This is a genomic window from Micromonospora sp. NPDC049679 (assembly GCF_040659735.1).
GTDB lineage: Bacteria > Actinomycetota > Actinomycetes > Mycobacteriales > Micromonosporaceae > Micromonospora_I.
Map to the genome: position 1 here is coordinate 57672 of NZ_JBFANZ010000021.1, position 49536 is coordinate 107207.

The 49536-nt window shown below is 72.8% G+C and carries 48 protein-coding genes and 2 pseudogenes (1 of these 50 cut by a window edge); 25 read left to right on the top strand and 25 right to left on the bottom strand.

The features are described from left to right. The 3 genes from AB0J06_RS15875 to AB0J06_RS15885 all read left to right on the top strand — a co-directional run. Positions 1–401 carry the end of a LuxR C-terminal-related transcriptional regulator gene (locus tag AB0J06_RS15875; RefSeq protein WP_357428974.1) on the top strand. Its footprint begins 2350 nt before the window's first position, so the window shows 401 of its 2751 coding nt (coding positions 2351–2751); its start codon lies beyond the left edge, outside the window; the stop codon is at positions 399–401. A 105-nt stretch (positions 402–506) separates the two neighbouring features. Next, a complete protein-coding gene (locus AB0J06_RS15880; protein ID WP_357428976.1) occupies positions 507–1190 on the top strand; it encodes a BON domain-containing protein in 684 nt (227 codons plus the stop codon). A gap of 94 nt (positions 1191–1284) precedes the next feature. Further along, the gene (locus AB0J06_RS15885; RefSeq protein WP_357428978.1) at positions 1285–2373 is read left to right on the top strand and encodes a mechanosensitive ion channel family protein; all 1089 of its coding nucleotides are present in this window, start codon (positions 1285–1287) and stop codon (positions 2371–2373) included. 6 nt (positions 2374–2379) lie between these two features. Here the strand turns inward: AB0J06_RS15885 and AB0J06_RS15890 are convergent, their stop codons facing one another. Genes AB0J06_RS15890 through AB0J06_RS15900 form a run of 3 tightly spaced genes read right to left on the bottom strand, consistent with a single transcriptional unit; the run spans position 2380 to position 3798 of the window. Continuing rightward, on the bottom strand, positions 2380–2871 hold the full coding sequence (locus AB0J06_RS15890) for a Clp protease N-terminal domain-containing protein (RefSeq protein WP_357428980.1): 492 nt from the start codon (positions 2869–2871) through the stop codon (positions 2380–2382). 60 nt (positions 2872–2931) lie between these two features. Beyond that, on the bottom strand, positions 2932–3465 hold the full coding sequence (gene grpE, locus AB0J06_RS15895; RefSeq protein WP_357428982.1) for a nucleotide exchange factor GrpE: 534 nt from the start codon (positions 3463–3465) through the stop codon (positions 2932–2934). A gap of 9 nt (positions 3466–3474) precedes the next feature. Further along, positions 3475–3798 carry a hypothetical protein gene (locus tag AB0J06_RS15900; RefSeq protein ID WP_357428984.1) on the bottom strand — a complete coding sequence of 108 codons (324 nt, stop codon included), beginning with the start codon at positions 3796–3798 and terminating at the stop codon, positions 3475–3477. Between the two features lie 368 nt (positions 3799–4166). Between AB0J06_RS15900 and AB0J06_RS15905 the strand changes: the two genes are divergently transcribed. Next, positions 4167–6872 carry a LuxR C-terminal-related transcriptional regulator gene (locus AB0J06_RS15905; protein ID WP_357428986.1) on the top strand — a complete coding sequence of 902 codons (2706 nt, stop codon included), beginning with the start codon at positions 4167–4169 and terminating at the stop codon, positions 6870–6872. 22 nt (positions 6873–6894) lie between these two features. Here the strand turns inward: AB0J06_RS15905 and AB0J06_RS15910 are convergent, their stop codons facing one another. Then, positions 6895–7728, bottom strand: coding sequence for an aldo/keto reductase (locus AB0J06_RS15910; protein WP_357428988.1), 834 nt, complete (start codon positions 7726–7728; stop codon positions 6895–6897). A 110-nt stretch (positions 7729–7838) separates the two neighbouring features. Between AB0J06_RS15910 and AB0J06_RS15915 the strand changes: the two genes are divergently transcribed. Beyond that, complete coding sequence (locus AB0J06_RS15915; RefSeq protein WP_357428990.1) at positions 7839–8030, top strand: DUF2795 domain-containing protein; 192 nt, start codon at positions 7839–7841, stop codon at positions 8028–8030. Positions 8031–8062: 32 nt separating this feature from the next. Here the strand turns inward: AB0J06_RS15915 and AB0J06_RS15920 are convergent, their stop codons facing one another. Genes AB0J06_RS15920 through AB0J06_RS15930 form a run of 3 tightly spaced genes read right to left on the bottom strand, consistent with a single transcriptional unit; the run spans position 8063 to position 10857 of the window. Beyond that, a complete protein-coding gene (locus AB0J06_RS15920; protein WP_357428992.1) occupies positions 8063–9046 on the bottom strand; it encodes a DUF2267 domain-containing protein in 984 nt (327 codons plus the stop codon). A 57-nt stretch (positions 9047–9103) separates the two neighbouring features. Next, positions 9104–9922 carry a 5'/3'-nucleotidase SurE gene (locus AB0J06_RS15925; protein WP_357428994.1) on the bottom strand — a complete coding sequence of 273 codons (819 nt, stop codon included), beginning with the start codon at positions 9920–9922 and terminating at the stop codon, positions 9104–9106. Then, positions 9919–10857 (bottom strand): PfkB family carbohydrate kinase, encoded by a 939-nt coding sequence (locus AB0J06_RS15930; protein WP_357428996.1) that lies wholly within the window; start codon positions 10855–10857, stop codon positions 9919–9921. Before AB0J06_RS15930 ends, AB0J06_RS15925 begins: the two co-directional genes overlap by 4 nt. 206 nt (positions 10858–11063) lie before the next feature. Here AB0J06_RS15930 and AB0J06_RS15935 point away from each other — a divergent pair, with 206 nt between their 5' ends. After that, complete coding sequence (locus AB0J06_RS15935; RefSeq protein ID WP_357428998.1) at positions 11064–12113, top strand: zinc-dependent alcohol dehydrogenase family protein; 1050 nt, start codon at positions 11064–11066, stop codon at positions 12111–12113. Between the two features lie 27 nt (positions 12114–12140). Here AB0J06_RS15935 and AB0J06_RS15940 read toward each other — a convergent pair whose 3' ends face one another. After that, complete coding sequence (locus tag AB0J06_RS15940) at positions 12141–12530, bottom strand: DUF2267 domain-containing protein (RefSeq protein WP_357429000.1); 390 nt, start codon at positions 12528–12530, stop codon at positions 12141–12143. Positions 12531–12688: 158 nt separating this feature from the next. Between AB0J06_RS15940 and AB0J06_RS15945 the strand changes: the two genes are divergently transcribed. Continuing rightward, positions 12689–13405, top strand: coding sequence for a BON domain-containing protein (locus AB0J06_RS15945; RefSeq protein WP_357429082.1), 717 nt, complete (start codon positions 12689–12691; stop codon positions 13403–13405). Positions 13406–13470: 65 nt separating this feature from the next. Here the strand turns inward: AB0J06_RS15945 and AB0J06_RS15950 are convergent, their stop codons facing one another. Then, on the bottom strand, positions 13471–14532 hold the full coding sequence (locus tag AB0J06_RS15950; protein WP_357429002.1) for a hypothetical protein: 1062 nt from the start codon (positions 14530–14532) through the stop codon (positions 13471–13473). Beyond that, positions 14516–15094 carry a sigma-70 family RNA polymerase sigma factor gene (locus tag AB0J06_RS15955; RefSeq protein ID WP_357429004.1) on the bottom strand — a complete coding sequence of 193 codons (579 nt, stop codon included), beginning with the start codon at positions 15092–15094 and terminating at the stop codon, positions 14516–14518. The genes AB0J06_RS15950 and AB0J06_RS15955 overlap by 17 nt, the downstream gene beginning before the upstream one ends. A 307-nt stretch (positions 15095–15401) precedes the next feature. On the opposite strand from AB0J06_RS15955, the gene AB0J06_RS15960 reads away from it, so the two are divergent. From AB0J06_RS15960 to AB0J06_RS15980, 5 genes are all read left to right on the top strand, one after another. After that, positions 15402–15950 carry a hypothetical protein gene (locus tag AB0J06_RS15960; RefSeq protein WP_357429006.1) on the top strand — a complete coding sequence of 183 codons (549 nt, stop codon included), beginning with the start codon at positions 15402–15404 and terminating at the stop codon, positions 15948–15950. Positions 15951–16157: 207 nt separating this feature from the next. Then, positions 16158–16925, top strand: a complete 768-nt coding sequence (locus AB0J06_RS15965; RefSeq protein WP_357429008.1) for an ABC transporter ATP-binding protein — start codon at positions 16158–16160, stop codon at positions 16923–16925. Position 16926: 1 nt separating this feature from the next. Continuing rightward, positions 16927–19455, top strand: coding sequence for an FtsX-like permease family protein (locus AB0J06_RS15970; RefSeq protein WP_357429010.1), 2529 nt, complete (start codon positions 16927–16929; stop codon positions 19453–19455). Positions 19456–20032: 577 nt separating this feature from the next. Beyond that, positions 20033–20392 (top strand): zinc ribbon domain-containing protein, encoded by a 360-nt coding sequence (locus AB0J06_RS15975; RefSeq protein WP_357429012.1) that lies wholly within the window; start codon positions 20033–20035, stop codon positions 20390–20392. A 65-nt stretch (positions 20393–20457) separates the two neighbouring features. Further along, entirely contained in the window at positions 20458–21228 is a 771-nt protein-coding gene (locus tag AB0J06_RS15980) for a PrsW family glutamic-type intramembrane protease (RefSeq protein ID WP_357429014.1), read from the top strand. Positions 21229–21246: 18 nt separating this feature from the next. On the opposite strand, the gene AB0J06_RS15985 is transcribed toward AB0J06_RS15980, so the two are convergent. The 3 genes from AB0J06_RS15985 to AB0J06_RS15995 form a co-directional block, all read right to left on the bottom strand. Then, positions 21247–22182, bottom strand: a complete 936-nt coding sequence (locus tag AB0J06_RS15985) for a hypothetical protein (RefSeq protein WP_357429016.1) — start codon at positions 22180–22182, stop codon at positions 21247–21249. A gap of 44 nt (positions 22183–22226) precedes the next feature. Continuing rightward, a complete protein-coding gene (locus tag AB0J06_RS15990; protein WP_357429018.1) occupies positions 22227–22754 on the bottom strand; it encodes an SIS domain-containing protein in 528 nt (175 codons plus the stop codon). A gap of 175 nt (positions 22755–22929) precedes the next feature. Further along, positions 22930–23544 (bottom strand): SIS domain-containing protein, encoded by a 615-nt coding sequence (locus AB0J06_RS15995; RefSeq protein WP_357429020.1) that lies wholly within the window; start codon positions 23542–23544, stop codon positions 22930–22932. A gap of 258 nt (positions 23545–23802) precedes the next feature. On the opposite strand from AB0J06_RS15995, the gene AB0J06_RS16000 reads away from it, so the two are divergent. The 4 genes from AB0J06_RS16000 (at position 23803) to AB0J06_RS16015 (ending at position 32226) form a co-directional block, all read left to right on the top strand. After that, positions 23803–24945, top strand: a complete 1143-nt coding sequence (locus AB0J06_RS16000; RefSeq protein WP_357429022.1) for a pyridoxal phosphate-dependent aminotransferase — start codon at positions 23803–23805, stop codon at positions 24943–24945. A gap of 287 nt (positions 24946–25232) precedes the next feature. Next, positions 25233–29606, top strand: coding sequence for an HAD-IC family P-type ATPase (locus AB0J06_RS16005; protein ID WP_357429024.1), 4374 nt, complete (start codon positions 25233–25235; stop codon positions 29604–29606). A gap of 58 nt (positions 29607–29664) precedes the next feature. Beyond that, positions 29665–30315 carry a DUF1345 domain-containing protein gene (locus AB0J06_RS16010; RefSeq protein ID WP_357429026.1) on the top strand — a complete coding sequence of 217 codons (651 nt, stop codon included), beginning with the start codon at positions 29665–29667 and terminating at the stop codon, positions 30313–30315. Between the two features lie 72 nt (positions 30316–30387). Further along, positions 30388–32226, top strand: coding sequence for a glycoside hydrolase family 15 protein (locus AB0J06_RS16015; RefSeq protein ID WP_357429028.1), 1839 nt, complete (start codon positions 30388–30390; stop codon positions 32224–32226). Positions 32227–32251: 25 nt separating this feature from the next. Here AB0J06_RS16015 and AB0J06_RS16020 read toward each other — a convergent pair whose 3' ends face one another. Continuing rightward, entirely contained in the window at positions 32252–32449 is a 198-nt protein-coding gene (locus AB0J06_RS16020) for a hypothetical protein (protein ID WP_357429030.1), read from the bottom strand. Between the two features lie 226 nt (positions 32450–32675). On the opposite strand from AB0J06_RS16020, the gene AB0J06_RS16025 reads away from it, so the two are divergent. The 3 genes from AB0J06_RS16025 to AB0J06_RS16035 all read left to right on the top strand — a co-directional run bounded on the left by AB0J06_RS16025 (position 32676) and on the right by AB0J06_RS16035 (position 35347). Further along, positions 32676–33407 carry a histidine phosphatase family protein gene (locus AB0J06_RS16025; protein WP_357429032.1) on the top strand — a complete coding sequence of 244 codons (732 nt, stop codon included), beginning with the start codon at positions 32676–32678 and terminating at the stop codon, positions 33405–33407. Beyond that, positions 33391–34260 (top strand): NAD(P)H-hydrate dehydratase, encoded by an 870-nt coding sequence (locus tag AB0J06_RS16030; RefSeq protein WP_357429034.1) that lies wholly within the window; start codon positions 33391–33393, stop codon positions 34258–34260. Before AB0J06_RS16025 ends, AB0J06_RS16030 begins: the two co-directional genes overlap by 17 nt. 580 nt (positions 34261–34840) lie before the next feature. Beyond that, positions 34841–35347, top strand: a complete 507-nt coding sequence (locus AB0J06_RS16035; protein ID WP_357429036.1) for a DUF1990 domain-containing protein — start codon at positions 34841–34843, stop codon at positions 35345–35347. Between the two features lie 51 nt (positions 35348–35398). Here AB0J06_RS16035 and AB0J06_RS16040 read toward each other — a convergent pair whose 3' ends face one another. Next, positions 35399–35854, bottom strand: coding sequence for an ABC transporter permease (locus AB0J06_RS16040; RefSeq protein ID WP_357429038.1), 456 nt, complete (start codon positions 35852–35854; stop codon positions 35399–35401). On the opposite strand from AB0J06_RS16040, the gene AB0J06_RS16045 reads away from it, so the two are divergent. After that, positions 35853–36140, top strand: a complete 288-nt coding sequence (locus AB0J06_RS16045) for a hypothetical protein (RefSeq protein WP_357429040.1) — start codon at positions 35853–35855, stop codon at positions 36138–36140. The two genes, AB0J06_RS16040 and AB0J06_RS16045, sit on opposite strands and share 2 nt — an antisense overlap. A 91-nt stretch (positions 36141–36231) precedes the next feature. Here the strand turns inward: AB0J06_RS16045 and AB0J06_RS16050 are convergent. From AB0J06_RS16050 to rpsD, 5 genes and pseudogenes are all read right to left on the bottom strand, one after another. Further along, a pseudogene (locus AB0J06_RS16050) lies at positions 36232–36667 on the bottom strand (response regulator transcription factor); the annotation flags it as partial. Then, positions 36657–36722: pseudogene (locus AB0J06_RS16055) on the bottom strand (hypothetical protein); the annotation flags it as partial. The pseudogenes AB0J06_RS16055 and AB0J06_RS16050, both read right to left, overlap by 11 nt. Positions 36723–36973: 251 nt before the next feature. Then, the gene (locus AB0J06_RS16060; RefSeq protein ID WP_357429042.1) at positions 36974–37300 is read right to left on the bottom strand and encodes a hypothetical protein; all 327 of its coding nucleotides are present in this window, start codon (positions 37298–37300) and stop codon (positions 36974–36976) included. Between the two features lie 95 nt (positions 37301–37395). Next, positions 37396–37737 carry an Lsr2 family protein gene (locus AB0J06_RS16065; protein ID WP_357429044.1) on the bottom strand — a complete coding sequence of 114 codons (342 nt, stop codon included), beginning with the start codon at positions 37735–37737 and terminating at the stop codon, positions 37396–37398. 501 nt (positions 37738–38238) lie between these two features. Beyond that, the gene (rpsD, locus tag AB0J06_RS16070; RefSeq protein WP_357429046.1) at positions 38239–38844 is read right to left on the bottom strand and encodes a 30S ribosomal protein S4; all 606 of its coding nucleotides are present in this window, start codon (positions 38842–38844) and stop codon (positions 38239–38241) included. Between the two features lie 119 nt (positions 38845–38963). Here rpsD and AB0J06_RS16075 point away from each other — a divergent pair, with 119 nt between their 5' ends. Then, positions 38964–39920 (top strand): PfkB family carbohydrate kinase, encoded by a 957-nt coding sequence (locus AB0J06_RS16075; protein WP_357429048.1) that lies wholly within the window; start codon positions 38964–38966, stop codon positions 39918–39920. A 15-nt stretch (positions 39921–39935) separates the two neighbouring features. Here AB0J06_RS16075 and AB0J06_RS16080 read toward each other — a convergent pair whose 3' ends face one another. Continuing rightward, positions 39936–41369 carry an EAL domain-containing protein gene (locus AB0J06_RS16080; protein WP_357429050.1) on the bottom strand — a complete coding sequence of 478 codons (1434 nt, stop codon included), beginning with the start codon at positions 41367–41369 and terminating at the stop codon, positions 39936–39938. Positions 41370–41545: 176 nt separating this feature from the next. Continuing rightward, positions 41546–41827, bottom strand: a complete 282-nt coding sequence (locus AB0J06_RS16085; protein WP_357429052.1) for an EAL domain-containing protein — start codon at positions 41825–41827, stop codon at positions 41546–41548. 194 nt (positions 41828–42021) lie between these two features. Between AB0J06_RS16085 and AB0J06_RS16090 the strand changes: the two genes are divergently transcribed. The 3 genes from AB0J06_RS16090 (at position 42022) to AB0J06_RS16100 (ending at position 44737) form a co-directional block, all read left to right on the top strand. Beyond that, the gene (locus AB0J06_RS16090) at positions 42022–42900 is read left to right on the top strand and encodes an NAD(P)-dependent oxidoreductase (RefSeq protein WP_357429054.1); all 879 of its coding nucleotides are present in this window, start codon (positions 42022–42024) and stop codon (positions 42898–42900) included. 227 nt (positions 42901–43127) lie between these two features. Beyond that, positions 43128–43925: a peroxide stress protein YaaA gene (gene yaaA, locus AB0J06_RS16095; protein ID WP_357429056.1), complete on the top strand. Its 798-nt coding sequence runs from the start codon at positions 43128–43130 to the stop codon at positions 43923–43925. Positions 43926–44056: 131 nt separating this feature from the next. After that, on the top strand, positions 44057–44737 hold the full coding sequence (locus AB0J06_RS16100; RefSeq protein ID WP_357429058.1) for an FKBP-type peptidyl-prolyl cis-trans isomerase: 681 nt from the start codon (positions 44057–44059) through the stop codon (positions 44735–44737). A 60-nt stretch (positions 44738–44797) separates the two neighbouring features. On the opposite strand, the gene AB0J06_RS16105 is transcribed toward AB0J06_RS16100, so the two are convergent. Further along, positions 44798–46897 carry an EAL domain-containing protein gene (locus AB0J06_RS16105; protein ID WP_357429060.1) on the bottom strand — a complete coding sequence of 700 codons (2100 nt, stop codon included), beginning with the start codon at positions 46895–46897 and terminating at the stop codon, positions 44798–44800. A 14-nt stretch (positions 46898–46911) separates the two neighbouring features. Then, entirely contained in the window at positions 46912–47718 is an 807-nt protein-coding gene (locus AB0J06_RS16110; protein ID WP_357429062.1) for an SAM-dependent methyltransferase, read from the bottom strand. Between the two features lie 155 nt (positions 47719–47873). On the opposite strand from AB0J06_RS16110, the gene AB0J06_RS16115 reads away from it, so the two are divergent. After that, a complete protein-coding gene (locus AB0J06_RS16115; RefSeq protein WP_357429064.1) occupies positions 47874–48524 on the top strand; it encodes a hypothetical protein in 651 nt (216 codons plus the stop codon). A gap of 14 nt (positions 48525–48538) precedes the next feature. Here the strand turns inward: AB0J06_RS16115 and AB0J06_RS16120 are convergent, their stop codons facing one another. Further along, entirely contained in the window at positions 48539–49378 is an 840-nt protein-coding gene (locus AB0J06_RS16120) for a helix-turn-helix transcriptional regulator (RefSeq protein WP_357429084.1), read from the bottom strand. Between the last annotated feature and the right edge of the window lie 158 nt (positions 49379–49536).

The following is a 49536-nucleotide window of genomic DNA, read 5'->3' on the forward strand; positions in this document are numbered from 1 at the left end:
ACGGGCGCCGCGCGCACGACATCCTGGAACGCGTGCTGGAACTGGCCGTCCCGGACGGGCACCGCCGGATCTTCACCCGCGGTGGCGGGGCGCTGCGGAGCCTGCTCGCCGAGCATCTCGACTGCGGCACCGCGCACCGGTCGACCGTCAACGACCTCGTCGAGGCGACCAGCCCACCACCGGACGACGGCCGACGCGCCGCCCCCGCCGAGCCCCTCACCGACCGGGAGCTGACCATCCTGCGCTACCTGCAGAGCACGCTCTCCAACGGCGAGATCGCCGCCGAACTGTTCCTCTCGGTCAACACCGTGAAGACACACGTGCGCAACATCTACCAGAAGCTCGGCGCGCCCCGTCGCCGCGAGGCGGTGCGGCGGGCGCGTGAGCTGCGGCTGCTGTAGAAGGCGAAATCACCTCAACCAGGTGATGAGCCCTCACCCCGACCCGGCCGACGCTCGGAACAGCCGGGAAAACCGGCCCGATCGGCACCCAGGAGGCAATCACCGATGACCACGGCAACGATGACGCGCACCGACGAGGAGATCCAGCGCGACGTCCTCGAAGAACTCAAGTGGGATGCCCGCGTGCAGCCCAACGAGATCGGCGTCGCCGTCCGGGATGGCGTCGTGGCGCTGATGGGGTGGGTGGACAACTACGGCAAGAAGTGGGCGGCGGAGCGCACCGCGCACCGCGTACGGGGCGTCACCGCGGTCGCGAACGACGTCGACGTACGGCTGCCGAGCGCCGCCGAACGCACCGACACCGACATCGCCGGCGCCGCCACGCGGGCTCTGGAATGGGACGCGTTCGTCCCGATCGAGCGCCTCGACGTGACCGTGGCCCGCGGGTGGCTCACCCTCAAGGGCGAGGTCGAGTGGGAGTTTCAACGCCGCGCCGCCGAGCGGTCCGTACGCCGGCTCTCGGGCGTACGCGGCGTGACGAACCTGATCGCGGTGAAGCCGCGGATCAACCCGTCGCCGGAGGAGTTGCGGGGGCGCCTGGAGAACGCGCTGATCCGCAGCGCCGAGACCGACTCGCGACGGATCACCATCGACACCGACGGCGGCACGGTGATCCTCAAGGGAACCGTACGGTCCTGGGTCGAACGGGAAGAGGCGGAGCGGATCTCGTGGTCCGCGCCGGGAGTCACCGCGGTGAAGAACCAGATCACGGTGAATCCCGGCGCCTGAACCGGCACACCCGGCCGGCACCCGCTCCCCACCGCGGCGCGCTCCCCGGTGACGAGCGACAGCTGACGGACGCCGCCTGTGGAGGTGACCCGGCATGTGGGCTGCCCAGTTCCCGCGGCTCGTGTTCATCGTGTTGGCCGCGGTCGGGACGGCCCTGCTCGTCACCCGGCTCACCGGAATGGTCGTGCGGCGGGCGGCGCGGGGGCGGTACGCGCCGTTCCTGAACACGCTGCACAAGGAGTGTCACCGGCCGTTCCGGGCGGTGCTGCTGGTCACGGCCCTCATCGTCGGCCTACCCTTCACCGGGCTGTCCGGCCCCACCCGGCGCCCGGTAGCGCACGTTCTGCTGCTCATGTTGATCTACGCGTCGGCGTGGTTGGCGGTGCGGGTGCTCTTCGTCTTCGAGGAGACCGCCTTCCGCCGGCTGCCGGTCGACATGGTCGACAACCGGCGGCGCCGGCGTGCCCGTACCCAGATCGGTCTGCTGCGGCGGCTCACCGCGGTGATCATCACGATCGTCGCGCTGGCCGCCACCATGATGACCTTCTCCCAGCTGCGTGCGCTGGGCGCGTCGCTGCTCGCCTCCGCCGGGGTCGCCGGCCTCGTCGCCGGACTGGCCGCGCAGTCCCTGCTCGCACACGTTTTCGCCGGCCTGCAGCTGGCGTTCAGCGAGCAGCTGCGACTCGACGACGTCGTCGTGGTCGAGCAGGAGTGGGGCCGCATCGAGGAGATGCGCCTGACGTACGTCGTGGTGCGCGTCTGGGACGAGCGGCGTCTGGTTCTCCCGACCACCTACTTCACCACCACCCCGTTCCAGAACTGGACCCGCAACGAGGCCCAGGTGCTCGGCGCGGTCACCCTGCACGTCGACTTCAGCGCGGACATGGCGATCCTGCGCGCCGAGGCCAAGCGTGCGGTCGAGGAGTCCGCGCTGTGGGACCGCCGGGAATGGGTGATGCAGGTGGTGGACATGACCTCGTGCACGATGTGCGTGCGGGTACTGGCCTCCGCCCCCGACGGCCCCAGCTCCTGGGACCTGCGCTGCGAGATCCGGGAGCGCCTGATCCATTTTCTGCACACCCAGCACCCGCAGTGGCTTCCCCACGCCCGCGGCGAACTCACCGCGATGACGATGATGGGTGGCGCGCTCGCGGACGCCGACGGCGACGAGAGCCCCAACTGACGACGGTCACCAACCGTCCGTGGTCGCCGACCGCTCCACCGCCGAGGGGGCGGGGCGGCGTTCCCGTGCCAGCGTCGCCCGGCACACGTCGCGGGTGATGCCATGCTCCCGCAGGCGCAGCCCGCCCGGCGTCGCCGGCCCCTCCTGGGCCAGCGCGGCGAGCAGGTGATCCTCGCCGACGCACTCGTCACCGAGCTCGTCGGCTTCCCGCGTCGCCGCCTCCAGCAGCCGGCGCAACCGCCGCGTGAGGAGCAGAGCATCCGGGTCGAAATCCGCCGCGGAGACGCGCGGCCGCAGCGAGAGTTCCTCCTCGATCTGCACCCGCAGCGGGGCCGGGTCGACGCCGAGCTCGGCGACGAGCCGGGAGACGCGACTGTCCACCGGTTCGAGCAGGGCCAGCAGCAGATGTTCGCCGTCGACCTCGGTGTTGCCGATCCGCGCCGCGCCGTGGCGGGCCGCCTGCAGCGCGTCCCGCGCCTGTCGCGTCATCCGGTCCATCGCGCTCCCACCCTTCCGCCCACCACACTCCCGTCTACCACAGTGGACATTTCTGCCGGCTCATCCCGGATCACCCGCCACCACCACCGCCGCGGGGCGGAGCTGCCATTCGCCGTCGCCGTAACCCGGACGCACGACCTGCAGCACGGTCCCCGGCGGGGCGTCGGTGTCCGTTCCGGGCAGGACCACCACGGCCTCGTGCACGGCGGGCTGGAACGGCACGCCGGTCTCGTCATGACGCGGGTAGCCCAGCTCCGCCAGCAGGACGACGGCCCGGTCGCGCACCGCCCGTACCTCATCGGCCAGCGCGTCCGCGTCGCCGCGGGGGCGCTCCAGGGCGTGCTCGACGCCGTCGAGCACCGGCAGCAACGCCGCCGCCACCCGGGCCCGCTCGGCGATCCGCTCCCTGACGAGCTGCCGGTCGTACCGCTCACGCATCGACTCCAGGTCGGCCACCGCGCGCAGCAGGCGCTGCTCCACCTCCGCGACGCCACCGTCGGGCGCCATCGCACCCGTCGTCGTCGGCGCTCCGGCGTCCGCCTGCACCGGGTCCACGCGCGGCCCGGTTCCCGCCTCCGGTTGCCGTTCCGTCATGGCGCAACCTCAGCTCGGTCGGAAGTCCGCGTCGACGACGTCGTCCGCCGGTTCGTCGACCGGTTGCGGGCGCCCGGACCCGGCCGACACCCCGCCGCCGGGTTCCCCGGCCGGCGTCTCCCGGGCGAGCAGCGTGCGTCCGAGTTGCTGCAGCTCCGCGGTGAGGGTGCCGATCCGATCCTGCGGCGCTTCCTCTTTCGCGGCCTGCCGGGCGTCCTCCACGAGCATCTCGGCCCGGGCGCGCTCATGCGCCGGCGCCGCCTCGCCGAGCTCGCCCAGACGGCGCTCGACCTGCGAGGCCAACGACTCCAGTTCGGTGCGGCCGTCATCCATGTCGCCCATCCTTCGGTCCTCGGCACGGCGCCGTCCGGCGTCGGCGCCACACCGCTTCGGCACGGCTGCGCCGGGCCGCCGCACCGCCACCGCGAGCGCCATCGCCAGGAGGTGTTGGCCCCATCCTCGGCCGGCGTGGGGTGAGGCGGGCTCACCCGGAACGGGTGACCCGCGACGACCAGCAGCAAGTCGTACGAGCCGCCGGCGGTCGCAGGTGCTGGGTGATAACTTCAGTCGCGTTGCCAGCCGCACCGCTCGACAGGGCACTCGGTGACTGGGATGCCCGCAGCACCGTTCTCCGCGGTGCGCACGGCGTCACACGAATGCCACGGTCGTCGGAATTGTTCGTCTCCGCGGGGGTGGGACGAATGCGCGAGGACGTGACAGGGGTCGGACCGGATCCACGCGAACGGCCCCGGGATGACCGGGTCGGCGTGGGCGTCGCGGGCCCGGCGAACTCGGCCCAACTGGTTGTCCCGCGCCTCCCCGATCGTCTCGTCGAGCGGCCGCGGCTGGGCAGGCTCGTCGACGTCCGGACCGGCCCCCCGGTGACGCTGCTCGCCGCGCCCGCGGGCTGGGGCAAGACCACGCTGCTCGCCGTCGCGGCGCGGCAGGCCGCCGAGAACGCTCCCGTCGGCTGGGTCTCCCTTCGACCCGGCGACGACGACCGCTTCTGGAGCCACCTGCACACCGTCCTGCCGACCTCGGGCGGCCACCGCGCGCCGCCCCCCGGACGGGCGCCGCAGCGCGACCATCTCGCGCGCCTGGCCGCCGCGCTGGCCGGGCGGCCCGCACCGACCGTGCTGGTCCTCGACGACCTTCACCACATCCGCGACGCCGGCGTCCTGCACGGGCTGGTGTTCCTGCTGCGGCACACCGCCGGCCGCCTGCGGCTCCTGCTCTCGACGCGGAGCACGCCCGAGCTTCCCCTGCACCGGTGGCGGGTCACCGGCGAGCTGACCGAGCTGGGACCGGCGGAGCTCGCCTTCACCCCGGCGGAGACGGCGCAGCTGGTCGCCGCGCACGGTCTGGCGGCGCCCCGCGACGACCTCGACCGTCTCCAGCACCGCAGCGAGGGTTGGCCGGCGGCCGTGCGGCTGGCGGTGCTGGCGCTGCGCGACGGCACGGGCCCCAGCGTCACCACCGGCATCGACCAGCGCCTCGCCGACTACCTCCTCGACGAGTTCCGCGCGCAGACCCCGGCCGGGCTCCGTGACGTGCTGCTGCGCGCCTCGCTCCTGGACCGGATCAGTGCCGGCCCGCTGCAGGCACTGACCGGCCGGACCGACGGCGACCGCCTGCTTCGGAAACTGGCGCGCGCCGGCGGATGCCTCAGCCCCGCCACCGGCCGCCCCGCCACGTACCGCTTCCACCCCCTGTTGCCCGAGGTGCTCCGGGCCGAGCTGGGCCGGCGCGCGCCGGAGGAGATCCCGCGGCTGCACCGCCGGGTCGCGCACTGGTACGCCGCGCAGGGCCAGCCCGTCCCGGCCCTGCGCCATGCGCTGGCCGCCGGCGATCGGGACCACGCGACCGCACTGCTCCTGCGACACTGGCCGGCGTTCGCGCTCGGGGGTGGACTGGCGCGACCGACGCCCGCGCCGCCACCGGCTCCGCCGCCCGGGACACTGCCCGACGACCCGGAGCTGGCCCTCGCGTACGCGGCCGACCGGCACGCCCGGCTCGACCCGGATTCCGCCGAGGGCTACCTGCGGATCGCCGAACGGCACGCGCGGCTGCTTACCGGCGCGCACCGGACCCGTCTGACCGTCATGGCCACCGCGTTCCGCCTCGCCGGTGCACACCGCCGCGGCGACACCGCCCGGATACGCGCACTCGCCACCCGGCTGATCGCGCTGACCGGGCGGGAGGATCTCGGAGCCGACGAGCTACCGTCGGCCGACACCGCCCGGGCGATCGCGCTCACCGCGTCGGGCGACGTGCGGCTCGCCGGCGGGGAGTTCCCGGCCGCGGAGATCGGTCTGCTGGCCGGGTTCGCGGCGGCCGAGCGGGGTGGACTGCCGTTGTGGCGACGGGCGTGCCTGGGCCGTCTCGCCTTCCTCCGGGCGGTCCGGGGCGAGTTGAGCGGCGCGGAGCGCGCGGCGCGGGGGGCCATCGGGGGCGGCCCGGATGGCGACCGGCCCCTGCCGTGCGCCGCCTACGCCCACCTCGCGCTCTGCCTCGTAGCCCTGGAACGCGACCGCCTCGACGACGCCGAGGCGCAGCTGAGCCTCGCGGCCGGCGGCCCCGACGCCGGAGCCGGCCCGACGCTGCCCGCGTGGGCCGCCGCGGTCCGGGCGCTGCTACTGCAGGCACGGGGGGATCAGGTCGGCGCCCTCGAGGCGATCCGCGCGGGACGTCGGGAGCGCGGGGACTGGCGTCCGCCACGCTATCTGGCGCAATGGTGCGCGGCGGTGGAGGCGGAGCTGCTCATCGCCTGCGGCGAGACCGGGGAAGCGCAGCGGATCCTCGCGCCACTGGTCGCCGGCGACGCCACCCCACCCGCCCTGCTGGCGGTGCCGCTCGCCCGGAGTTACCTGCACGACGGTGATCCCCATGCCGCCATCCGCCTCCTGCCGGCGTGGGCGGAGGACGCGCGCCTGCCGCTGCCGCTCCGGTTGGCGGCCGGGCTGCTGGAGTCAGTGGCCGCGCATCACATGGACGACCAGCGGCGGGTCCACGCGGCGCTGGGCCGGCTGCGCGACCTGGCCGAGCCGGAGGGTTTCCGGAGTGTCTTCACCCGCGCCGCCCCGCAGGCGCGGGAGCCGCTGGCCGCCCGGCTCGATGCCCTGGGCGGGTACGCACGCGTGGACGCCGCCGCCAGTGGCGGCACGACAGGCCCGGTCGCCTCTCCGGGCGCCGACGGCCCCGGTGCGGTGCCCGGCGAGCCGCTGACCGACCGTGAGCTGACCGTACTGCGCTACCTGCAGAGCATCCTGTCCAATGTGGAGATCGCGGCCGAGCTGCGGCTCTCGGTCAACACCATCAAGACGCACGTGCGCAGCATCTACCGCAAGCTCGACACCAGCCGGCGACGGGAGGCGGTGCGGCGGGCCCGGGAGCTGCGGCTGATCTGAACGCGGGCGCCACCGCGCCGGGTCACAGCATCTCCAGCGGTTGCGGTCCGCGCGGCGGCGGGAAGTTCGCGTCGAGTTCGGCGAGATCCTCCTCGGTCAGCCGTACGTCGAGCGCCGCGACGTTCTGCCGGACGTGCTCGGGCCGTCCCGCCCGGGGGATCGCACAGACTCCGTCCGACCGCAGCACCCAGGCGAGCGCGATCTGGGCCGGTGTGGCGTCGTGCCGGTTCGCCACCTCGGTCACGCCCTCATGGCCGAGGAGCCGCCCCTGCTCGATCGGCGAGTACGCCATCACCAGCACGTTGTGCTCGCGGCACCAGGGCAGCAGATCGTACTCGGGCCCCCGACGGGTGAGGTTGTAGAGCACCTGGTCCGTGGCGACCTCACTGCCGCCCGGCGCGGCCACCAGTTCCGCCATGTCCGAGCGGTCGAAATTGCTGACGCCCCAGTACCGGATCTCCCCCGCCTCGACGAGTTGCTCGAACGCCTCCACCGTCTCGGCGACTGGCGTCCGGCTGCGCCAGTGCAGCAGATAGAGGTCGATCCGATCGGTGTTGAGCCGGCGCAGGCTCCGCCGGCATGCGTCGACCGTCCCCGCGCGGCTCGCGTTGGACGGCAGCACCTTGTCGACGATGAAGAGCCCGTCGCGTCGCCCCGCGACCGCCTCGCCGATGAGTTCCTCGGCGCCGCCGTCCGCGTACATCTCGGCGGTGTCGATCAGGGTCATCCCCAGGTCGATGCCGCAGCGCAGCGCAGCTATCTCCTCGGAACGGCGGGCCGGGTCCTGCGCCCAGCCCCACGTTCCCTGCCCGAGCGCGGGGACGGCTTCACCGCCGGGCAATGTGAGCGTCCGCACTGGCGACCTCCCGACAACCTCAGTTGATCCGGGGCGTGGCTACCCGCCGCCGCGGCGGTCAAACGGGTCGCCGACGTGTGCGCGGCACGGGAACGGGTATCCGCGGCCGCATGACGGTGAACCCGGTTCAGCTGCAGAAGTTCCTGGGCGGTCTGGACTATCCGGTGGGCAAGGAGGACCTGCTCCGGCGGGCGCAGGAACGGGGTGCCGACACGGCGGTGCTGGAGACGCTCAGGTCGCTCCCCGCCGACCGGTTCAATTCCCCGAACGATGTCAGCGAGGCGGTCGGAAAGTTGCGGTGACGCGCGCCGCCGGCCGGCGCGCGGGCACGGCGTTACGACGCCATCCCCGCGCCGGCCTCGTCGATCGCCGCGTCGACGCGGCGCGCCAGATCGACATCGAGGGCCGTGACAGCCCCCGCCGCCCCGCCGGTCCGCACGACCAGGCGTGCGGTGTCCGGGCTCAGTCGGCCGATGTGCGGCGCGCGCCCCACCTCGCCGCGGAGCGCCGTCAGCCGGCGCAGCACCCGCTCGAGGTTCGCGCTGGGCAGCGTGATCTCCCGGGCCAACCCGTGCTCGGTCAGTGTCCAGTACGGCAACCGGGCGAGCGCGTCACCGAGCTCCCCGCGAGTGAGCGGCGCGGTGTGCCCGTCCGTCCCGACGAGCCCGCCGCCGGCGTCCGGCGGCGCGGTCAGTTCGTCGACGCCGTCCGGCAGGTGCAGTCCCTCGATCACCGTCGGGTCCTGCTCCATCAGGACGCTGAGCACCGCCTGGGAGTTGTACCGCGCCTGCTCCGGCGGGCGGTGCGCGATGCGCCCGACCTCGCCGAGGAACGCGGCCAGGTCCCGGGGACGATCGGTGGCGGCGATGCCGTGGTCGTTCTGCAACTCCCGTGGCACCCCGTCGAGAAACCGTTCGCGTTCCATCTCGTCCAGCGCGCGCGCGAGCGCCATCACGGTGGCCTCCGCGGCCCGCCGCGCCTGGTTGAAGTCCAGCCCGGTACGCCGTCCGACCTCCGTCACCAGGTCGCGGTAGCGCACTACCGGCCAGGCCGTCGGCTGCGCGCCGGGGCTGTCGGGCTCCGGCAGCGGCCACGGACGTTCGGGTTCCTGGCGGACCGGGGGCCGGGCGGTGCCGGGAACGGGTTTCCGTGCACCCGCCGCCGGTGGCCCATCGCGACGCGACCGCGTCAGGTATTCGTGCTGCTTCGACGCGCCCAACGTCACGCCGGCCTCGCTCGGGCTCAGCCCCGCCTCGCGGGAGTCGCGGGCCAGCGCCCGGCGACCTTGGTTCGTGCCTTCCTTATGCTTTCCGCTCATACTCAGGGCTTTCCCGCCGTCGCCCCGGCTAACCCTGACGACCCGCCGCACAACCGGTCAGAGCTGCAGCGACACGTGCTCGGCCTCGACCACGGACCGCAGCGGCGTCACCGACGCGTAGCCGTCGGCCAGGAACGCCAGATCGGTGCCGGGGTCGAGGCGCGCGCCGTTCTCCTCGATGGAGGTGCGCAGATACCCCTCCCCCATTTCGGCGATGGACATCTCCACCTGGCCGAAGGACGCCAGCGCCGCGCGACGCAGCCCCTGCACCTTCTCCGGCGGCAGGTCTGGCACGTTGAGGTTGAGCACGGTGCGTTCGGGAGCGGCGGTCAACGCCGGCAGCAGTTGACGGGCCAGCCCGGCGGCGGTCGCCCAGTGCCGTACGTCGTCGTCGGTGCTGTCCAGCGCGGCGATCGCGGCCACCGCCCCGCCGAGGTTCGCCGCGGCCGGCGAGATCACGTCGAGCGAGACCGCCATCGCGCGGTAGCCGCGGCCCGCGGCGGTCAGGGCGGCGCCGACCGTGCCCGAGTGCACCACGGCATGACCGGCGTTGGCGCCGCGGTTGATGCCGGAGAGCACCAGCTCCGGCGCGGGACCGAACGCGCCGAGGCTGGCCAGGACCACGATGTAGCCGGGCGACGCCGCCACCCCGTAGGCCGGGACGTCGGGGAGACCGCGCAGCTGTTGTCGTTCGACGATCACCCTGCCCTCTTCGGTGACCGCGGTCATCGCCGCGCTCATCCCGCTCGCCTCGCTGGCCGGCGCGGCGACGACCACGTCCAGCCCGTGCTCGACGGCGGCCTGCGCCAGCCACCGCACCCCGGGCGCGGCGATCCCGTCGTCGTTCGTGACCAACACGCGTGAAGATCTGCTCATGCGCTCTTTGTTGCCGACCCCAGCGGGTTCAACCTCACCCGTTTGATGAGTTCGCGGATCGCCTGCGCCCGCCCCGTGCCGAGGCCGTGCCGCGTGACGTTGAGGGCGCCGGCCGCCGCGCCGGTGCAGATCGCCTCGTGCAGGTCGCCGCCGCGGGCGAGCACGGCCGAGACGCCGGCCGTCATCGAATCGCCCGCGCCACGCGGGTCGGCCGCCTGGAGCCGCGGCATCCGCACCTCGAAGACCTCACCATCGAGCAGGGCGAGCGCCGGGTCCCCGGCACGACTGATCATGACGGTCTCGCCGCCCTCGTCGTGCAGCCGGTGCAACGCCCCGACCAGCTCGTCGATGCTGTCGTCCGACGCACGCCCGTCCCGGATCAGCTCCTCGTGGCTCACCTTCAGGAAGCAGACGCCACCCGCGAGCACGGCGGCGAGATGGTCGCCGGAGAGGTCGGCGACGACGCGGTTGCCGTTGCTGGTGAGGTCGGTGGCGAGGCGGCGGTAGACCTCGGGAGGCACGACGGAGGGGTGCGGCGGGCCGCTCAGGATGCTGACCGAGGCCCGGAAGCCCTCGGCCAGCGCCAGGCCGTAGAGCTCGTCGAGCTCGTGCCGGCTCAGCTGCGCGCCGGGCACGTCGGCGATCTCCTGCCGTTTGCCGTCCCGGCGGTCGTGGATGTACCAGCCACTGCTCGCCTGGCGGCCGACCAGCCGCAGCTGCATCCCCTCGGCGGCGATCAGCTGTTCGAGCACGGTGCCCGTCTCGCCGCCGAGCGCGGCGCAGATCGTGGCCGGCACGCCGAGACAGGTGATCATCCGGGCCTGCCAGATGCCCTGGCCACCGGGGTGCAGGTGAATGTCGGGGGTGTCGTCCTGCTGTTCGATGGTGAGCGTGAGCTGCGGGACGGGGGCGAAAACCATGACGTGTTCGCTCATTCGTCACATCGTTGCAGGTTGACTCACCGGGTGAGGAGTTCTTCGGGTGATGACCGCCGATATTTGACATGAACAATCGGCTACCCACCGCCGGCGACCCGCCCGTCCACCGCGCGAGGGTCGGTCACCCGCCCCAGGTCGATGAAGGCCACGGGTCCGGCGGGGCGCCTGCTCCGGCCCGTCCACCGCATGTGAGGATGCGGCGCATGCGTGCCGTGATCTTCGACGAGTTCGGTGCCCGCCCCCAGCTCCGCGAGGTCCCGGACCCGGTACCGCCCGCCGGGGGCGCGGTCATCCGCGTCGAGGCGACCGGGCTGTGCCGCAGCGACTGGCACGGCTGGCAGGGACACGACCCCGACATCCGCCCACCCCACGTCCCCGGCCACGAGTTCGCCGGCGTCGTCACGGCGGTCGGCGCGGGCGTACGCGGATGGCGTGCCGGTGACCGGGTCACCGCGCCCTTCGTCTGCGCGTGCGGGCAGTGCCCGGCCTGCCTCGTCGGCGACCAGCAGGTCTGCGAGCGGCAGACCCAGCCAGGTTTCACCCACTGGGGCTCGTTCGCCGAGTACGTGGCGGTGCGCAACGCCGACGTCAACCTGGTCCGCCTCCCCGACGAGCTGGACCACCCGGCCGCGGCGGCGCTGGGTTGCCGCTTCGCCACCGCGTTCCGGGCCGTCGTCGCGCAGGGCCGGGTCGCCGCCGGCGAATGGGTGGCGGTGCACGGCTGCGGTGGCGTGGGGCTCTCCGCCGTGATGATCGCGGCAGCGTCCGGCGCGCAGGTGGTAGCCGTCGACATCGCCCCCGGCGCGCTCGAGCTGGCCCGGCGTTGCGGGGCCACGGTCTGCGTGGACGGCCGGACCCTCAGCGCCCCCGGCGCGGTGGCCGCAGCCGTACGGGAGGCGACCGGCGGGGGCGCGCACCTGTCGCTCGACGCGTTGGGCAGTCACGCCACCTGCACCGCCTCCATTGAGAGCCTGCGGCGGCGCGGACGGCACGTGCAGGTGGGACTCCTCCCCGCCGCCCAGGGCCGCCCGACCCTGCCGATGGAGCTGGTGATCGCGTACGAGCTGGAGCTGCGCGGCAGTCACGGCATGCCCGCGCACGCCTATCCGGAGCTGCTCCGGCTGGTCACCGCTGGCGTGCTGCGCCCCGCCGAGCTGGTCACCCGCACCATCGACCTCGCCGAGGTGCCCGACGCGTTGACCGCGATGGATCGGCCCGCTCCGGGCGGAATGTGCCTCATCCGCCCCCGCTGAGCGGGCGCACGGGCGACGCGGCGGCCGTCAGCCGCTGAGCACGGGGCGGCCGAAGAGCGCGGCGTACCCGGACGGCAGCTGGGTGAGCACGTCGTTGAGTTCGCCGCCGGTGACCGCCTCCGCGACGGTGGAGAGCACGGCGCTGGCGTCCCACTCGGCGGTCTTCCGGGTCGCGCCGGTCCGCTCCGCCACCACGGCGAGGAACTCCTGGATGCTCAACGGATCCGCGGGACCGGCCTGATCGACCAGGATCACGGCCGCCTGCACCGGTAGTTGGGACGCGAGATCCTCGGCCTCGCCGGGGTCGAGTCGCCGGCCGAGCACCGCCAGGACGGTCTGGGCGATCCGTTCGGCCTCCTGCCGGTCCCGGTACTCGCCCCGGTCGCGCACCTCCGCCAGAAACTGGTCGTACCTCATCGCGTACCTCCATCCACCGGGTCGGGCCCGCGGTGCGCGGGCCGCCGCCTCGTGCAAGCCGATCAGGGACCGGGTACCCGCGGAAACGGGAGGAATGCGTGGCCGGGCCGCGGCGGCGGCACACGTTTCCCCCGCCGCGCAGCGGGTACGGCAGGCCGGTGCACTCCACGGAGACCCCCTCCCCGGCGCGACAGCGGCGCTACGACACCTGGCTCGCCGCGGCCGCGGCCGATCTGCTCGCGCACGACGGGCGGCTGCGGGGCCTCGCGGTGCAGGTCCGCTTCGACGGGGGTGTGGCGCACCTGACCGGCGACGTCGACGACGGCGACGAGCTACGGCGCGTACGGGAGGCGATCGGGCGACTCGCCGGGGTGCACGCGGTGTGGGACCGGGTCCGGGTCGACGGCCGAGCGCCGGTGATCATTGATATCGGCTGCGGGGACACGCTCCAGTATCCGGGCAACATCGGTTTCGATCAGCGGGCCGGGGCGTCGGTCGCCGCGGTCGCCGATCTGGCCGACGGGCTGCCCGTCGCGGACGGCGCGGTCGATCAGATCTTCGCCGTGCACGTGCTGGAACACCTGACCGACTATCTGCGGATCGTCGACGAGTGCCACCGGGCGCTGCGCCCGGCGGGTGTGCTGCACGTGCTGTCGCCGTGGTGGCGGCACGTCAACGCGGTGGCCGATCCGACGCATGTCCGTTTCTTCGACGTACAGACGGTGAAGGGCATCTGCGCGCGGCCGGCGGCGGCGCGGCGGTGGCATCCCCAACATGCCTCGTGCGACGGGGCGACCGTCTTCGCGGATCTCGTCGCGCTCGGGCCGAGCGATCCGGGGTCGGACGCCGAGCATCTGGCCCGGTTCTTCGATTGACCGCCCTGCCCGCCGGGGAGCCGGGGTGGCCCCGCGGGATCACGGGGCCGCCGCGCTGAGATGGATCACCGGGTCGCCCCGCCAAGATGGTCGGTGCGGCCGTGGGCCAGGTACAGGACGTACGACATCACCACCGGTTCGCGCACCGGGCTCAGCCGTGCGGCCAGTCGGGTGAGGCGTTCATAGCTGAGCAGCGCACCCGTGTCGGGGTCGAAGACGGCCAGATCCGTGGTGGCGCCGGCGTCGCTCTCGATGCTCACCGCGATGCCGGGTCGGCCGGCTCGGTCCGTCACGGCGCCCCGGTAGAGCAGGCCGTCGGTGTCGGCGAGGACGCGCAGGGCCGCGGCGCGCCGGGTCCGGTCGAGGAAATGGTATCCGTACATGTCCGCCACCGCTCGGAGGGGGGCCTGCGGGCCGTTGTCGAAGGGCTGCTGGCCGGAGAGTTGGCCGGCGAGGACGGCAGGATCGCCGGAGGGGCCGTCGACGGCGATCGCCAGACCTCCGGGCGGGTGGTCCCGTACCTCCGTGGTCCCCAGGCCCGCGGGGAGGTCGCCGACCCAGTCGGCCTGTGGGGCGGCGGCCTGCTGGCCCGGGAGCGTGGTGACGATCTCCCGCCCGGACCGGTCCGGCGCCCACCACAGCCGCTCGTCGCGCGCGACCACGCGGTCACCGGCGGCGTCCGGCGGCGTGGTCGCGCTCGACCAGGTCTGCCTCCGCACGTACGTATAGCGGCCCGTGACCGCCGTTTCGCCGCCGGCGAGCGTGCGGTGGACGAGGGCGAGCAGCTCGGGCCGGGCGGGGACGGCCCGCGCCGGGTCGGGCACCGCGACCGGCGCCGGGGCGGCGGGCTGCGCAGGGGTGGCCGGCGGGGGTTGGCGTCGCACCGCCGGCAGGAGAGAACCGGCGAGGAGGAGCAGCGCGATCACCGCGCCGGCCATCAGGGGGATCACACCCCGCCGACGCAGCCGGGCGGTACGCCGCTGCTGTTCCTCGGCGAGGGCGCGCAGTTGCGGCGCGGAGAGGCGGGGCGGCGGAACGGGGACCCCGTACACCGGGTTGCTGGCCCGGAACAGCGCCCGCAGCCGCTGCTCGCCCACTTCGTCGTGGCTGTCAGAGTCCGTACGCATCGTCCACTCCCGTGCCCCCGATCGGTTCGCCCGCGACGCCCGCGTGCCTCGCGTCGCCTCGCCCATGCACCCGCTTCATCGCCCGGCGCAGCCGCTCACGCGCCCGTTCGAGCCGCTTGCGCGCCGCCTCCGGCGTGCACCGGAGGGTGGCGGCGATATCCGTCGCGGTCAGGTCGCAGTCGTAGCGCAGGGTGAGGATCTGCTGGTCGGCGCGGGCGAGCGTGGCCAGCGCGACGCGCAGATCCTGTGCCTCCGCCCAGCTCGCCAGCCCGCCTTCATCGACGGTCGTCTCGGCGCCGAGCAGCATGAGCGTGGAGCGCTGCCGGCGTCGCTTGCGCCAGTAGTTGGCGAGCAGTTTGTTGGTCACGTCGTATAACCAGGGCAGCGGGTCGTCCGGCACGTGGTCGCGGCGTCTCCAGGCGGTCAGGAAGACCGCCTGGACGACGTCCTCGGTGTCCGCCCCGAAGCCCCCCAACCGACCGCCGACCCGGCGCATCATGTCGTCGCGGTAGCGGCGCACGACCCCGTCGTGCCACGCCTCGTCCCGGACACCGCCGGCCACAGCCCGCCCATACCGCATAACACTCTCAACTCTTCCGCGATCGGGAGTCGCCTCCGCTCCCCTATGTCCCGCGCCCCCGCCGCCGTGACATCTCGTTTCGGTCACGGGTCGCGGGCGGAATGAAACGTGACACGTGACATTCATTCACGTATTGCTCGGCGTCCATGTGGCTCCGCCGCCGAGCGGCACCCTACGCTCACATCGAGGTGTACGAATGGTGGCCTCGCGGTCACCATGAGTGCACGGAACCGCCTCGACGTCGCCCCACCACCGTCCCGTGCCCGCCTCGGCGAATCCGGAGAGACCGATGCCGCGTTCCCCCGTCCCACGCAGCGCCGCCACCATCGCCACCGTCGTCATCGCCACCATCGTCATCGCTACCGCCCTCATGACGATCGGCTCGACCGCACCGGCCGGCGCGGCGGACCGGGAACCCGGGTCACCTCGCACGCGGGCCTACCTCGCCACGCACCCCGGAGGCGCGGCGATCAACGACAACCAGGTCAGCTACGGCGACGGGGCGCTGATCGTCACCCTGGCGCGCCCGGCCGGCACGCGCGCCGCCGCCGACTGCCCCAGCGGATGGTTCTGCTTCTACGACCGGGTCAACTTCGGATATCCACGCGGCCAGCTCAACAGTTGCGGCTGGCAGGACCTCGCCTGGTGGTCGTGGCACGACCTCACCGAGTCGGTCCACTACAACATCTCGACCGGCTCGGTCACGTTCCTCAACCACGCCACCGGTACCAGCCACGGCAACGACCAGCCGCTCTTCTCGGCGAGCAGCGGCAACCGCACGCTCGACGACGTCGCGCCCAACCGCAACCGCGCGGACCACGTCTACCGCTACTGCTGACCACGGGAAAGCCGCTTCGGAAATCATCTCGACGCCGGGAAGATCTGGCCGATCGTCTGGAAATTGATCATGTCGGCGCGCGCTTCCTTGACGGTGAACAGCGTTCACCATAGCGTTCGCACGCTCGCTGAACGCCCGTCGCACTGCAAGCCAGCCAATCGGGCGCGGGGCACAGAGGATTTCCCGAAGAAAGAGACAGTCATCACTATGACCAGCAGTAATCTGGCCGCCCAGCCCAGCGCGACGGCGCGCGCCACCGCCGCCGGCGTCGAGCGGGCGCGCAAGGCGTACGGGAGCGACGCGGCCTCCGTCGTCGCCCTCGACGACGTCACCGTCGACTTCGCCGCCGGCGAATTCACCGCCATCATGGGCCCCTCCGGGTCCGGCAAGTCCACCCTGCTGCACTGCCTCGCCGGCCTGGACACCCTGACGTCCGGTCGGGCGTACATCGGCGACACCGACCTCGCGTCCCTCTCGGACAACCAGCTCACGTTGCTGCGCCGCGACCGGCTCGGCTTCGTCTTCCAGGCCTTCAACCTGCTGCCCACGCTGACCGCCGAGGAGAACATCACCCTCCCTTCCGACCTGGCCGGACGGCGGGTGGACCGGGAATGGTTCGACCGGATCGTCGACACGCTGCGCCTGAACGACCGGCTGCGGCACCGCCCCTCGCAGCTCTCCGGCGGCCAGCAGCAGCGCGTCGCGGTCGCGCGGGCGCTCGCCTCGAAGCCCGACGTGGTCTTCGGCGACGAGCCCACCGGCGCGCTCGACTCGCGTACGAGCGCCGAGCTGCTCGGCTTCTTCCGCTCGGCGGTCGACGACCTCGGCCAGACCGTGGTGATGGTGACCCACGACCCGATCGCCGCGTCCTACGCCGACCGGGTCATCTTCCTCGCCGACGGCCGGATCGTCGACGAGATGACCGGGCCGACCCGCGACCGTGTCCTGGAGACGATGAAGCGGCTGGGAGACTGACGTGCTCAAGCTTTCGCTGCGCAGCCTCCTCGCCCACAAGCTGCGACTGCTGCTCACCGTCGCGGCCGTCACCCTCGGCGTCGCCTTCGTGTCGGGCACCTTCGTGCTCTCGGACACGATGAGCAGGGCCTTCGACCAGCTCTACGCCGGCCTCGCCAAGGGGACCGACGTCAACGTCCGGGCCACCTCGGCCTACAGCGACATCAGCACCCAGGGGCAGACGCGCCCGCTCGACGAGAAGCTGGTCGAGAGCGTGCGGCAGGTCCCCGGCGTCGCGTCCGCCGAAGGCTCGCTGACCGGCTACGCGCTCATCCTCGACAAGCAGGGCAAGCCGGTCCAGCCCGGCGGCGCGCCGACGCTGGGCTCCGGCATACACGCCGACGTCAGCCTGTCCGGCAACTTCACCTTCCGGCAGGGCGGTGCGCCGACCCGGCCGGATGAGGTCACCATCGACGCGGCCAGCGCCAAGAAGGTCGGCTACCGGGTCGGCGACCGCGTAAAGATCGTCTTCCAGGACGGCACCCAGGAGTTCACGCTGGTCGGCATCGTCGGCTTCGGCGAGACCGACAGCATGGCCGGCGCGACCCTCGCGTCGTTCGAGAAGCGCACCGCGCAGAAGCTGCTCGGCAAGGTCGGCAAGGTCGACCAGATCGACGTACGGGCAACGGCGGGAGTGAGCGCGGAGCAACTGCGCGACCGGATCGCCAAGGTCCTGCCGGGGGGCGTCGAGGCGATCACCTCGCAGGAGGCGGCCGACCAGGGGTCGAAGGCAGTCCGCGACGGGCTCGGCATCTTCACCACCGTGCTGCTCGTCTTCGCCGCGGTCTCCCTGCTGGTCGGCTCCTTCGTCATCTGGAACACCTTCAACGTGCTGGTCGCCCAGCGTCGCCGGGAGGTCGCGCTGCTGCGCGCGGTCGGCGCGGTCCGCCGGCAGGTTCTCGGCGGCATCGTGATCGAGGCGTTCGTGGTCGGCCTCGTCTCCGCCGCGATCGGCATCGGCGCCGGCGTGGGACTCGCCGTCGGCATCCGCGCCCTGCTCAAGGCGATCGGCATCGAGGTGCCCACCACCACGGCGGTGGTCGCTCCCCGTACGGTCATCGCGGCCCTCCTGGTCGGCGTGGTCGTCACGGTCGGGGCAGCGGTGGTCCCGTCCTGGAAGGCGACCCGGGTCGCGCCGATCGAGGCGCTGCGCCAGGCCAGTCCCGTGACCGGTCGGATCGGACGGCCCCGGCAGATCGCGGGCATCGTTCTGCTCCTGGCCGGCGCGGCCGGGCTGATCGTCGCCGCCGTGACGAAGAACCAGCCGGCGCTGACCGGGCTCAGCACCCTCGTCGCCTTCGCCGGCCTCGTCACGGCCGGTCCGCTGCTGGCCCGCGGGGTCGCGCAACTCGCGGACCGGGGCCGACCCGGTGGCGGATGGCGGATCGCCGCGCGCAACATCGGTCGCGCCCCGAAGCGGGCGGCGGCGACGGCGCTCGCCCTGACCATCGGGCTCGCGGTCGTCTGCGCCGTCTCGGTCACCGCCGCCTCCACCAAGACGTCGGTCGCGGACTCCGTCAACGGCGGCAACCGCTCCGACCTGATTCTGAAGCCGACGGGCCAGGGCGGTGGCATCAGCCCGGCGGCAGCCGAGATCCTCCGGTCCCGGCAGGATCTCGCGGCCGTGATCGAGCTGCGGTTCAGCGCCGCCCGGGTGAACGACCAGAACGGATTCGTCGCCGGTCTGGACACCGCCGGCCTGCCGAGCGTCGCCGATCTCGACATCCGCTCCGGCGCGCTCGCCGACTTCCGGGACGGCACGCTGCTGCTCTCGACCAAGCAGGCCGCAGCGCTGGACAAGAAGGTGGGTGACACGGTCACGGTGACCTTCCCCGAGACCGGGGCGACGACGGTCCGGGTCGCCGCGACCTTCGAACGGGAATCCATCATCGGCACCGGGTACGTGGTGACCCTCGCCGACTACGCCCGCCACGTCACCTCCCGGCTGGACCAGGCCATCCTGGTGAAGGCGGCGCCCGGCGCCGACCCCGCCGCCGTCAAGACCTCGGTCACGGCGGCGCTGAGCGCGTACCCGAACGTCAAGACGAGCGACCCGGCGGAGCTGACCAAGGACGCTCAGGCCTCGGTGGACCAACTGCTGGGCATGGTGACCGCGCTCCTGCTGCTCGCGGTGATCGTGGCCGTCCTCGGCATCGTCAACACGCTGGTCCTCTCGGTCGTCGAGCGCACCCGCGAGCTGGGGCTGATGCGCGCGGTCGGCGCGACCCGCCGGCAGGTGCGCACCATGGTCCGTCGTGAGTCGGTGCTCATGTCCCTGCTCGGGGCCGCGGCCGGGGTCGTGCTCGGCACCGGTGCCGGGGTGGCTCTCGCGCGTTCGCTGACCAGCGAGGGGATCACGGCGGTGAGTGTCCCGGTCGGCACCCTCGTGAGCTATCTCGTGGTGGCCGCGCTGGTCGGCGTCCTGGCCGCGATCGGTCCGGCGCGGCGCGCCAGCCGGGTCGACGTGCTCGGGGCGATCAGCGTCGAGTAACGAGGCGTCCGGCGAAAAGGGCCCGCCCCGGAACTCTCCGGGGCGGGCCCGACCACGTCCGCCACGGCCGGCACCGCGAGCGCGGCCGCCCACGGCCACTGTTCCAGCTTCCGTTCGCCTGCGGCGCCCTTCAGCCGTGGTCGACTCCGCGCCGCTGACCGCCGCCGACGCCCGCCAGGGCACCGTCTACCTGCTCCACGCCAGCGGAACCGGGAACGACCGCGTGACGACGGTCAACGCGACCTCGATCGGCACTCCATCCGCCGGCGCCGCCTATCTGCAGTCGGCTCGGCCGGTGGCGCGACCGGTGGCGCGACCGGTAGCCGGCCCGGGCGTTGGAAACAGCAGTGACGACAGACCACCGATTCCTGGGCGACCGGCTGCATGCCGGCCGCCCCGCACCGGTTCCGCGTTCTCCGGCCGTGCGATCGGGCGAATTCACGGTCCGCCTGACCCGCGTCGCCACAGGGACTAGGTATGAGACACGGGTCTTCGCTGGGCGGCAAGCCCGCTCCACGAAGCCCTCGACATCCCTTCCGCACGCGGGGCGGCCCGCGAACAGAAACGAGGCGCGCCCATGGGTGTGGTGACGAGGCCCGGGCACAGGACTGAACCCGACCACTACTTCCTGCGCGGGCTGCTGCACTGCCGGCCCTGCGGCGAGCTGATGATCCCCACCTGCACCTCGACCGGCGGCCGCTACTACGGCTGTCCGCACCGCCACTGCCCCCGCATCCTGGTGCCCGCTGCGGAGATCGAGGAGCGGGTCTGGGGTGAATTCGTGCGGAGCGGCACGGACGCGAGCGCCGGCGTGCCGAGCGGGGAACGCCACCAACTGCTCGTCGCGGCGCTCGCCCGGGTGACCGTCGGCCAGGCCATCGACGACCTCGCCTATGACTGGCACCCCGATTCCGGCCGGACGCCCCCGGCTCCGTAGCGCACCGGATGAGACTGCGCCGATCGCCGACGACGGCCGGGGCGGGAACGGAAGAATCCGGAGTTATGGCGACGGTCGTGCGGCGGTGGACATGGCTTGCTGTGCTGGTGGTCGGGCTACTTCTGTACTTCCTGGTGCTGTCCACACTGGTCGCGACACAGAACCCCAACCTCGTACCCATCATGATCCTGCTCGGCGCCACGGTCATCCCGGCCGCGTTCGTGACCTTCACGGCCGGCCGGACGCCGACCTGGCAGGTGTCGGCGCCGACCCTCGCGGGGTTCGCGCTCTTCGGTGGGATCCTCGGCGCGGTCATGGCCGGCCTGCTCGAATACAACACGCTGCGCGATCTGCGCTGGTTTCCGGCGCTGCTGGTCGCGATCATCGAGGAAGGGGCGAAGCTGGCGATCCCGGCGGCGGTGCTGTTCACCCGGTGGCTCGGGCGGCCGGGACGGATGGGCGACGGTCTGGTGATCGGGACGGCCACCGGAGCCGGATTCGCCGCGCTGGAAACGATGGGGTACGCGTTCGTGGTGCTGCTGAGGTCCAAGGGCGACATCGGCGCCGTCGAGGTGACCCTGTTCCTTCGTGGGCTGCTCGCGTCCGCCGGACACCTGGCCTGGACCGGGGTCGCCTGCGCCGCGCTGTGGCGGGTCTACCTGCACGGCGGGCGGAGCCGGCTGGTCGGGTTCATCGCGACCTTCATCGGCGTCGTCGCGTTGCACACGCTCTGGGACGCCTTCCCCGGCCTGCTCACCTTCGTGGTGCTGGCGCTGGTCTCGGTGGGGTGGCTGCTGTGGGAGATGCACCGCAGCCGAACGCCGGAGGAAGCGTGAGCGGGATGGCGGGCCACCTCACCCGGCGGGGCGCTCCGCACCGGGTCCGGTCGCGTCCGTCAGCGCCGTCCGGCCCAGCGTGAGGATCCCGTCGACCCCGGTCGGGGCGAAGAACGGAGCCGCGCGCCGCGGCGCGACCGTCGGATAGTCGTCGAGCATGATCGGGGTGGAGAGCATCGCGTCCGCGCACCGCGGTTCGCCCACGAGCACGGGCCAGGTCCGCACGTTCACGCAATCGCGCGCCGCCGCCACCGCCCAGGCCGGCGGGTCCACCATGGACAAGAACCGACCGGCGGTCACCACGATCAGCGCATGCGCGCCGATCAACGACTGACGCAGCACCTCGTCACGGGACGCGTCGTAGTCGCGCCACGCCACGTCGTTGTGCACCTCGACGCGCAGCCGCAGCCCGCCGTGCGGACCGTCCAGGCCGTGCGCGCCCACCTCGAGCACGCCGCAGAGCGGCCAGCGACGGCGCACGATCCGGGCCGCGGGAGCCTGCGCGGAGAGGACCTCTATCTCCTCGCCACCCGGTACGGCGAACGGGATGCGCCGGACCCCGTCGAGCAGTCCGGCGACCGGCAGTTCCGCGTCGACCTCGCGTTCGACCGCCTCCTGCCAGCTGACGAAGTCCGCGCCGGCCACCCGCGCCGACGGCACCGGGCGGTACCGCTGGTCGGCCCCGGCCAGTTCGACCGTCCGGGACTGCACCTGCAGGAACCGCAGCCGTACGCGCAGCGCCGCGCCCGTCTCCGGAGCCAGCAGGCATTCGGTCTGCGCGCTGTCGTGTTCCCCGCTCTGCGGCTGTGCACCGGGCGGCACGAGCACCCCGAGCTCCCGACGCACCGGGGTCTTCCCGGCGTGGGCGCGGTACGGATGCAGCCGGTAGCCCTCGTAGAGCAGCGCGTCGGCGACCGCCGCGGCTTGCCGGAGAACAGTGCTGACCCGATCCACGCCCACTCCTCTCCCCGGCTCGGTGGCGCTCGGCGACGCGGCGATCAGCGCCGCGCCCGCTCGCCCATCGTCAACTCCCACAGCGCGTGGTAGATCGTCGTCTGGGCCTCCTGCACCCGGTGCAGCGACGGAGAAGGCACGACGAAGAGGTAGTCGACGGTGTCCAGTTCCGCCATCCGGCCACCGTCGTGGCCGGCGATGCCGACGGTCAACATCCCGCGCCGGTCCGCCGCTTCGAAGGCCCGCACGAGATTCGCCGGCGTGCCGCCGGTGGAGAGCCCGATCGCGATGTCGCGGGCGCGGCCGAAGACGGCGATCTGGCGGGAGAAGACCGCCTCGTACCCGACGTCGTTGCCGACTCCGGTGACGACGGCGACGTCGTTGGCGAGCGCGATCGCCGGCAACGCACGGGGCCGGCCGGAAGGACCGCCCCCGCCGGGAACTGCCGGACCGCCGACCCCGCCGTCGGCGCAGACGAAGAGCCGGACCAGTTCCTGCGCGTCCGTCGAGCTGCCGCCGTTGCCGAAGGCCAGCAGCCGGCCGCGAACGAGGCGGCCATCGAGCGGGCGCACGCGGCGAGCCGATCGGCGTCACGGTCGAGGACGGCCCGGCGCAGGGCCGTCGTCTCCTCGATTGTCTCCACCGTAGAGCGGCAGACGCTCTCCAGGATCGCGTCGAGATCACCGTGCTGCGCGGTCAGGAACGGGTAGAGCGAGGCCGCGAGCGCGCTCTCCCTGCCCACGTCGGTCACGACAGCACTCCGGACCCGGGCACGCTGGGCCGCTCCAGGAACACGTGCACCAGCTCCCACAGGATGTGATACGTCGTGACCTGCACTTCCTTGACCACCTGCGGATCATGCGAGCGCACGATCAACAGGTGATCGACGCTCGCCAGACCGGCGAGCGCCCCACCGTCGCCGCCCGCCAAGGCGACGGTGAGCAGACCGGCCGCGCGCGCCGCGCACAGCCCACGCAGGACACTGTCGCCGTTGCCGTCGGTCGAGATGCCCAGCGCGATGTCATCGGCGGCGCCCAGGACCGGGATCTGCCGGGCGAAGATCTCCGAGAGTCCCTCGCGGTCGGCGATCGCGGTCAGGGTCGCCACGTCGGCGGTGAGCGAGATCGCGGGAAGCGAGCGGGCGCCCACGACGGCAGGATGGACGAACTCGACGGCGACGAGGCGGGCGTCGCTGCTCGCTCCGGTGCCGAAGACGATGAGCTTTCCCCCGCGCTGGAACCGCAGCGCCATCGCATGGCAGGCGCGCGCGATGGCCAGTGCGTCGCCGGCCAGCGCCGCGACCGGCGCCACCCGCCGGTCGAAGATCTCGGCGACCGTGAGCTCGTCCGCAGACCGCCCCATCGCGGTTCACTTCCTCGCAGAGAGTATGGACAGATGGCCGCTGCCGACGCGCACCTGCCGGTGAGGTTCGCGATGCAGGCGTTGGTCAGGGCCGCGTCCCGACTCTATGCCCGCGTTCGGCCACCACCGCGCCACTCACGCAAATCCGGCGCCGATCGGCCCGCCGCCACGGGACGCGCGCGGGTCGCACGACGGCGGATCGCACAGGACGGGATAGGTTGGCGCGGCCGTGTACTGCCTGGTGAAGGAGGTCGGCGGGTGCCCAGCATCTCCCGGTTGCCGGAGTTCCGGCTCGAGGTCTACTTCTCGCGGTGGGAGTTCGCCGCCCGACACCACCTCACCGCCTCCGACGCGCAGACCATGACGGTGCGCGAGCTGCTCGGGCTCGGCGGCGAGGAGGCACGCGACGCCTTCGACGACCTGCCGCTCGGCTACGTCGAGACGTGGGGCGGGCCCGGTCTGCGTGACGCGGTCGCCGACACCTACGACAACTGCGACGCCGGGGACGTGCTCGCCTTCGCGGGCGCGCAGGAGGCCATCTTCTGGGCGATGCAGGTGCTCGCCGGGGCGGGCGACCATGTCATCGTCACGGTGCCCAACTACCAGTCGATGGAGACGGTGCCCCGGGCGGCGGGCGCCGAGGTCACCGGGGTGCCGCTCGACGAGTCGGACGGCTGGCGCCTGGATCTGGACGCGGTGCGGGCCGCCTTCCGGCCGAACACGACCCTCGTCGCGGTCAACTTCCCCAACAACCCGACCGGCTACGTGCCGGACCAGGCAACCTGGCGCGGGTTGGTCGCGCTCTGCGAGGAACGCGGCGTACGGCTCCTCGCGGACGAGGTCTACCGGGGTCTCGAACTCGACCCCGCACGCCGGCTGCCGCAGGCCGCGGAGCTCTCCACGACCGCGTTGTCGATCAACGTGTTGTCGAAGTCGTACGGCCTGCCCGGGCTGCGGGTGGGCTGGATCGTCTGCCGCGACCGGGCGGTGCTGGCGCGGCTGGAGCGGCACAAGCACTACACCTCCATCTGCAACGCCGCGCCGGCCGAGCACCTCGCCGCGATCGCGCTGCGCGCCCGCGACCGCATCTGGGACCGCAACCGAGAGATCCTGCGGGGCAACCTCGCTCTCGCCGACAGCTTCTTCGCCGCCCGGGGCGAGCTGTTCGACTGGCGCCGCCCCGACGGCGGCTGCGTCGCCTTCCCCCGTTACCGCGGGCCGGACGGGGTGGAGTCCTTCTGCACGCGGCTGGTCGAGGAGGCCGGCGTGCTCCTTCTTCCGGCCAGCATCTACGCGTCGGAGCTGGGCCGGGTGCCCACCGACCGGTTCCGCATCGGCCTCGGGCGGCGGAGTCCGGAGCCCGCGTTCGAGGCCCTCGACCGGTTCCTGCGTCGGGCGTGAGCCGGGTCGACCGCCGTCCGCGCAAGCGCCGTGAAACCATCTCGCATCCCGACACGGGACGGATATGGTGGGACAGCGCGAAGCGTTCTCGCACCGACGGCGGCGACAGCGCGGAACTCCCGCTCACGACGCTAGCGATCGTGGGACGCGTTCCCCCGGTCAGCCAGATCTCACGATGGGCGTGCCCGTGACGGGCCACGCCGCGGCGTACCCGCAGGGCCCGACCACCTGGTTCTCTCCCCGCGACCGCCGCCCGAGCCCCCACGAGCGAGCAGGGACCGGCGAACATGGCAGCGGAGCACACGCGGACGACCCCGGCCGGTTCGACCGCCGGCTCCGGAACCCAACCCACGACCCGGTTGCGCGCGACCGGCTACCGGCACGCGTGGGCACGCGACGGCCACGCGCACATCGAGGTGCGGTGCCCACGCGGGGAGCTGAGCCCCGAGGAAGCCGCCCGCCTCGAGCATTCGATGGAAGCCATCGGCGGCGTGCACTGGGCGGCGTGGAACGGCGCGCTGCGGCGGATGGTGGTCCGCTTCGACCATGCCCTGGTCGACTTCGCCGACCTGGTCGACGTGGTCGAAAAGGCGGAACGGCAGGGCGTCCCGCTCGACGAGATCATGGAGAACCCGGACGTCGACGCCTCCGTGGGCCATGCCGTCTCCCTCGCCGGCGACCTGATCAGCGCCGGCATCGGACTCGTCGGGCGGGCGATGCGCCTGCCGCCGGTGCCGGGTGAACTCGCCGCCCTACCGGCGGCCTTCGAGATCCCGCGCCTGCGCCGACGGCTGCGTAGGGCGTTCGGCACGGTCCGCGCCGACCTCGGGCTGGCGCTGACGTCGTCCGCGATCGGCGCCGCCTCCCAGCGACCGTTGGCCAGCCTGACCGATGCGGCGTTGCGGGTCGTGCTGTTGAGGGAGACGGCCGCGTACCGCGATTCGTGGGCGCGACGTGCGCCGGAGCTGCACAGTGACCCGGAATCCACCCGGGCGCCCACGCCACCCGCACGGCAGCGACCGCGGCCGCTGCCGCCGGGGCCGATCGAGCAGTTCGCCGAGCGGATCAGCACCGTGACGCTGCTGGCCACCGGGGCGTTGCTGCCCCTGTCCGGCGGCCAGAAACAGGCGGCCCGGGCCGTGACGGTCGGCTCGCCGCGCGGCGCCCATCTGGGGCGGGAGGCGTACGCCGGCCAGCTCGGCCGGGTGCTGGCCCGGCGCGGCGTCGTGGTCCGTGACCCGGTGGCGCTGCGCCGGCTGGACCGGGTCGACACCGTCATCATCGACGCGTCGGTGCTGACCACCGGGCGGACCGTGATCACCCATGTCGTACCGGTGCGCGGCACGGCCGAGGAGGCGCGTGAACGCGCCGCCCGACTGCTCGGTGAACGACACCGCTCGACCCGCGGGTGGCGGCTGACGTCGCCGTCCCGCCTCGAACCGCCGGTCCCCACGGAGGTGATGGCGCAGCTGGACGGCAGCGGAACCGGGCGCGGCCATGTGCTCGCCCTCGCGGACGGAGCCACCCTGGTGGCGCTCCTGCGGGTCGAGGTCGAACTCGATCCGCTCGCCGTCGCGCTCGCCGCCGCCGCCCGCAAGGTGGGCCGCCTGCTCATCGCGGGACTGAGCTCGGAGGTGCGGCAACGGGTGCAGGCCGTCGGGGCGGTCGCCGGCGGCTCGCGCCTCGCCGAGTCGGTGCGTACCGCCCAGCGCGACGGACACGCCGTGCTGCTGATCGCGACCCGCAACGACATCGCGTTGGCGGCGGCCGACTGTGGGATCGGAATCCTGACCGCCAGCGAACACCGCCCCCCGTGGGGCGCGCACCTGCTGTGCGGGCCCGGGCTGGAGAGCGCGTGGCTGATCCTGGAGGCGGCCACGCTCGCCCGGCAGGTGAGCGGGCGCAGCGTCCGGCTGTCCCTGCTCGGCTCGGCCGCGGGCGCGCTGCTCGGGCTGATCGACACCCGACCCCGGGCGGCGGGGAACGCACTGCTGGCGGGGAGCGTCGCGTCGCTCGCCAACCTGGTGAACGGGGCCTGGACGGCGCAGAAGCTGGCCCGGCGCCCGCTGCCCGTACCGGAGGATGTCGTGCCGTGGCACGCCCTCTCCATCGACGACGTGCTGCAGATACTCGACACCTCGCCGACCGGTCTCTCCGACAAGGAGGCGACGCAGCGGCGCGGCGAGCAGGTCGACGAGAACGAAGGCGACAACCGGCGCGGACTGCTGGCGGCGGCGCTCGACGAGCTGGACACCCCGCTCACCGCCCCGCTGGCCGCCGGCGCCGGCGTGTCGGCGGCGAGCGGTTCGACCATCGACGCCGTCCTGGTGCTCTCCGTCATCCTGGCCAATGCGCTGCTCTCCGGGGCGCAGGAGGTGACCGCCGGCCGGGCCCTGCGCCGGCTGCTCACGGCCGGCGCTCTCCCGGTACGGCTGCTGCGCCCCGAGGGGGTCCGTGAGGTCGCGGCGGAGGAGCTCGTGCCGGGCGACCTGCTGACGCTGGAGCCGGGTGACGCGGTGCCCGCCGACTGCCGCCTGGTGGAGGCGGCCGGGCTGGAGATGGACGAGTCGAATCTGACCGGTGAATCCGTACCGGTGCCGAAGACCGCCAGCCCGACGCTGGCCGCGGCGGTCGCCGACCGGAACAGCATGGTGTACGCGGACACCACCGTGGTGGGCGGCACCGCGACGGCGGTCGTCGTCGCCACCGGGCGCTCCACCGAGGCGGGGCGCAGCGCGCACAGCGTGCTGGAGGAGTCGCCCTCCGGCGGTGTGCACGCGCGGTTGCAGAAGATGACGAGCGCGTCCATACCCGCGGCCGTGGCGGCGGCGGCCGGCGTGCTCGGCACCGGCCTGCTGCGCGGTCGGATCGGCGAGTCCATCAACTCATCGGTCGCGCTGGCCGTGGCCGCGATGCCCGAAGGGCTGCCGTTCATCGCGACCGCCGCCCAGTTGAGCGCGAGCAAGCGGCTCTCCCGGCACAACATCCTGGTGCGCGATCCGCGGTCGATGGAGGCGCTCGGCCGGGTCGACGTGGTCTGCTTCGACAAGACCGGGACCCTGACCCGGGGCGGCATCGCGCTGCACAGCGTCTCCGACGGCGAACGCGCCGAGCCGGCCGGCCAGCTGAACCCGCGGTACCGGCAGATCCTCGCGGCCGCGCTCCGCGCCACCCCGCTCCCCGACGGTGATCGGCTGCTGCCCCATCCGACGGACCGGGCTGTCGTGACCGGCGGCCGGGACGTCGGCGTCGACATCGGTGAGGGGACGTCCGGCTGGCGGCCGCTGCGGGAGCTGCCGTTCGAGCCCGGACGGGGTTTCCACGCGGTGCTCGGGCAGCTCCCCACGGATCGCCTGATCAGTGTGAAGGGCGCACCGGAAATCGTTCTGCCCCGCTGCGTCGCGTGGCGCCCCGGCGGCCGGTCGCGACCGCTGACCGAGGCGGACCGGGACGCGGTCCGGACCGAAGTCGACCGGCTGGCACGGCAGGGCCTGCGGGTGCTGGCGATCGCGGAACGGGCCGCGTCACCGCGTGACGACCTCGACGACGACGGGGTCGGACGACTGGAGCTGTCCGGCCTGCTCGGGCTCGCCGACCCACCCCGCGAGACCGCGCCCGAGGCGGTCCGCCGGCTGCGCCGCGCCGGCACCGCCGTGGTGATGTTGACCGGCGACCACCCCACCACCGCCGAGGCGATCGGCGCGCAACTGGATCTGCTGAACGAGGCTGGCGTGGTCACCGGCACGCAGCTCGACAACGCCGACGAGGCGGAGTTCGACGGCCTGGTGGCGCGGACCTCCGTCTTCGCCCGGGTCACTCCGGCCCACAAGGTCGCGGTGGTCCGGGCGCTACGCCGGCTGGGGCACGTCGTGGCGGTCGCCGGCGACGGCGCGAACGATGCCCCGGCGATCCGCCTCGCCGATGTCGGAATCGCCCTGGGCGACCAGGGCACGACCGCGGCGCGGCAGGCCGCCGACATGGTCGTCGCGGACGGCCGGATCGAGACGATCGCCGAGGCGGTCGTCGAGGGACGCGCGATGTGGGTCTCGGTCCGCGACGCGCTGGCGCTGCTCCTCGGCGGCAACCTCGGGGAGATCATGTTCACCCTCGGCACATCGCTGATCTGCGCGCGGCAGCCGCTCAACGCCCGGCAGATCCTCTTCGTCAACCTGCTGACGGACCTGCTCCCCGCCGTCACGGTCGCGGCCCGTCCGCCGCGCCACGTGACCCCGGAGGAACTCGCTCACGAGGGCCCGGACGCGTCGCTCGGCGGCCCGCTGACCCGCGACGTGGCGCAGCGGGCGGCCGCGACGGCACTGGTGACCACCGGCGCGTGGCTGGCCGCCCGGTTCACCGGCACCCGGGGGCGGGCCAGCAGCGTCGCCCTCGCCTCTCTGGTCGCCAGCCAGTTGGCGCAGACCGCGGTCGCGTCCCGGGGCGACCCCCTCGTGCTCGGCGCCACCGGCGTGTCGATGGCCGCGCTCGTCGGCGCCGTGCAGACCCCGATCGTCAGTTGGTTCTTCGGTTGCCGCCCACTCGGTCCGGTCGGGTGGGGCATCGTGCTCGCCGCGGCCGGAGCGGCGACGGCGGTGGCCGCGATCCCGCTCCCCGCCCGCATGCTCGGTCGCGCCCCGGAACCCGCGGCCCCGCCGACACCATGACCAGCCAAGTGGGGCCGCCCGTGTCGCGGCCGACCGCCCCACGAGGGGCGGGAGACTGATGCGGCGAGGTTCGCGCGGGGAGCCCGCGCCGCTCTGGGTCCAGCGGGTCACCATGGTCGCCGCGGGACTCCTCGCCGGTCTGCTCGTCGGCGTGCTGAAGTCACCGAGGCTGGCCCCGCTGATCGGGTGGGACGTCACCGCCGCCATGTATCTCGCCGGGGCATGGCTGACGATCGCGCGCCTGGATTCGGCCGCCACCGCGCGGCTCGCGGTGCGCCAGGATCCCAACCGGGCGCTGGCCGACGCGCTCCTGCTGATCGCCTGTCTCGCCAGCCTGCTCGCCGTCGGCGTCGTGGTCGGGTCCGCGGAGTCGGGCCCCGGCATCGACAAGACCCTGCACGTCGCCCTCGGCGTGGTCAGCGTGCTGCTCTCCTGGATGGTGGTGCACACCGTGTTCACCACCCGCTACGCCCGCCTCTACTACACCGGTCCCGACGGCGGCATCGACTTCCACCAGCGCAATCCGCCCTGTTACGCCGACTTCGCCTACGTCGCTTTCACCGTGGGGATCACGTTCCAGGTCTCCGACACGGACCTGAGCACGAGGGAGATGAGGGGCGCCGTCCTACGGCACTCGCTCGTGTCGTACATGTTCGGCGCGGTCATCATCGCCGGCACCATCAACCTCATCGCCGGGCTCGCCAAGTGAGCGGCGGGCGGTAGGCGGCCGGGCCCGGGCGAAACGGACCTGACGACGCCGGGCACGGGCTAGCGTCCGATGGTGGTCAGCACTCCGATCGAGGACTACGCCCTCCTCTCCGACCGGCGTTCTGCCGCCCTCGTGAGCCGGACCGGCTCGGTGGACTGGTTGTGCTTTCCGCGCTTCGACAGCCCGTCGCTGTTCGGCGCCCTGTTGGACGATGCCGCCGGATCCTGGTCCATCCGCCCTGTCGGCCAGGGCAGCGCCACCCGCCGGTATCTCGAGGCCACCATGGTGCTGGAGACGCGCTTCCTGACCCCGGACGGCGCCCTGACCGTCACCGATGCGCTCGCCACCGGCGGCGACGGCGACCCGCACGCACTCGGCGCGCACGCGCCGCACCTTCTCCTGCGCTCCGTGACCTGCGGCGAGGGCACCGTCGACGTGGAGCTTCTTTTCCGACCACGGCCGGAGTACGGCCTCGTCGTCCCGCTGCTGAGCCCGATCGCCGGCGGGATCAACGCTCGGGGCGGTCCCGCGAGCGCCACGCTGTCCAGCCCGGTCGAGTTGACGATCGAGGAGGGGACCGCGCGCGCCACGGTCCGGCTGCGCGCCGGCGAGACGCTCCGGTTCGCACTGCACTGGGCGGCGGTGGAGGGCAGCACGGCGCCCCGGGTGCACGCGGACGACCAGATCGGCGAGGAGCTGGATCGTACGGTGCGGGCGTGGCGCGCGTGGTCGGCGCTGCACCAGAACTATCAGGGTCCCTGGCGGGAGCAGGTGCAGCACTCCGGCCGGGTGCTGCAGGCACTGAGCTATCAGCCGACCGGCGCGATCGTCGCGGCGCCCACCACGTCGCTGCCGGAGACGGTGGGCGGCGAACGCAACTGGGACTACCGGTACACCTGGATCCGCGACGCCTCGTTCACGATGGACGCCCTCTGGGTCGCGGCATGCCCGGACGAGGCGTCGGAGTTCTTCGCGTTCATGACCACCGCCGCGGCGACCCCGCAGCCGGAGGCGCGGCTGCAGATCATGTACGGCATCGGCGGCGAGCACGAGCTCTCGGAGCGTTCCCTGCCGCACCTGTCGGGTTGGCGCGGCAGTCGGCCCGTCCGGGTCGGCAACGGGGCGTGGTCGCAGCAGCAGCTCGACGTCGCCGGGGAGTTGCTGGCGACCGCCGCGCTCTTCGCCGACCAGCTCGACGCCACCGATCCCACGTTGCGCGCGTTCCTGCCGAGCCTCGCCGACACGGTGGCCCGGGTGTGGCGGGAACCCGACCACGGCATCTGGGAGATCCGGGGCGAACCCCGGCACTTCCTCTACTCGAAGCTGATGTGCTGGGCCGCGCTGGACCGCGCGCTCGGGCTCGCGGATCGGCTCGGCTCCGCCGAGCGGGCCGGCGACTGGCGGGGCGTCCGCGACGAGATCCGCGCGGTGATTCTGCGTGAGGGCTGGAGTGAGCGGGCGCAGGCGTACACGCAGTCGTTCGGCTCGGACGCGCTGGACGCCTCGGCCCTGCTGCTGCCGGTCGTCGGCTTCCTCCCCGCCGACGACCCACGGATGCGGGCCACGATCGACGCCATCGTTCATCGGCTCACCGACGAGCGGGGCCTGGTCTACCGGTACCGACCGGACATCGGCGTGGACGGGCTGCCCGGCCAGGAGGGGACGTTCCTGCCCTGCACCTTTTGGCTCGCCCAGGTCCACGCGCTCGCCGGCGACCTCGACGCCGCGCGCGAGGTCTTCGCCCGCGCGGTCGGCCATGCCAACGACGTCGGCCTCCTCGCCGAGCAGGTGGATCCCGCCACCGGTGCGCTGCTCGGCAACTTCCCACAGGCCTTCAGCCACATCGGCCTGGTCAACGCCGCGTACGCGATCGATCAGGCCGAGGCGGCGGCTGACGGGAGGCGCAGCTGACGACGCGGGTTAGCGACCCGGCCCGTCACCGGCCGCGGCGGGGTCCCTTCATGGACCGCCCGGCGCGCCCCTGCATCGCGTCGGCGGACCACCGCAGCAGGTTGGTGGCGCGGGAGGGCCCGCGGCGCTGCTCCATCGCCCGGCTGAGCCGACGCGCACCGGCAGCCGCTATGGGGACCGCGATCGCGGCGATCGCCCACCGCTTGACCAGTCTGCCGAACATGATTCTCGCCCTTCGTCGCGTACCGGTAGTCGTCGCTTACCGGTTTTCCGTCGCGTACCAGTTCTTTCCGTCGCGTACCAGTGACGTTCCCCTACCCGGATACGGTGCGCTGTATGCGCGGCGCACGACCGACGGGCACGCGGGTGGAACCGACCACGGGCGGCATTGCGGGCAACACGACCGCAGAAGGGTTACCGGGAGCCGTGGCGGGGGTATCGGACGCCGCATGACGGAACTGGCGTGGCTCGGCATCGTCCGGCACGGCGAGAGCACCGGCAACGTCGCGGCGCTGCGCGCCGAGACGGGTGGGATGGAGCTGATCGACATCGCGGAGCGCGACGCGGACGTTCCGCTGTCGCGGACGGGACGCCAACAGGCCGAGGCGGTCGGGCGGTGGCTCGCGGCGCTGCCCCCCGACGAACGACCCGAAGTGGCCGTCGTCTCGCCGTACCTGCGAACCGTCCAGACCGCCGAGTCGGCGCTGCGCGCGCCGGGCATCCCGATGCTCCGCGACGAGCGGCTACGCGACCGGGAGTTGGGCGTGCTCGATCTACTCACCGCGCACGGGGTGCGGACACGGCTGCCGGCCGAGGCCGAGCGGCGGGATCGGCTGGGCAAGTTCTACTACCGGCCGCCGGGAGGCGAATCCTGGGCGGACGTCGCGCTGCGGCTGCGCAGCCTGCTGGGCGATCTGCGCCGCGATCACGAGGACGGTCGGGTGCTGCTGGTGGGGCACGAAGCGATCGTCTTCCTCCTCCGCTACCTGCTGGAGGGGCTCACCGAGGCCGAGCTGATGGCGTTCGCACACGACAACACCGTCGCCAACTGCTCCATCACGAGCTGGCTGCGCAGCGACGAGAAGCGGCTGTCGCTCCTCGAGTTCAACCAGGTGGAACATCTGCGCCGAGAAGGCGCCACCCCGACACAGGAGGAGGGCGTGGATGCCGAGCCCGTCTGAGCCCATCGTGATCACTCCCCGGCTGCTGCGGGATTGGCCGTTACCTGTACCGGAAGGCGGGAAGGACGCGCGCGGGACGGTCCTGGTCGTCGGTGGCTCCCGCTTCACCCCCGGCGCGGTGCTGCTCGCCGGGATCGCGGCGCTGCGCGCCGGCGCCGGCGTGTTGCAGCTCGCGGTCACCGAGTCGACCGCGACGGCGTTGAGCATGCAGGTTCCCGAGGCGATGGTGATCGGGCTCCCGGAGACCGCCGGCGGATCCGTCGCCGGCCGCCCGTCCGATCGCCTCGCGGAGCTCGTCGGGGACGCGCAGGTGGTCGCCGTCGGACCGGGGCTGGACAACGTCGAGGAGACCGGGAAGCTGCTGCGCTTCGTCCTCGACGCCGCCGGCCCGCGGACCGCGATGGTGCTCGACGCGTACGCCCTCGGCGCGCTCAGCCGCGAGCCCGATCTGCTCGCTGGCCGGCCCCAACCGGTCGTTCTCACGCCCAACCTGACCGAGGCGCACTACCTGCTCGGCCGGGAGCCCGGCGAGGACCTGTCCCGCGCCGCGGCGACTCTCGCCGAGCGATACCAGGCTGTCGTCTCGCTCTTCGGTCACATCGCGACAACGGACGGGCGGGGGTGGCGTGAGGAGAGCGGCGACGCGGGGCTGGGCACCTCGGGCAGCGGAGACGTACGCGCCGGCATCGTCGCGGGGCTGCTGTCCCGCGGCACCGATCCGGCACAGGCCGCCTGCTGGGGCGCGTACGCGCACGCCGTCAGCGGCCTCCGGTTGGCGCCGCGGTTCGGCCGGATCGGCTTCCTCGCCCGGGAGCTCCTCGACGAGGTGCCCTCGACGCTCGCCGCGATCTGAGTCCTGGTCGATCGCCGTGGACCCGGTGCCGTCCCGAGGCGTTCCCGTGCCGGTCGCGCAGGCTTCAGGACGTGCCGCCGAAGTCGACATCCTTGGCCTCGACCGTCCCGGCCGTCCGCCCCGGCGCGCGCTGGTAGGTCCAGTAGAGGCTCGTGCGCGATGACCTGGGCCGGCTGGCGGCGCCCTCATCCGATCATCCAGATCGTGGTCGGAAAAGCTCACCAGCCGCCGCGTCCCGCCGAATTGCGGCCGTGTCGGAGCGGATTTGATCGCCGTCGCCATGTCAGCGGGCCGGTGGCCTGACAGCAATCAGGCGACGGTTGCGGCAAGCCGCAACCGTCGCCCTCGTGCAGTGAAAGCAGCGAATAAAGTGTCCGAACCGGACGACCCCGCTTGTGGCGGATCCACCTGAACCAGATGGTTGATCGCTGCCCCCCTACTCTAGCCCAGGATACTCGCGCCGGTAACAGATTGTGGTCAATGCCACGGCCAGCGATTCGACCGAAGGCGCGACGATGACGCGCCGGAAGGCTTGTCAAATATGGAACTTCCACGGAGCACGACAAACATCGACGCACTCATGACGGCGCCTTTGACCTATCCGGAGCGTGGCGGCACACGCGGCTGTCTCCCCGCGGGTTACGCCCACGTGGACCGGAACGAACCGCTCGGCCGTGGCCGGCCGGCATTCGAACACGCGGCCCGCGCGCTCTCCGCGTGGACGATGCATCGCCGCGCCGGGCTGACCGTGACCGCCTCGGGTCCCACCGCCGACGTCGGCGTGGTCGCGGTGCTCACGCTGGGCTGGCGCCGGTTCGGCATCCTGGCACCGTGCCGGGTGGTGTACACCGTGGACGAGCCCGACCGTCGCGGCTTCGCCTACGGAACACTGCCCGGGCACCCGGAGTGTGGCGAGGAGGCCTTCATCGTCGAGCTGACGCCGGCCGGGGAGGTGCGCTTCAGCGTACGGGCCTTCTCCCGGCACGCGTCACTGCTGGCCCGCGCGGGTGGGCCGGTGAGCAGCGGCGTCCAGAGGCTCATCACCGACCGGTACGTGTCGGCCCTGCGCCGACTGGCGCGACCGTGACGGCCCCCACCGGCCCCGTCCGTGTTCGCCCGGGTCGGACCCTCCCCCGTGCTACTCGGTGCCGAGCGCCTCGACGACCGGCCGGCTGACCGCGCGCCGGGACGGCAGCACCGAGGCGAGCAGCGCGGCGACCGCGGCGACCGCGGCGACACCGAGGATCAGACCGAGCCGCCGCCAGGGCAGCACCAGGGTGAATTCGCCGCCCAGTCCGTTGAGGAATCCGACCGCGCCCGCGCCGACAGCGGCGCCGAGTCCGATACCGAGCAGCGCGCCGACCAGCGACATGAGCACGGCCTCGACGGCGAGCATCGCCCGCATCCGACCACGGGTGAGGCCGACGGCCCGCAGCACACCGTTCTCGCGGGTGCGTTCCACCACGGAGAGGGTGAGTGTGTTGGCGACCCCGACCAGGGCGATGACCACGGCCAGCCCCAGCAGCGCGGTGATGAACGCCAACAGCATGTCCACGGTGCCGGTCAGCATCTTCTTGTACGCGGCCCGGTCCATGAAGGTCACCGTCGGGTACTTCGCGACGATCGTCTCCACCGCGTCGCGCGCGCTGGTCGGAGACGCCGTCGGCGCCCTCCATCGCCACCAGCTCCGGCCCCACGGCGGGGAAGGCCGCGGAGAACTCGACGTCGGAAACGGCGATCATGTGGCCGGCGGGGACGGCGCTCCCCGGTTCGAGCGTCGACTTCGACTTGTCCTCGACGACGGCCACGACCCGCAACTCCCGACCCGCGACCGTCACGGTCGAGTCGACGTGCAGGCCGCGCTGCCGCGCCAGGGCTGAACCCTCTCCACCTCAGTGCCCGTTCCGTTTCGTCCCCGGGTAGCACTCCTCCGGCGTCTCCCCTACGTCGCAGGTCGCACATCGGGCGCGATCAGGCGCCCGGCGTGACCAGACCCGTCTTACGCCAGGACCACCGCCTGGACGCGGTCGCGCAGGCCCAGCTTGGTCAGCACCTTGCCCACGTGTGTCTTGACCGTCGCCTCCGCGACGTGCGACCGGCCGGCGACCTCCGCATTGGACAGCCCCTGGGCGACCAGCAACAGCACCTCCCGCTCCCGCTCGGTCAGCTCGGCCAGCCGCGGGTCGGCCGTCGGTGCCGGTCGGAGCTGGTCGGCGAAGCGGTCGAGCAGCCGACGCGTGATACGGGGCGCGACGACCGAGTCCCCGCTGGCGACCACCCGGATCGCGGCCAGCAGCTCATCAGGCGGAACGTTCTTGAGCAGGAACGCGCTGGCGCCGGCGCGCAGCGCGGCGAAGGCGTCGGACTCGGTGTCGAAGGTGGTCAGGACCAGCCCGCGCGGTCGCCGGATCGCGGTCGAACATGTACGTCGCCCCGTCGGCCTGCACGATCATGACGGCCATGCTGTGGGCGACCACGTCGTGCAGTTCATGCGCGATCCGGGTGCGCTCCTCGGCCACCGCCGCCCGCGCCTGCGCGTCGCGCTCCCGCTCCAGCGTCGTGGCCCGCTCCTCCAGGCTGACGACGTAGAGGCGGCGGGTGCGGACGTTGAGCGCCGCGAGCCACACGGCACCGGAGACCACCGCGAGAAAGATCGCGCTCGCCCACCAGTCGCCGGACAGTTGCTCAGCGGCGATCACCACCCCGATGAGCGTCACGGCGCCGCGATGATGCCGTCCCGCAACCGGTCGGCGTACTTGACCACGCTGTACATCGCGATCAGAACGGCGACGTCGAAGGCGATCGGCTCCCAGCCCAGGACGACCTGGAGCAGGGCGAGCACGGCGACCACCGCGCCCACGACAGTCGGATGCGCACGCCGAAAGAAAACCGCGACCGCCATGACGACACCGATGAGGGTGGACTTCCAGCCGCCGGGTTGGGTGACGGTGCCGACGACCGAGAACAGCACCACCCAACAGGAGACGGCGGCGTCAAAGAGAACGCTGCGCAGCGGGCGGCCGAAAACCTCACGGGACATGGCTGCCAAGCCTACGAGGACACCTCAGCGGTTCCCCGCCATAGCCCCGACGTCGACATGTCCACCGGTTTCCGGTCCGCGCCGCCGCGGCTTCCTCAGCGGTTGTTGAACGCCTCTACGACCGACGCCGGAATCCGGCCTCGTTCGGAGACCTCGTAGCCGTTGTTGAGCGCCCACTCGCGGATCGCTCTGTTCTGGTCGCGGTCCGACCGGGCCGGCGCCGCGCCCCGCCGATTCTCGCGTCGGGGCTCCAAGCCACCCCGCCCGACCCGGGTGCCGGCCGTGATGAACGGATCCAGCGCCTTGCGCAGTTCGCCCGCATTCTTCTCCGACAGGTCAATCGTGTAGCCGACGCCGTCGAGGTCGAACTCCACGGTCCGGTCGGCGTCACTCCCGTCGAGGTCGTCCGTCAGTACGACAATCACTTGCCTAGCCACCGGGGGCACTCCTCGTAAGTCCTGCGATTTGAGGGATTAAGTCTGACCCATAGGTGGACAATTCTGCAAGGAATTCGGCAATTACGAGAACCGGATTTCGGATCCAACGGCGGATGGCCGAGGAATGCGGCTCCCCGAATACCACGGAGAACGCCCTAATCCGCCGCCGGTTACCGACCCGCCGTGATCGCGTCGCTGTGCGTGATCTCGCCGACGCAAATGGCTCGACCCGCAATCAGTGCGGCCCCGCGACCCGGAATTGCCGTGATCACGAGTCGCCCCGGCCGACCCCACCGGCACGGCCGGATCGTCGCGCGTCGAGGCGGCGGTGTCGGGCGCGGTACGCCGCGACGGACGTCGGTCGCGCGGTGCGGCATTGACGCCCGGCGCATCGCGGGCCCCTCGGAAACGACTGTCCCGTCATGACAGCGTGTGTCGCCGCCGCCCCGGCCGGGGGCGGAGTGGGGATCCGGCACGGGGCGGCGGGCATGAGCGCCGGGGTCAGCGGCGGGTTGAGCTGATGAGAAACTCGTGGTCGCGGAGCACCGGCACCTCGTCCTTGCGTGGCTCGTGGGTGAGCGTGGCGCGCAGCTCCGCGGGATGAACCTCGAGATACGGCGGTGGGGCGCCCCGGGCGGCGGAGAGCTCCGCGGCGAGAAGGAACGGGAGTTTCTCCTGCCGCGCACGCCGCACCGCGACGATCTGCCCGGGCTGGACGTGGTAGGACGGCCGGTTCACCTTGGTTCCGTCGACGGTGAACGAGTTGTGGTTGATGAGCCGACGCGCCTGGTTCACGGTGGCGGCGAAGCCGGCGCGCCACACGAGCGCGTCCAGGCGCTGCTCGAGATGGTCGGTCAGGCGATCGGTGATCTGCCCGTCCTGCCGTCCCGCCTGCTGCAGGACACGCCGCAGCTGACGCTCGCGCAGATCGTACTGCTCACGCAGCAGCCGCTTCTCCCGCAGGCGCAGCCGGTAGACCGTCTCCTGCCCCCGGACACGACGACGCACGCCGGTCGGGCGCTGGCGGCGATGCAGGTACCAGCTCAACCGCGGCCTCAGCCGGATGCCGAACAGACGCGACAACCGCAGCCTCGAACGGGAAACCATAGCCTGCCTCCTTCCGATGTCCCGCCTACCGGGTTCCCCGCGGAAGCCGACCGTAACGGCCGGCCGAACAGTCACGGCCGGAAGGCGTGGCGTCGGTGCGACCGGGGTAGAGCACGGGAGTGAACTCTCCCCGGCCCGGCGTGACCGACGCCGCCGTGATGGTGGTGGGCCAGCTCGTGCGCGACCTCGTTCTCGTCGTCGACGCGGTCCCCGGCGCGTCCGAGGGGACGCCGGTGCACCTGCGGCGGGAGATGCTCGGCGGTAAGGGCGCCAACCAGTCGGTCTCCCTCGCGCAGCTCGGCGTGCCGGTGGGCCTGGTCGCCGTCGCCGGCGACGACCGGGTCGGCGACGACATGCTGGCACAGGCGGTACGGGACGGCATCGACGTGTCGGCCGTGGTGCGCCGGGCGGGCGCCGACACCGGGCTGATCGTCGACGTGCTCGACGCGAGCCACCAGTGGCGGTACCTCGAACACGTGCCGGAGACGGTGCTGCTGACCGAGGCCGACGTCACGGCCGCGGCCGACCGGCTCGCCGCGGCGCCGGCCGTCCTGGTCCAGCTTCAGCAACCCTCCGCCGTCGCGCTGTGCGCGGCGCGGCTCGCGACGGGACTCGTCGTGCTCGACGGCACCCCGGTGGACGACCACCGGCGCGCCGCGTTGATAGCGGAGGCCGACGTGATCCGGACGGACGCGCGCGAGACGATCGAGCTGCTCGGTGCCGCCGCCCGCGATCCGGACGGGGCGCTGCGCGGCGCCCGGAGGCTGCTCGAACTCGGCCCGTCTCTCATCGCGCTCGCGCTGGACCCGCTGGGCAATCTCTTCGTCTGGCCCGACGGCCATCTGCTCATTCCGTTCACGCACACGCGGATCGTGGACACGACCGGGGCGGGCGACGCGCTCATCGCCGGTCTGACCGCGGCGTTGCTGCGCGGCGAGCGGCCGGAGCGGGTGGCCCGCTTCGCCGCGGCCGCCGCCAGCGCCACGGTCGGACACCCGGGCGGACGACCCGACCTCAATCCGGCTGCGCTGCGGGAACACCTCGCCCTCGTCGAGGAGGCCCTCGCACGCGGCTGAGGGCGTCTGCGCAGATCAGCCCGCGTCCTGCGGCGGGTCTCCATCCTCCGCGGGTCGCTCCCACCGCACCCCGCCGGGAAGTCGGTCCATGGTGTGCAGCAGGTCGCGCATCACCTGCCGACAGACCATGGGGTCGTGGCTCATCGCGATGTCCCACGTGCCGGGCGTGGCCGCGCCGCCGCCCGACTGCACGGGTCGGGCCACCAGAACGCGCGCGGCGGAGGCGGAGAGCCCCAGCAGGCAAAATTGTCCGTCCAACGGGTGCCCCGGCGGCACCTCCCCGGTACGGGTCCGCCAGTCCTCGTACACGTTGACGTCCCTGCCGATGAAAAGACTCAGCGGCGCGCTCTCGAGCAGCGAGCGGTAGTAGGCGACGGAGCCCGATGAGCGCGTCCTGTTCTCGGGGAACACCACCGCGATGGCCGGGGTCTCGACGGTGCGCGCGGCCTGGGCCGCGAAGTGCCGGGACAGCCGGTCCAGGTTGTCCTGTTGCGCTCCTGCTCCCCAGTGCCGCCCGCCCGAGGCCGAGGTGACCACCTCCCAGGGCGTGGCTCCGCTGCTGGGGCGGACCGGCAGCGGGACCGGCGCGTGGGGCACGGGCAGCGTACGGGGAAGAGATCCCGGCTCCCCGTGGTGGATCCCCTGCCGGTAGACGGGGCCCAGTGGCCGACCGAGCATCCGCGCCGAGCCGTCTTCGACATGTTGCACGAGGATGACGGTGCCGACCCGTTCGCATTCCGTGAGCGCGGCGGTGAACGCGTTGGCGGCGCTCTGCCCGCCGTCGTGCAGCAGTGCGTGGTCCAGCCGGATCACATCCGGTTCCAGGGTCGGCAGCAATGCCATGGCCGGCGGGCTGAACTCCAGGTCGTCCAGGGAGACGCCCCAGCCCGCGGCGCGGGCACGGCGGACGGATTCGAGCACCTCCAACGGATACCGGGCCAGCGCGCGGGCGGGCACGTCGATGAAGACGCGCAGCCGCGCCTCCGCCTCCCACATCGTCGCGAGCAGGTCCTCCGGGCAGGGCATGATCAGCGAGTCCGGCTCGACGTTGGCGAACAGCGACACGGAGGGATGCAGCTCCGCGTCCATCAGCCCGCGGAAGGCGGCCGCGCGGCAGATCCAGTCCAGCTCGCCGGCGCGGCCGACGGCGCGGGCCGCGGCGAACAGCCGCAGCGGTGACCGCAGCGGCCCCTCCGGCCCGCGGGTGAGCGCTTCGAAACCGACGATTTCCCGACCGAGCGCGTCGAAGACCGGTTGATAGACGATCTCCACGGCACGCCGGTCGATTATCGAGTTGATCAGCTCCGCACCGGCCGCCCGTACCCCGGCGACCGCGCCGGGGGTACCGGCCGGGGTGGCGGGACGACGGGCGGCCCGCGCCTCATGGGACCGGCCCCCGGCGACCGTCGCTCGAGCCTCCTGCCGCGGCGCCACGGTCGGGTGCTCCATCGCTCGTCCGCCGCGGCGCTGCGCATGCTCCGGCGACGGCGCCCCCGGTACGTGTCCCTCGCGCTGCCAGAGGATCCACCGTGCGGACGCGGGGCCGTCCGTGTCCGGGCTCTCGTCCCTGCTCCACAACTTCACGGACGCGACCCCTGTCTCCGGCGTTCGATGCGGACGGCACGTCAATGATCGGCAGCAACAGCCCCGAGTTGTGAGGTACGGCCGGACGGCCACTGATCGGGTGACATCGCGCAGGGTCCGGTGTGAGGCGGGGCGATGCCATGCCCCTGCGCGGTGCCGCAGCCCAACTCCCAGAGCGTGCGGCGCTGCTGGCTCGTCTCGACGCCTTCAGCGACGGCCTCGAGCCCGAGCGTACGGGCCAGCTCGATGGTGGAGCGGACGACGGCTTCGGCCTCCGTCGAGCCGCGCATCACGGCCACGAACAGCAGGACGAGACCGGTCAACAGCCCAACCTGTACCCGTTTGTCCTTTTCTTACCGCGCAGCGCGACGATCGACCGTCCTCGTCGGTCACGCTACGGGTTACCCCCGCCCGGTCACCTGCAGCTGGCGCTGCCGCCCCCGACCCGCGTCGATGGAACGCGGGGCGGCACCGCCGTCGGCCGGCGGACCATCCGCCGGATTGGCAGGATGGAGTCATGACCAGCATCGCCTTCATCGGTCTCGGCGCCATGGGCAGCCGCATGGCCGGCCGGCTGCTCGACGCCGACCACCAGCTCGTCGTCTGGAACCGCAGCCCCGCCAAGGCGCGCGAACTCGTCGCGCGCGGCGCGGCGCTGGCCGACACCCCCGCCGACGCGGCCCGGCAGGCCGAACTGGTGATCACGATGTTGGCCGACCCCGCCGCCCTGCGGGACGTCACCGAGGGGCCGGACGGCGTACTCGCCGGGGCGTCGGCCTCGACCACGTTGATGGAGATGTCCACCGTCGGTCCCCCCGCCGTTGCCCGGCTGGCGTCGCTGCTGCCCGACGGGGTCGGCCTGCTCGACGCCCCGGTCCTCGGCAGCTTGGCGGAGGTCGAGTCCGGCACACTGCACATCTTCGTCGGCGGCCCGGCCCCGCTCGCGCAACGGTGGACACCGCTGCTCGCCCCGCTCGGCTCCCCCGTACACGTCGGTCCCCTCGGCGCCGGCGCGGCCGCGAAGCTCGTCGCCAACTCCACGCTGATCGGTGTCCTCGGCGTTCTCGGCGAGGCGCTCGCGCTGGCCGACGGGCTCGGGCTCTCCCGCGAGGCGGCGTTCCAGGTGCTCTCCGCGACCCCGGTCGCGGCCCAGGCGGAGAAACGCCGCCCGGCGGTCGAGTCGGGCGACTACCCGCCCCGGTTCGCGCTGTCGCTGGCCCGCAAGGACGCCGACCTCGTCACCGACGCCGCCGCCGGGGCACGCCTGGCCCTGCCGGTCGCCGTGGCCGCCGGCGCCTGGGTCGCGGCGGCGCAGGAGGCGGGGCGCGGCGAGCAGGACTACAGCGCGGTGCTCGCCCAGATCATGCAGAGCGCCCCACGCGGACGACTGCGTTAGCCACGTCCATGGACCGGCGCGAGATCCATCGGGCTGGGGGCCCTCTCCATCCACTCGCACGGGTTCGGCGTCGAACGGTCACCGCGGCCCTCGCGCCCATCTGCGCACCGGAGTGACCAGCCTGAGCCGCACCGAGCGAACGACCGCTCAGTAGCAGGTCGGCGGTCATCCCGTACTCTTGCCCGGCCCCCGCGACACCCCGGCCGCGTCATCCCGAGGAGTTCACCGTGCTCGTCCTCCTGCCGCCGTCGGAGGGAAAGGCCGCATCCGGGTCGGGCCGTCCGCTGGATCTCGACGCGTTGTCCCTGCCCGAGCTCAACCCGGCGCGGGAACGCGCGCTTGAGGCGCTGGTGAACCTCTGCGCGCAGCCCGACGACGACGCCGCCCGCGCCGTGCTCGGGCTCAGCCCCGGCCAGCGGGACGAGGTGCGGCGCAACGCCCGGCTGCGCGAGGCGTCGGCGCTGCCCGCCCGGCGGCTCTACACCGGCGTGCTCTACGACGCGCTGGACCTCGCCTCGCTCGCGCCGCCGGCGCGACGGCTGGCGCAACGCTCGATCCTCGTCTTCTCCGGGCTCTGGGGCGCGGTGCGCGTCAACGACCGCATCCCGCCCTATCGCTGTTCCATCGGAGTCAAACTTCCATCGTTGGGCGCGCTCGCGCCGTACTGGAAGAAGGCCATGCCCACCGCGCTCGCCGAGGTCGCCGGTGACGGGCTGGTGCTCGACCTGCGCTCGTCGGCTTACGCGGCGATGTGGCGGCCGAGCGGCGCGACCGCCGGCCGCACCGCGACCGTGCGGGTGCTGCACGAGCGGATCGTCGGCGGCGTCGCCAAGCGCGCCGTGGTGAGCCACTTCAACAAGGCCACCAAGGGACGGCTGGTGCGGAGCCTGCTGGCCAGCGGATCGCGTCCGAAATCCCCGGCGGAGTTGGCGGTTGCCCTGCGCGACCTGAAGTACACGGTCGAAGAGCAGCCGTCCGCCACCGGCGCGCCCGCCCAGCTCGACGTCATCGTCACCGACCTGTAGCCGGCACGGGCGGGCGGCGCGGCCGGGGGCGTCGGCAGGGTACGACGCGGGTACCGTGTGCGAAATCTTCCCGGGGCGGCCCGCGCGAGCACGCCGCTCCACGTCCTTTCCGCCAGGGAGTTGACATCACAGTGAGCGATCGGGTTGCGAGCCCTCAGCAGGGTGGGCCGGCCAGCGAGCAGCGGCCGGGCAAGGCCGAGAAGCGTGCGGCCGAGAAGATCGCCGCGGCGGAGGCCGCCGCGGCCAAGCGCCGTCGGCAGGCGCTCACCGGCGCCGTCGCCGGGCTGGCCACGCTCGGCGCGATCCTGGCGGTGGTGATCGTGCTGAACAACACGACCCGCTCGGCCGAGACCGACGCCGCCCCGGCGGCCGCACCCGCGACCGCGGCGAGCGAGGCCGCACCGCCGGCCAATCCCGGCTTCCCCCCGCTTCCGCCCGGCGCCGACGCGGCGCTGGCGCAGAAGCCGGCCGTGACCGCCGGCTCCGGTGACCTGGAGAAGCTCACCGTGACGCCGCTGGTGAAGGGGACGGGTCCGGCCGCGCAGGCCGGCCAGACCATCACCGTCAACTACGTCGGCGTCTCGTACCGGACCGGCGAGGAGTTCGACTCGTCGTGGAAGCGGTCCGAGCCGTTTTCGTTTCAGCTCGGCGGCAACGTGATTCCCGGCTGGAACCAGGGTCTGGTCGGGGTGAAGGCCGGCAGTCGGGTGCAGCTGGACATCCCGGCCGCGCTGGCCTACGGCGACAACCCGGGGGGCGGGGAGCCCGCCGGCCCGCTGCGGTTTGTCGTGGATGTTCTCGCGGCCCAGTAGGACAACCCGCTGCCCGTCCCGTCGCGGTGCCCCTTCGGCGCGGCGACGGGGCGGCGCGCGTCAGCGGGTGAGCAGGGCGGTCACCGACTGTGCGGGACCGGCCGCCGCGTAGTGCCAGCCCTGGGCGGTGTCACAGCCCAGCCGCCGCAGCGCGTCGGCCTGATCGGCGGTCTCCACCCCTTCCGCCGTCACCGTCATGTCGAGGGTGTGCGCGAGCCGGACCAGGGTCGAGAGGATCTCCCGGTCGACGCGGTCGGGCCGGTCGGCGTGGCGCAGACCGGCGATGAACGAACCGGCCAGCTTGAGCGTGCCGACCGGCAGATCGCGCAGATAGGCCAGGTTGGAATACCCGGTGCCGAAGTCGTCGATGGCGATCCGCGCACCGAGGTCGGCCAGCGCGTGCAGGGTCTGCAGCGGCTGCCCGGAGGTGGCCATCACCGCGCTCTCGGTCAACTCCAGTTGCAGCCACCTCGGATCGAGCCCACTGCCGTCGAGGATCTCGGTGACGGTGGTGACGATCGCGGGATCCCGCACCTGGCGTACCGCCAGGTTGACGCTGATCAGCAGATCGCGGTGCGGGTGGGTCACCCGCCACCGCTGCCCCTGCTGACAGGCCTCGCCGAGCACCCACCGCCCGAGCGCGACGATGAGACCGGTCTCCTCGGCCAGCCCGATGAACTGGTCCGGCCCGAGCACGCCCAGCTCGGGGTGGCGCCAGCGGACGAGGGCTTCGACTCCGGTCAGCGTGCCGTCGCGGAGACTGACCAGCGGCTGGTATTCGAGGAAGAACTGGCCCTGCGCCAGCGCTTCGGGCAGTTGCGACGTGAGGCGGTAACGGCTGACGTCGCGGGCATACCGCTCGGTGTCGAAGAGGGCCCACCGGTCGCGGCCGTCGGCCTTGGCCCAGTAGAGCGTCGTGTCCGCGGCCTTCATCAGCTCGGCGGCGGTCGTCGCCGTGGCCGCCCGCTCGACCAGGCCGAGACTGGCGGAGATCTCGATGGCGTGCCCGTCCAGATCGAGCGGGGCCCGGACGGCCGCCAACGCGGTCTCGGCGACCGCGACCAGTCCCTGCGTGCCGCTGCTGCCCCCGATGAGCACGACGAACTCGTCACCGCCCGTCCGGGCGACGAGGTGACCGTCGTCGGCGAGCCGCGCCGCGAGCCGACCGGCGACCGTTCGCAGCAGCTCGTCGCCGACGTCGTGCCCGAACGTGTCGTTGATCGCCTTGAACCCGTCCAGGTCGAGGTAGCAGAGCCCGACCCGCGCGCCGGGTGGCGGATCGGTCAGCATCGCGTTCAGCCGGTCGTAGAAGAGGGTGCGGTTCGGCAGATCGGTGAGCGGATCGTGCGACGCCTGGTGGCGTAGCTGCGTCTGCAGCCGCTGCCGGTCCGTGATGTCCTCCACCATGGCCACGACGAAGAGGGGCACGCCGTCCTGGCTCCGGATCAGCGAGACCACCAGGTCGGTCCAGATCTTCTGGCCGTCGCTGCGGTAATACGCCTTGTCCATCCGGAAGTGGTCCCGCCGCCCGGTCGCCAGGTCGTCGTAGGTGCGCCACACGTCCGGTGCGTCGTCCGGGTGGACGAAGTCGGCCACGACATGCTCGATCATCTCCTCGGCGCTGTAGCCGAACATGTCGCAGAGCGCCCGGTTGACCTCGATGACCCGGCCGTCGACGGTCGCGATGCCGATCCCGACGGCGGCCTCCGCGAAGAGCGCCTGGAACCGTGCCTCGCTGGCCCAGCGGGCCCGGTCCGCTTCCGCACGGGCGTCCATCACGGCCGTCCGGATCTGCTCCTGCTCGTGCAACGCCCGGTCCTGCATGGCCTGGGTGTAGCCCGCCGCCACCGCACCCTGCAGCTCGCCGAGACGGGCGAGCCGCTGCCCGGCGAGCGCCGCCGGGGCGAGCTGCGCCCCGAGCACCGCGAGGGTGCGTTGCAGCGAACTGGGGTGGGTGAAGTGGGCGGCGACCAGCCCGGCGCCGACCTCGGTCGGGACCCGCGGGTCGTAGTCGTCCGCGGCGAGGGCCGCGATGAGCCGCCGGGCCGGCTGCTCGAGGTGGGTTACCAGCTCCTCGCGGCTCATCGACACATAGCTGGTACGCGCGATCGCCCGCGCCCATGATCGGGCGAGCTCGTCGTCGCGGGGCCGCGGCTCCATGCTGGTCGCCGGAATCACCCGATGCGGGCGACGCCCGCGTAGCCGGGATAGCTCTCGACATCCGGGCCGACGTCGTCCGACGAGTCGGGCCGCCAGAGCGGCATCTGCACCACGCCCGGATCCACGAGCGTCAGGTCGCCGAAGAGGGCGCTGATCTCCGCCCGGCTACGGACCCGCATCGGACTCGCGGACTTGTTGTAGAGCGCCTGCAGCCGCGCCGCCTGCTCGGGCTGACCCTCGCTGCTCGCGTGCGAGATGACCAGGTAGCTGCCCGGCGCGACCGCCTTCGCGAACTCGGAGACGATCTCCCGGGGCCGCTGGTCGTCGGGGACGAAGTGGAGCACCGAGACGAGCAGCACCGCCACCGGCCGGTCAAGGTCGATCAGTTGCCGCAGCGCGGGGTCGTCGAGCACCTGGCCGGGCTGGCGGAGATCCGCGGCGATCACGCTCGCCCGGTGGTTGCCGTCGAGGATCGCCCGGCTGTGCGCGACCGCGACCGGATCCCAGTCGACGTAGACCACCCGGGAATCCGCGTCGGCCCGCTGCGCGACCTCGTGCACGTTGCCGACGGTCGGAATGCCCGACCCGAGGTCGACGAACTGGTCGATGCCCTGCGCGGTGAGGAACCGGACCGCGCGCCGCAGGAAAGCGCGGTTTTCCTGCGCGTGGGTGGGCAGGTCCGGCATTGCCTGCAGCACCTGAGCGGCGAACTCGCGGTCGACGGCGAAATTGTGCAGGCCGCCGAGGTAGTAGTCGTATACCCGGGCGACCGCGGGCCGGTCGACGTCGATCTCTGGTGGTGCCCAGTCGGGTCGGTTCACGGACACGCCCTTTCGGCGGGGGGACCGGAAGATCCCTGCCAGCATAGGCGGTCGTCGAACTCCAGGCGACCTCCCGGATCAGCGACCACCGATACGTCTCCGACGGCACGGAGGGGATCGGGCTGCCGCGCAGATGAACCGGCTAACCTCGCCAGGTGACATGGCTTGACGTGATCGGCTGGACCGGCTCAGCATTGCTGGTCTGGTCCCTGCTGCAGACCCGCATTCTGCGCCTCCGCACGCTGAATCTGATCGGCTGCTTCGTGCTCATCGGATACAACGGCGCGATACGGGTCTGGCCGATGGTCGGGCTCAATGTGGTGCTCGCGATCATCAACGTGCACTACCTGCGCAAGATGCTCGCGACCCGGCACGACGAGCGGACGTACACCGTGGTGGAGGTCGGCACGGACGACGAGTTCCTGGCACACATGCTGCGGGTGCACGCAGCCGACATCGCCCGGTTCAACCCGCAGTTCGAGTGGGACGGCGGCTGGCCCGACCGGCTGGCCTTCCTCGTGTTGCGGGCCGACGAGGTGGTCGGCGTCGTGCTGTTGCGGCACACCGGGAACGGCGTGGCGCAGGTTGATCTCGACTACGTGACGCAGCGGTTCCGGGACTTCACCCCCGGCGAGTTCGTCTACCGCCGCAGTCGGTTCCTCACCGACCGCGGCTTCCGCCGCGTGGTCACCCCGCCGGGGATGGTGGGGGCGTACTACGGGCGTCTGGGGTTCCGGCGTGAGGGCGACTCGTACGTCCTGGATCTGCCGGCGCCGGAGGGCGCGCCCGGCGCGTCCCCCCGCTGAGCCGGACGCGCCCCCTACCGTCCTTCGAGGTCGAGGGTGCGGAGCAGGCGTTGCAGGATGTCGACGGTGGCCCCGGGCGGTTCGGCATCGGCGCACACCCGGTCCATCGCCGCCGCGTAATGCTCCACGTCGCCGCGCTTGTCGAGGTAGAGCGCGCTGGTGAGTTGTTCGATGTAGACCACGTCGGACAGGTGCGGCTCAGGGAAGCGCAAGATGCTGAACGCCCCGCCGGCGGCGGCGTGGCCTCCGGCGTGGAACGGCATCACCTGCAGGCGGACGTTGGGCAGGCGCGTCGCCTCGATCAGCGCCGCGACCTGTCCCCGCATGACGTCGAGGCCGCCGATCGGTCGCCGCAGCGCCGCCTCGTCCACGACCGCGCGGAGCTGGGGCGCGTCGGGGCGGGTGAGAATCCGCTGCCGGGCCATCCGCAGGCTGACGCGCCGCTCGATCTCCTCCGCGGGCGCGCGGCCGTGGTCGAGGAGCACGACCGCCCGCGCGTAGTCCGCCGTCTGCAGCAGACCGGGGATGAACTGCACCTCGTAACTGCGGATGAGCGCGGCCGCGGCTTCCAGCCCCAGGTATGACTGGAACCACGGCGGCAGCACGTCGCCGTAGCTCTGCCACCACCCTGGACTGTTGGCCTCGCGGGCCAGAGCGAGCAGCGTCGCGCGTTCCTCGGTGTCGGTGACGCCGTAGAGCGTGAGCAGGTCGGCGATGTCGCGCTCCTTGAAGCCGACACGTCCGAGCTCCATCCGGCTGATCTTGGACTCGGACGCCCGGATCTCCCATCCCGCGGCGTCGCGGGCCACGCCGCGGGCCTCCCGGAGCCGACGCAGCTGCGCGCCGAGGAGCATGCGCCGGACGGTCGGGCCGGTGACCGACCCGTCCCGGGCTTGAGCCGTCGTCACGTGCCGACCTCCCCTCACCCTCGTCCTGGTCTCGCACGACCTGGCGATCGTCAGTCAGCTCTGCGCGGAGGTGATGGTCATGCGCCACGGTCGGGTGGTCGAAT

Excerpts from the sequence above, each read along its gene's own strand:
- AB0J06_RS15880 (WP_357428976.1), top strand. The coding sequence starts at position 507 with ATGACCACGGCAACGATGACGCGCACCGACGAGGAGATCCAGCGCGAC.
- AB0J06_RS15885 (WP_357428978.1), top strand. The coding sequence starts at position 1,285 with ATGTGGGCTGCCCAGTTCCCGCGGCTCGTGTTCATCGTGTTGGCCGCG.
- AB0J06_RS15890 (WP_357428980.1), bottom strand. The coding sequence starts at position 2,871 with ATGGACCGGATGACGCGACAGGCGCGGGACGCGCTGCAGGCGGCCCGC.
- grpE (WP_357428982.1), bottom strand. The coding sequence starts at position 3,465 with ATGACGGAACGGCAACCGGAGGCGGGAACCGGGCCGCGCGTGGACCCG.
- AB0J06_RS15900 (WP_357428984.1), bottom strand. The coding sequence starts at position 3,798 with ATGGATGACGGCCGCACCGAACTGGAGTCGTTGGCCTCGCAGGTCGAG.
- AB0J06_RS15905 (WP_357428986.1), top strand. The coding sequence starts at position 4,167 with ATGCGCGAGGACGTGACAGGGGTCGGACCGGATCCACGCGAACGGCCC.
- AB0J06_RS15915 (WP_357428990.1), top strand. The coding sequence starts at position 7,839 with ATGACGGTGAACCCGGTTCAGCTGCAGAAGTTCCTGGGCGGTCTGGAC.
- AB0J06_RS15920 (WP_357428992.1), bottom strand. The coding sequence starts at position 9,046 with ATGAGCGGAAAGCATAAGGAAGGCACGAACCAAGGTCGCCGGGCGCTG.
- AB0J06_RS15925 (WP_357428994.1), bottom strand. The coding sequence starts at position 9,922 with ATGAGCAGATCTTCACGCGTGTTGGTCACGAACGACGACGGGATCGCC.
- AB0J06_RS15930 (WP_357428996.1), bottom strand. The coding sequence starts at position 10,857 with ATGAGCGAACACGTCATGGTTTTCGCCCCCGTCCCGCAGCTCACGCTC.
- AB0J06_RS15935 (WP_357428998.1), top strand. The coding sequence starts at position 11,064 with ATGCGTGCCGTGATCTTCGACGAGTTCGGTGCCCGCCCCCAGCTCCGC.
- AB0J06_RS15940 (WP_357429000.1), bottom strand. The coding sequence starts at position 12,530 with ATGAGGTACGACCAGTTTCTGGCGGAGGTGCGCGACCGGGGCGAGTAC.
- AB0J06_RS15950 (WP_357429002.1), bottom strand. The coding sequence starts at position 14,532 with ATGCGTACGGACTCTGACAGCCACGACGAAGTGGGCGAGCAGCGGCTG.
- AB0J06_RS15960 (WP_357429006.1), top strand. The coding sequence starts at position 15,402 with ATGCCGCGTTCCCCCGTCCCACGCAGCGCCGCCACCATCGCCACCGTC.
- AB0J06_RS15965 (WP_357429008.1), top strand. The coding sequence starts at position 16,158 with ATGACCAGCAGTAATCTGGCCGCCCAGCCCAGCGCGACGGCGCGCGCC.
- AB0J06_RS15975 (WP_357429012.1), top strand. The coding sequence starts at position 20,033 with ATGGGTGTGGTGACGAGGCCCGGGCACAGGACTGAACCCGACCACTAC.
- AB0J06_RS15980 (WP_357429014.1), top strand. The coding sequence starts at position 20,458 with ATGGCGACGGTCGTGCGGCGGTGGACATGGCTTGCTGTGCTGGTGGTC.
- AB0J06_RS15995 (WP_357429020.1), bottom strand. The coding sequence starts at position 23,544 with ATGGGGCGGTCTGCGGACGAGCTCACGGTCGCCGAGATCTTCGACCGG.
- AB0J06_RS16005 (WP_357429024.1), top strand. The coding sequence starts at position 25,233 with ATGGCAGCGGAGCACACGCGGACGACCCCGGCCGGTTCGACCGCCGGC.
- AB0J06_RS16010 (WP_357429026.1), top strand. The coding sequence starts at position 29,665 with ATGCGGCGAGGTTCGCGCGGGGAGCCCGCGCCGCTCTGGGTCCAGCGG.
- AB0J06_RS16020 (WP_357429030.1), bottom strand. The coding sequence starts at position 32,449 with ATGTTCGGCAGACTGGTCAAGCGGTGGGCGATCGCCGCGATCGCGGTC.
- AB0J06_RS16025 (WP_357429032.1), top strand. The coding sequence starts at position 32,676 with ATGACGGAACTGGCGTGGCTCGGCATCGTCCGGCACGGCGAGAGCACC.
- AB0J06_RS16030 (WP_357429034.1), top strand. The coding sequence starts at position 33,391 with ATGCCGAGCCCGTCTGAGCCCATCGTGATCACTCCCCGGCTGCTGCGG.
- AB0J06_RS16035 (WP_357429036.1), top strand. The coding sequence starts at position 34,841 with ATGACGGCGCCTTTGACCTATCCGGAGCGTGGCGGCACACGCGGCTGT.
- AB0J06_RS16045 (WP_357429040.1), top strand. The coding sequence starts at position 35,853 with ATGAAGGTCACCGTCGGGTACTTCGCGACGATCGTCTCCACCGCGTCG.
- AB0J06_RS16040 (WP_357429038.1), bottom strand. The coding sequence starts at position 35,854 with ATGGACCGGGCCGCGTACAAGAAGATGCTGACCGGCACCGTGGACATG.
- AB0J06_RS16060 (WP_357429042.1), bottom strand. The coding sequence starts at position 37,300 with ATGTCCCGTGAGGTTTTCGGCCGCCCGCTGCGCAGCGTTCTCTTTGAC.
- rpsD (WP_357429046.1), bottom strand. The coding sequence starts at position 38,844 with ATGGTTTCCCGTTCGAGGCTGCGGTTGTCGCGTCTGTTCGGCATCCGG.
- AB0J06_RS16080 (WP_357429050.1), bottom strand. The coding sequence starts at position 41,369 with ATGGAGCACCCGACCGTGGCGCCGCGGCAGGAGGCTCGAGCGACGGTC.
- AB0J06_RS16090 (WP_357429054.1), top strand. The coding sequence starts at position 42,022 with ATGACCAGCATCGCCTTCATCGGTCTCGGCGCCATGGGCAGCCGCATG.
- AB0J06_RS16105 (WP_357429060.1), bottom strand. The coding sequence starts at position 46,897 with ATGGAGCCGCGGCCCCGCGACGACGAGCTCGCCCGATCATGGGCGCGG.
- AB0J06_RS16120 (WP_357429084.1), bottom strand. The coding sequence starts at position 49,378 with ATGCTCCTCGGCGCGCAGCTGCGTCGGCTCCGGGAGGCCCGCGGCGTG.